This is a genomic window from Dankookia sp. GCM10030260 (assembly GCF_042666655.1).
In the GTDB taxonomy this organism is placed as follows: Bacteria; Pseudomonadota; Alphaproteobacteria; order Acetobacterales; family Acetobacteraceae; genus Paracraurococcus.
Genome location: NZ_JBHTDE010000001.1, coordinates 825,434 through 880,343, shown reverse-complemented (window position 1 = coordinate 880,343; position 54,910 = coordinate 825,434). Strand labels below are relative to the sequence as shown.

The following is a 54,910-nucleotide window of genomic DNA, read 5'->3' as shown; positions in this document are numbered from 1 at the left end:
TCTCGCTGGCCTTGGCCTCCCGCGCCTTGGTGGTGCGCAGGTTCTTCCGGTTCTTCGCCGGCGTCTCGTCGCGCGATTGGCCCGCCTCGTGCAGTGCGATCGCCACTGCCTGCTGTTGGGACGTCACCGGCGCGCCGCGGCTCGTCTCCAGCGCGCCGTCCTTCCATTCGCGCATGACCCGCTCGACCGTCTCGCGCTGTGCCTTCGTTTCCTTCGCCATCACCGCCTCCCGTTACGGCATCACGTCCAGCAGCGCCTGGCAGGCCTTCGCGCATTCGCTGCAGGCCTCGGCGCAGATGCGGCAATGCGCATGCATGCCGGCATGCTTGGAACACTCGGCCGCGCAGGCCTCGCAGCCCGCGATGCAGGCTTGCAGGATGGCGGCCATGCTTGCCTTGTTCGGCCGAGTCAGGCGGCCGACCACCCGCGCCGTCGCCTGGCAGATATCGGCACAGTCGAGATCCAGCCGGATGCAGGGCGCCAGCCCGGCCAGCATCGGCTCGGCCAGGCAGGCATCGGCGCAACTGGTGCAGGCCGCGCCGCAATCCAGGCAGGCGGCGATGCAGTCCCGCACCACTGCCAGCGCCACGGGTTGATGCCGCTGGCTCTCCAGCATGGCAGTCAGGTGTTGTGCCATCTTTGGCCTCCGTTGCCATGGCAAGGCAACGCGCCACGGCGCGCCGGGCTGCATCTGGCGTTCCGCCGCAGGACTTGCCATTCTGGCGCGAGCGACGGCGACAGCATTCGCCGGACCGGATCGATCAGGGTGAGGGCCATGGATGGCGAGCGACCGCGAGCATCGGGATTCCGGCCCCTGGTGCCGCCGCCCCGCGGCACCGGGCCGGAGGATCTGCTCGCCCTGCAGCGGCGCGGGATGGAGATGGTCGCCGCCGCCAACCACCTGGCGATGACCTGGATGCAGGCCGCGGCGCAGCAGCATGCCCAGGCCACGCGCCGGGCGTTGGACGAGATGACCGAGAATGCCCGTCGCCTGGCCGAGGTCAGTGCCCCGCCCGAAGCGGCACAGGCGATGATGGCGATGCTGGACCGCGCCCAGGCGATGGGGCTGCAGACGGCGCAAGAGCTCGTCGCCCTGATGCAACGCATGCAGGGCGATACGGCCCAGGTGATAGGCCAAGTGATGCAAGGCGAGAAAGCCAAGAATTAGGCTACGATCGTCCTGGCCGCCGCCACCGCCGCGGTGAAGCGCCGGCCCGCCGCATTCAGCCTCGGCGGAGCCAGCCGGTCACCCGTTCCAGCGCGCGTTCCAGCGTCGCTTCCTGCTGCGCGAAACACAGTCGGAAATGCCCCTCCCCACCCGGGCCGAAGGCGGAACCCGGCGCCAGCCCGACCTTGGCGCCGCGGCTCATCCGCTTGGCCTCGGCCAGGCTGTCGGTCAGGCCCTCCACCCGGAAGAAGCTGTACATCCCGCCGGATGCCACCGGCGCGGTGACGCCCGCCACGCCGTTGAGCGCCGCCGCCGTCCTGTCGCGCAGCCGGCGGTACAGCGCCGCGACCTCCAGGATGAAGTCGTCGCCCTGGTCCAGCGCCGCGACGCCGGCGCGCTGCACGAAGACCGGGGCGCAGGAGGTATTGTATTCGACCAGCTTGGCGACCGAATCGGTCAGCGTCGGCGGGACCACCAGCCAGCCCAGGCGCCAGCCTGTCATCGCCCAGGACTTGGAGAAACTGTTGACCGCGATGACGCGGTCCTCTGGCCCTGCGATGTCGAGGAAAGAGGGCGCCCGCGGGCCTTCGTAGTACAGACGCTCATAGACCTCGTCGGCCAGGATCCAGGTGCCGGTGCGGCGGCAATGCGCCAGGATCGCCTGCTGCTCCTCCCGCGTCAGGGCAAAGCCGGTCGGGTTGCCGGGGGAGTTCAGCAGCACCAGCCGCGTGTCCGGGGTGATGGCCGCCAGCAGCCGGTCCAGGTCCACCCGCCACAACCCCTGCGCCAGGTGCAGCGGCACGGTCTCGACCGGCGCCGAAAGGATCAGCGGGATGGCGCCGATATTCGGCCAGTGCGGTGCCAGGGTCACCACCTTGTCGCCCGGATCGAGCACCGTCTGGCAGGCCAGCATGATGGCATTGACGCCGGCGCTGGTGGCGCAGACGCGGTTCATCGTCACGGTCCGGCCGTTGCGCTGCTGGTAGCGCGCGATGGCGTCGCGCAACGGGTCGATGCCGAGGTTGGAGGAGTAGAAGGTCTCCCCCGCCGCCAATGACTCCGCCGCCGCCTGCTTGATGAAGTCCGGCGTATGGATATCCGGCTCCCCGACCCACAGCGGGATGAGGTCGGGGATATCCGCGCCGTCGTTGTAGACCTCGCGGATCTTCGAGCTTTCGAGCGCGGCGACGGCGGCGCGCGGGAGAGGTGCTTGCATCAGCGCCCTGTAAAGGTCGGCTTCCGTTTTTCCAACATGGCACCGACGGCTTCCTTGTGGTCCTCGGTGCTGTGCGCCAGGGCCTGGAAGGCGGCGGACATCTCCAGCAGGGTGGACAGGCGGGTATGCTGGCCCTCCCGCAGCAGGCGCTTGGTCATCCGCACCATCTCCGGCGGGTTGGCGGCAATGCGGCCGGCCAGCGCCCGGGCGGCGTCCATGAGGTCCTCGTGCGGGACGACGCGGGAGACCAGGCGGACCTCCTTGGCCTCCTGCGGCGTCAGCACGTCGCCCGTGAAGCTCATCTCGCAGGCGACGGACATGCCGACCACGCGCGGCAGCAGCCAGGCCCCGCCATCGCCGGGGACGATGCCGACCTTGACGAAGCTTTCCGCGAAGCTCGCCTTCTCGGACGCGATGCGCATGTCGCACATGCAGGCGACGTCCAGTCCGAGGCCGATCGCCGGGCCGTTCACCGCGGCGATGGTCGGCGCGTCGCAGTCGTACAGCGCATTCGCCATGGCCTGGACACCGCGGCGGTAGTTCTCCCGCAGGTCGGCATGGCTTCCCTCGATGATGCCGCGCCGGTCGCGCATCGCCTTCAGGTCGCCACCGGCGCAGAAGGCGGTGCCGGCCCCGGTCAGGATCACGGCGCGGACGGAGCGGTCGCGGTTCACCCGGTGGACGGCGGCGACCACCGCATCGCAATCGGCGAAGGTGGAGATGGCGTTGCGCTTGTCCGGCGCATTCAGGGTGAGCGTGACGATCGGCCCATCCTGTTCGTAGCTGACATAGTCGGACATTGTTGGGGGCTTCCCTTTTCAGCGGGCCGTCAGGTCGGCCCAGAGCGTTGCGCCGCCGCGTGCCAAGGCGGCCTTGCCGATGCGTGCCGCCCAGACGCGCTCCGCGCCGCAGCCGTCGCGCCAGTCCCACATGCGGCGGGTGAAGAGATGCAGCGGATGGTCATCGGTGAAGCCGATGGCGGCGTGAACCTGGTGGACGATATCGGCGCCGGTCCCGGCGGCTTCCCCGGCCACCACCTTGGCCGAGCCAATCTCGAATTCGGCGCCCGCCAGCCCGTGCTGGTCCGCGGCGCGGCCGGCATTGGCGACGGCGACGCCGGCGGCCGCGACCTCGCCGGCGCAGCGTGCCAATAACTGCTGCACCGCCTGGAAACCACCGATCGGCCGGCCGAATTGCTTGCGGGTATTGGCGTATTCGACCGTCATGTCGAGCACCGCCTCCAGCGCGCCGGCGATGCGGGCGGCGTTCAGCAGCGCGCCGGCCAGCAGCGCCGCATCGGGGCCGAAGCCATCCGGCAGCCGGCCTTCCTCGGAAGGCACGCCCGGCGCGGCGAGGTCGGCCGGTTCGCGACTGTAGGGCGCCTTGCCCTGGCGGGTGGCAGGGCCCGGCTGCAGCAGCACGGTGCCGGCCGAGACCATCACCACCGCCGCGGCCTGCCGGCCCCAGGCGATCGGTGCATTGCCCACCGCCAGACCCAGCAGCCCGGCCCGGGGCGCGATGCCGCCGGCGGCCAGCAGCGCCGCGGCGACCATGCTCTCCCCCAGCGGGATCGGCGAGGCATGCCGGCCCAGCGCTTGCCAGACCGCCACCGCATCGCCCCAGCCCAACCCGGCGCCGCCCAGCGCTTCCGGCGCCAGCGCGGTCGGCAGGCCAAGCGCCTCGGCCTCCGCCCAGAGCGCGCCGGGCCAGACGCCGCGTTCGTTGGCGCGCAGCAGGTCGGGGCCGGCCCTGTCGGCCAGCAGGCGCTCCACCTGCTCCAGCAGGATGCTGCGAAGATCGTCCGACATCAGCGCAGCCCCAGCTGGCGGGCGATGATGCCGCGCAGGATTTCGCGGGTGCCGCCGCGCAGGCTATAGCTGCGGGCGACCATGGTCATGATGCGCTGCATCTCCTGCACCTCCTCGGGCGTGCGGGCGGGATCGAAGAGCCTGCGGAGTGTCTCGGGCAGCGCCTGCTCGTAGTCGTTGCCGACATCCTTCACGAGCGCGGCCTCGCGCGCCGGGGTCTTGCCGTCCTGCAGCATGCCGGCGACGGCCAGCGACATCTGCCGCAACGTGCCAGCGCGGGCGAGCAGGCGGCCCACGGTCTCGGCCGCCGCGGGTTCGTCGCGCAGGTCGTCGAGCGCCGCGGTCAGCAGCGGCAAGGAGGACAGGTAGCGTTCCGGCCCGGCGCGCTCGAAGGCCAGCTCGGCGGTCGCCTGCTCCCAGCCGTTGCCCTCCCGGCCGACCAGCATGCCGTCAGGGACGAAGACGTCGTCGAAGGTGATCTCGTTGAAACCTTCCTCCCCCACCAGGTCGAGGATCGGGCGGATGGTGATGCCGGAGGCGCGGCAATCCACCAGGAACTGGCTCAGCCCCTGGTGCCGCGCCTTGGGGTCCGGGGCCGGGGCGGTGCGCAGCAGGGCGATCATGAAGTCGCAGCGATGTGCGTTGGTGGTCCAGACCTTGCGGCCGTTGATCTTCCAGCCGCCCGGCACCTTTTCCGCCTTGGTGCGCAGGCTGGCGAGGTCGGAGCCGCTGTCGGGCTCCGAGAGGCCGATGGCGAAGGCGAGGTCGCCGGAGACGATGCGGGGCAGGAATTCGCGCCGCTGCTCCTCGGTGCCGAGACGAAGGATCAGCGGGCCGGATTGCCTATCCCCGATCCAGTGGGCACCGACCGGAGCGCCGACCGCCAGCATCTCCTCCAGCACCACGTAACGCTCCAGCGCGGTGCGCTCGCCGCCGCCATAGGCCTTGGGCCAGGTCATGCCGATCCAGCCGCGCTTGCCGACCTCGCGCGAGAAGTCGCGGTCGAAGCCCATCCAGGAATAGCCGCGGACCATCGGGCTCCAGTTGCGCCCGGTCTCGGCCAGGAAGCCACGCAGTTCCGCGCGCAACGCTTCGGCTTCCGGCGGGGTGTCCCGCAGTTCGAACCGCAAGCCGGCCATGGCCCGTTCCTCCTGCCCTGTTGCCCCTTTCCTCGCCCATTCCGGGCCGTCGCGCCACCCCCCTCGACAGGCCCGGCCGGGGCGGCTTTCCTCCCCCGGAAGCGAGGGGCGGGACCATGGACAAGTTCGGGATCGGCCAGCCGGTGCGGCGCAAGGAGGATGTCCGGCTGCTGACCGGCCGCGGCACCTACACCGAAGACGTCAACCGGCCAGGCCAGGCACAGGCTTACGTGCTGCGCTCCCCCCACGCGCATGCCCGCATCCTGTCGATCGACGTCGCGGCGGCGCAGGCGGCGCCGGGCGTCGTCGCGGTGCTGACCGGGCATGACGCCGCCGCCGACGGCATCGGCCAGTTCCCCGTGATGGTGGACGTCCCCGGCAAGGGCGGCACCAAGCTGTTCCCGACCCCGCGCGCGATCCTGCAGACGGAGAAGGTCCGCTTCGTCGGCGACCCCGTCGCCCTGGTGATCGCCGAAACGCGTGCCGAGGCGCAGGATGCCGCGGAGCTGGTCGAGGTCGACTACGAAATCCTGTCCAGCGTCACCGACACCGGCGGCGCACTGGCCCCGGATGCGCCGGTGATCTGGGAGGAGAACGGCAGCAACCTCTGCGTGCTGTGGGACAGCGGGCGGGAGGCGGAGGCGGATGCCGGCTTCGCCCGCGCCGCGCGCACCGTCTCGCTCGAACTCGTCAACAACCGCCTGGTCGGCAACCCGATGGAGCCGCGCGTCGCGCTCGGCGAATACGATGCGGCGACGGAAAGCTACACGCTGCACTCGCCGACCCAGGGCGTGATCCGGGTGCAGGACGGGCTGGCGCGGCTGATCCTGCAGGTGCCGAAGGAGAAGCTGCGGGTCATCTCCCCGGATGTCGGCGGCGGCTTCGGCCTGCGCGGCAAGATCTTCCCCGAATCCGGCATGGTGCTCTGGGCGGCGAAACGCCTGGGACGGCCGGTGAAGTGGGTCAGCGGCCGGACCGAGACCTTCCAGTGCGACCCGCATGGCCGCGACCACGTGACCAAGGCCGAGATGGCCTTCGACGCTGACGGCAAGACGCTGGCGGTGCGCATCCGCACCATGGCGGCGATGGGCGCCTACCTGCAGGATTTCGGCCCGCGCGTGCCGACGGTGGCCGGCGGCCGCATCCTCGGCACGGTCTACGACGTGCAGGCGCTGAATGCGCAGGTGAGCTGCGTCTTCACCAATACCACGCCAACCGACGCCTATCGCGGCGCCGGGCGACCCGAGCAGGCCTATGTGCTCGAACGGCTCTACGACCTCGGCGCCGCCGAATTCGGCATCGGCCGCGACGAGATCCGCCGGCGCAACTACATCCGGCCGGAGCAGATCCCCTATACCAATGTCGTCGGCAACGCGATCGACAGCGGCTTGTTCGCCGAGACCCAGGCCAAGGCGCAGGCGTTGGCCGATTGGGCCGGCTTCCCGGCGCGGCGCGCGGCCTCGGCCGCGCAAGGCAAGCGGCGCGGCATCGGCCTCGGCTATTTCATCGAGGCCTCGGGCGGCCAGCCCAGCGAATGGGCGCGGGTGCGGTTCGAGGCGGACGGTGGCGTCGCCGTCACCGTCGGCACCTTCAGCCATGGCCAGGGGCACGAGACGGCCTATGCGCAGATCCTGCACCAGAAGCTCGGCGTGGATTTCGAGAAGGTCCGCCTGATCCAGGGCGACACCGATGTGGTCGAGAAGGGCAACGGCACTGGTGGCTCGCGCTCCTCGCAAATGGGTGGCGTCGCCATCGCCCGGGCCTCGGAGCTCGTCATCGCCAAGGGGCGGCGGCTGGCGGCGCATCTGCTGGAAGCAAGCGTGGACGACGTGGAATTCGAGGCTGGCCGCTTCCGCGTCGCCGGCACCGACCTCGGCACCGGCTGGCGCCAGGTGATCGAGCTGGCGCAATCGCCGCCCGGGGGCGAGGCGCCCGGGCTCGACGAGCAGTTGCTCTATACCCGCAGCACCGAATGCAATTTCCCCAATGGCTGCCACGTGGCCGAGGTGGAGATCGACACGGAGACCGGGCGCGTTGAGATCGTCCGCTATGCTGCGGTGGACGATGTCGGCAACGTCATCAACCCGATGCTGGTGCATGGCCAGTCGCATGGTGGCATCATGTCCGGCATCGGCCAGGCGCTGCTGGAACACGCGGTCTACGAGAAGGAGAGTGGCCAGTTCCTGACCGCCACCTTCCAGGACTACTGCATGCCGCGGGCCAGCGACGCGCCGAGCTTCGACCTCGACTTCAACATCGTGCCCTGTCCGAACAACGACCTCGGCGTGAAGGGCGCCGGCGAGGGCGGCGCCTGCGGCGCGCCGCCGGCAATCGTTTCGGCGATCTGCGACGCGCTGGGGATCGCCCATATCGACATGCCGGTGACACCCGAAAAAGTCTGGCGCGTGCTGGCGGCGCAGGCGGCATGACCCAGCGCTTCATTCCCGCCGCCTTCATCCGTGGTGGCTCCTCGAAGGGCGTCTTCTTCCACGCCCGCGACCTGCCGGCCGACCGCGCGGCGATCGACCCGATCCTGCTCGGCGTGCTCGGCAGCCCCGACCCGAACGGGCGGCAGCTCGACGGCATGGGTGGTGGCATCTCGTCGCTGTCGAAGGGCGTCATCATCGGCCCGCCGACCCGCCCGGAGGCCGATGTGGACTATACCTTCGCCCAAATCTCGGTGGATCGGCCGGTGGTCGACTGGAAGGGCAATTGCGGCAACCTCTCCGCCGCCGTCGGCCCCTTCGCGGTGGACGAAGGCCTGGTGCACGTCGCGGATGGCGAGGCGCTGGTCCGCATCCATCAGGTCAACACGCGAAAGCTCATCCACGCGCGCTTCCCCGTCCGCGACGGCCGCGCCGAGACTCGCGGCGACTTCGCCATCGCCGGCGTCGCCGGCACCGGCGCGCGCATCCGGCTCGACTTCCTTTCGCCCGGCGGCTCGCAATGCGCCGGGTTGCTGCCGACAGGCAATGCGGTGGACGTGCTGGACATCCCCGGCTTCGGGCGGTTGCGCGCCAGCCTGGTGGATGCGGCCAACCCGGCGGTCTTCGTCGATGCACGCGATCTCGGCCTGACCGGCGTCGAAGCGCCGGAGGCGATCGAGGCGCGCGCCGATCTGATGGCGCTGCTCGACCGCATCCGCCGCATCGCCGGTGTCGCCATGGGCCTCGCGGCGACCGAGGAAGCCGTGGGTCTCGCCAATCCGCGCGTCGCCCTGTTGGCCGTCCCGACCGCGGCCCGCATCCTCGACGGCACGGTGCTGGACCCGGCCGGCCATGACGTGACCATCCGCATGCTGTCGATGGAACGGCCGCACCGCGCGGTGCCGATGACCGGCGCGCTCTGCCTGGCCGTCGCCTGCCGGATCGAGGGCAGCATCGCGCATACCCTGGCCGCCCGCGGTGCGCGGCCGGAAGAGGTCCGCGTCGCGCATCCTTCCGGCATGCTGACCGTCGGCGCCGAGGTGCGGCGGGACAAGGCCGGCTGGCAGGCGGACAGCGCGGTGGTATTCCGCACGCAACGACGGCTGATGCAGGGGGCGGTCGCGCTTCCCATATAGGCATAGCGGAAGGAGCACGGCGATGAGCGAGAGCTACATGCGGGAACAGGCGGAGGCGCTGGCGCAGCACCTCCGGCTCAACGACGGCAAGTCAGGCTATGTGGAAGCCACCGCGGATGGCTTCCAGGTCTATGTGCGGCGGAAATGGCCGGGCAAGCAGCTCGCCACCTGGGACGGGCTGCCGATCGAGTGGCACGAGAATGTCGGCTCGCACAAAGCCGCCAACCGTTAGACCGAGAAGTACTTCGCCCGCGGGTGGTGCAGCACGATCGCGCTGGTCGACTGCTCCGGGTGCAGCTGCCACTCGTCGCTGATGCTCACGCCGATCCGCTCGGCCTCCAGCAGCTTCAGCAGCGGCACCTGGTCCTCCAGCCGCGGGCAGGCCGGGTAGCCGAAGCTGTAGCGGCCGCCGCGGTAGCCCTGGGCCAGCATCTTGTCCATGTCGCGGTCGTCCTCGCCGGCGAAGCCGAGCTCGGAGCGGATGCGTTTATGGACATATTCCGCCATCGCCTCGGCCATCTCCACCGAAAGGCCGTGCAGGTACAGGTAGTCCTGGTAGCGGTTGTCCTCGAACCAGTCGCGCGCCATGTCGGAGGCCTTCTGGCCGACGGTGACCACCTGCAGCCCGATCACGTCGCGTGAGTTCGGCCCGTCCTCGATGTCCCGGATGAAGTCGGCGATGCACTCGCCGTCCTGCTTCGGCTGCCGCGGCAGGGTGAAGCGGCACACCTCGGTCATGCCGTCCTGTTCGAACAGCACCAGGTCGTTGCCCTGGCCGGCGCATTTCCAGTAGCCGTAGATCGCCTGCGGCCGCAAAATGTTCTGCGCCTCGGTCAGCGCCAGCATGCGCTTCAGCACTGGGCGCAGCTCCTGCTTGGCCCAGCCGAGGAAATCCTCCAGCGAACGGCCCTGCTTCCGGAAGCCCCACTGGAATTGATACAGACTGCGCTCGTTGATGAAGGGCACCACGGCCTTCGGCGCGGATTCCAGCACCCGGGCGCCCCAGAAGGGCGGATCGGGGATCGGCTCGCCGGCGGTGACGCGGCGGCGGCGTTCCTGGGCATACTTGATATCGACCGGCGCGAAGCCGCGCGGGTCGGCGGTGCCGAGCGTACGGCTTTCGTTGCGCGCCTTGCCGACGCGCTTCGTCTGGATCGCGGCCAGGTAGTCGTCGAAGCCGTTGCCGGTCACCTTGTCCATCAGGTGCAGCCCGTCGAAGGCATCCCGCGCATAGGCGACGCGGCCCGATGTCTCGCCGCCGGCATAGGCGCGGACGCAGTCGTCCTCGACATAGTTGCGGGTCAGCGCGGCACCGCCCAGCAGCACCGGCACCTCGAGCCCGATGCGGGCCATCTCCTCCAGGTTCTCGCGCATCACCACGGTGGACTTCACCAGCAGCCCGCTCATGCCGATCGCATGCGCCCGGTGGGTCTTCACCGCCGCCACCATGTCGGCCAGCGGGACCTTGATGCCGAGGTTGACCACCCGGTAGCCGTTGTTGGTCAGGATGATGTCGACCAGGTTCTTGCCGATGTCGTGCACGTCGCCCTTCACCGTGGCGAGGACGATGGTGCCCTTCTCCTGGCCCTCGATCTTCTCCATGAAGGGTTCCAGATAGGCGACGGCGGCCTTCATCGTCTCGGCGGACTGCAGCACGAAGGGCAGCTGCATCTTTCCGGCGCCGAACAGCTCGCCCACCACCTTCATGCCGTCGAGCAGCACATCGTTGATGATCGACAGCGGGGTGTTGCCGGCGTCGAGCGCGTCCTGCAGCTCCTCGCCCAGCCCCTTGCGGTCGCCGTCGACGATGCGGTCCTTCAACCGGCCTTCGACCGTCTCCGCCCGCACCTTCTTGACGTTGTCCGCCGCCTTCCGGCCGGAGAAGATCTCCAGCACCTTCTGCAGCGGGTCGTAGCCCTCCGAGCGGCGGTCGAAGATCAGGTCCTCGACCACCTGCACTTCCTCCGGCGGGATCAGGTGCAGCGGCTTGATCTTGCTGACATGCACGATCGCCCCGGTCATGCCGGCCTTCACGGCGTGATCCAGGAAAACGCTGTTGAGCACGTGCCGTGCCGCCGGGTTCAGCCCGAAGCTGATGTTGGACAGGCCGAGGATGATCTGGATGTCGGGGAAGGCGTCGCGGATCATCCGGATGCCCTCCAGCGTCCACTGGCCGAGCTTGCGGTCATCCTCGTTGCCGGTGGCGATGGTGAAGGTCAGCGGGTCGATCAGCAGGTCGGACTGCGCCAGGCCGTGCTTGTTGCAGGCGAAGTCGACCAGCCTTGTCGCGATCCGCAGCTTGTCCTCGGCGGTCTTCGCCATGCCGACCTCGTCGATGGTCAGGGCGATGACGCAGGCGCCGAACTTCTTCGCCAGGACCAGCCGCTCCTCGGCGGCGTGCTCGCCATCCTCGAAGTTGATCGAGTTGATGATCGGCTTGCCGCCATGCAGCTTCAGCGCGGCCTCGATCACCGGCGTCTCGGTGCTGTCGATCACCAGCGGCGCGTTGACCGAGGAGGTGAAGCGGGTGACGACCTCGTTCATCTCCTGCATCTCGTTGCGCCCGACGAAGGCGGTGCAGATGTCGAGGCTGTTGGAGCCTTCCCCCACCTGCTCGCGGCCGATGGCGACGCAGCCATCCCAGTCATGCGCCGCCTGGCGTTCCCGCCAGGCCTTGGAGCCATTGGCGTTGCATCGCTCGCCGATGGAGAAATAGGCGTTTTCCTGCCGCAGCGGCACCGCGCCGTACAGCGAGGCGACGGAGGGCACCCAATGGTGCTTCCGCGCCACCGGCGTCGGGCGCCACTCGCCATGCTTCCGCAGCATCGCATCCAGCGCCTCGATGTGCGGCGTCGAGGTGCCGCAGCAGCCGCCGATCAGGTTGACGCCATCCTCGCGGACGAAGCGCTCCATCCAGCTCGCCATCTCGGCCGCGCCCAGCGGGTAGTGGGTCTTGCCGTCGACCAGTTCGGGCAGGCCGGCATTCGGCTGCACGCTGATCAGCCCCGGCCAGTTCTGGCTGAGGAAGCGGACATGCTCCGCCATCTCCTGCGGGCCGGTGGCGCAGTTCAGCCCGATCAGCGGCACGTCCAGCGAATGCACGACGGTGGACGCCGCATGGATATCCGGCCCGACCAGCAGCGTGCCGGTGGTCTCGACCGTGACCTGCACGAAGATCGGGATGTCCTTGCCCGTCTGCTTCAACGCGGCCTTGGCGGCATTCACCGCCGCCTTGATGAACAGCGTGTCCTGGTTGGTCTCGGTCAGGATGGCATCCACCCCGCCGGCGATCAGCCCGAGGCACTGCACCTCCAGCGCCGCCTGCAGCGCGTCGTAACCGATATGGCCGAGGCTCGGCAGCTTCGTCCCCGGGCCGATATCGCCGATCACCCAGCGGTCGCGGCCGTCGGCGAAGCTCTCCGCCGCCTCGCGCGCCAATTCGCCCGAGGCCTTGCAGATCTCGAAGGCGCGGTCCTCCAGCTCGAACTCGCCGAGCGTGACCGGCGACCCGCCGAAGCTGTTGGTCAGCACCATGTCGGCGCCGGCCTCGTAGTAGCCGCGGTGGATCTCCCGCACCAAGTCGGGGCGCGAGAGGTTCAGCACGTCGGTGCAGTTCTCCTTGCCCCAGTAATCCTTGTCGATGTCGAGGGTCAGCGCCTGCACGCGGCTGCCCATGCCGCCGTCGCAAAGCAGGACGCGGTTGCGGAGCGCTTCGAGCAGGGGGGGACGGGACATGAGAGGGGTACTTTCCGCAAAATATCAGAAGGTAAGCGCAGGCACGGCGGCGACGACGCCCGGCATTCGCCGCGCCGGCCAGAGCCGGACCGCGAGCGGCCCGGCGATCTCGACCGGCGGCAGCCAGGCGCAGCCCGCCGCGCCCAGCCAGCCGGCCATGCCGGCATCGTCGAAGCCGGGCCAGCGATGCGCGTGGTGCTCCAGCAGCTCGCCGCGTTCATGCGCGGCAAGGTCCACCACCAGCAGCAGCCCGTCGGGCCGCAGCACCCGCGCCGCCTCGGCAAGCGCCGCGGCGGGATCCTCGGCATAATGCAGCACCATCTGCAGGGCGACGACGTCGAAGCCGGCATCGGGCAGCGGCAGCCGGTACATGTCGGCCTGGCGCACCGCGCAATGGCCACCCAGGCCGCGTTCGGTGAGCCGGGCGCGGGCCAGCGCCAGCATGTCGCGGCTGGCATCGACGCCGAGCGCCGCCTCGGCCCGGCCGGCGAGCAATTCCAGCAGCCGGCCGGTGCCGGTACCGATATCCAGCACCCGGCCCGGCTTCTCCGGCAGGGCGGCGACCAGCGCCGCCTCGATCGCCTCGGCGGGCAGGCCGAGCGCGCGCATCTCGTCCCAGTCGGCACCGTGCCGGCGGAAGCTGTCGGAGGCAGCGCGGGCACGTTCGGCCGCCAGCCGGGCGGCCTGGCGGCGGTCGGCGGCCAGCATCTGGTCGTCCTCCGGCATGCGGGCCAGCAGCTGGTGCACCAGGCCGGCGCTGCCGGGGACCTGGAAATAGGCGTTGGCGCCTTCCGGCACGCGCTCCAGCAACCCGGCCTCGACCAGCAGCTTCAGGTGGCGGGAGAGGCGTGGCTGGGATTGCCCCAGCACTTCGCACAGATCGGTCACGCAGAAGGCGCCGCGGGCGCAAAGAGCCAGCAGGCGAAGCCTGGTCGGCTCGGCGGCGGCACGCAGCTGGGCCAGGAATTTGTCCATGGGTGTAGAAATGACATAAACATATCCTTATGTCCAGCAACCTCTACGGAGCCTGAACACGTGGCCTGGTCCCTGGATGCGCGGATTCCCCTGCTGGTGACGGAGAGCGCGGCGGCGCTGGCGGCGGCGCTGGCGGCGGGGCCGAACTCGGCGGTGCTTACCGCGGCCCCGGCCCCGGCCCTGCCGGAGGGCGCCGTGACCATGGGCAGCTTCGACGCCACGCCGGCCCATGCCGTGGCCTGCAGCTGCTGCAGCGGCCGGTCGCCGGTGGCGGCCGCACTGGACCGGCTGTTCCAGGCGCGGGTGCGCGGGCAATGCCCCTGGTTCGACCGGGTGGTGGCGCTGGCGGAGACGCCCGAGGCCCGGGCGGCGATCGCCGCGGCGCTGTCCGGCGACGCGGTGACGGCGGCGCGGTTCAGGCCTTGAGGCGCGCCGCGTGCCAGCGCAGATGGTCCTCCATGAAGGAGGCGATGAAGAAGTAGGAATGGTCGTAGCCCGGCTGCCGCCGCAGGGTCAGCGGGATGCCGGCCATGCCGCAGGCGGCTTCCAGCAATTCCGGCTTCAACTGGGTGTCGAGGAAGCCGTCGGCCGAACCCTGGTCGACCAGGATTTCGGCGACGCGGGCACCGTCCTCGATCAACGCGGTGGCGTCGTATGGACGCCAGGCCGCGCGGTCGGGGCCTAGGTAGCCACCCAGCGCCTTCTCCCCCCAGGGGCAGCGCAGCGGCGAGGCAATGGGCGCGAAGGCGGAAACCGCCTTGAACCGCCCCGGATTGCGCAGCGCGATGGTCAGCGCGCCGTGCCCGCCCATGGAATGGCCCATGATGCCCTGCCGCGCCATGTCGGCGGGTAGCCCGGCGGCGACCAGCGCGGGCAATTCCCGCTCGATATAGCTGCGCATGCGGTAGTTGCGCGCCCAGGGTTCCTGCGTCGCATCGACATAGAAGCCAGCGCCGAGGCCGAAATCGTAGGCCTTCTCCGCATCGTCCGGCACGTCCTCGCCGCGCGGCGAGGTATCGGGCGCCACCAGCAGCAGGCCGAGTTCGGCCGCGACGCGCTGCGCCCCGGCCTTGACGGTGAAATTCTCCTCCGTGCAGGTCAGGCCGGCGAGGAACCACACCACCGGCACCTTCGCCCCGTCCAGCGCCTGCGGCGGGATGAAGGCCGCGAAGCGCATCGCCGTCCCGGTCTCGGCCGAGGCGTGGCGCAGCACGCGCTGCTCGCCGCCGAAGCAGCGGGCGCGGGAGACGACCTCGGGCGCGCTCAGAACACCACCACGGAGCGGATCGACTTGCCCGCATGCATCAGGTCGAAGGCGTCGTTGATCTTGTCCAGCGGCATGGTGTGGGTGATCAGGTCGTCGATGTTGATCTTGCCCTCCATGTACCAGTCGACGATGCGCGGCACGTCGGTCCGCCCGCGCGCGCCGCCGAAGGCCGAGCCGCGCCACACGCGGCCGGTGACCAGCTGGAACGGCCGGGTGGCGATTTCCTTCCCGGCTTCCGCCACGCCGATGATGATGCTCTCGCCCCAGCCGCGGTGGCAGCATTCGAGCGCCTGGCGCATGACGTTGACATTGCCGGTGCAGTCGAAGGAGAAGTCGGCGCCGCCGCCGGTCAGGTCGACGATCGCCTGCACCACCTTGTCGTTGCCGACCTCGGTCGGGTTGACGAAGTGGGTCATGCCGAACTTGCGGGCCATCTCCTGCTTCGCCAGGTTGATGTCGACGCCGATGATCTTGTCGGCGCCGACCATGCGGGCGCCCTGGATCACGTTCAGCCCGATGCCGCCCAGGCCGAAGACCACCACGTTGGCGCCCGGCCAGACCTTGGCGGTGTAGATCACCGCGCCGATGCCGGTGGTGACGCCGCAGCCGATGTAGCAGATCTTGTCGAAGGGCGCGTCTTCGCGGACCTTGGCCACCGCGATCTCCGGCAGCACGATGAAGTTCGAGAAGGTGCTGCAGCCCATGTAGTGGAAGACCTGCGCCTTTTCGCACTTGAAGCGGCTGCTGCCATCCGGCATCACCCCCTTGCCCTGGGTCGCGCGGATCGAGGTGCAGAGGTTGCTGCGCTGGCTGAGGCAGGTTTTGCACTGCCGGCATTCCGGCGTGTAGAGCGGGATGACGTGGTCGCCGACCTTCACGCTGGTGACGCCGGCGCCGATCTCGCGCACGATCCCGGCGCCCTCATGCCCCAGGATGGCGGGAAACAGGCCTTCCGAATCCAGGCCGTCCAGCGTGTAGGCATCGGTGTGGCAGACGCCTGTCGCCATGATCTCGACCAGCACCTCCCCAGGCTTCGGGCCGTCCAGTTCCACGGTCTCGATGGTGAGGGGCTTCTTGGCCTCCCAGGCCACGGCGGCACGTGTCTTCATGGTGCGGTCCCTCCCTTGGCGGCGTCGGGGGGAGAATGCCGTGGGGTGCGGGTTGGTTCAACGCCCGGGCCGGACAATGGGTGCGCATGGGTGCACGACGCGCCGGGGCAGGCCCCTGCAGCCCGGCGGGACAGGACGTGGTGGATCGGCCATGTCGCGCTGCGGCCGATAAAACCCACGGTCGAATCGCGCACAAGCTGCAATGACTGGGGCATCGGCGGGGCGCTGCCGGCGCGCCGTGCCCGGTCGAGACGCATGGCACCTTCGGACAAAGCTGTGGCTACGCGGAGGCTGGGCGCCGGCGGGGCAAGGCCGACCAGGAGCCGGGCAGCGAGGCGCGATACGCGCCTCATCCCGCCGACCCACCGCTGAACAGAACAAGCTCATCAAGGCTATCTGGTATTCTTTGCAACCTTCGAAGAGTGTACAATATCAGCCCGATTTGCTTTTGATTGCCGTCTTGGCCGGAAGGACCCACAGCAGTTACATATAATGCCCTCAGCAAATGCCAAACCAAAGAAATTACTATTGCGTTTTGAATTTTATCTGATTGCCCTTGCTATGGCGATGCTCATTCCGGCTTTCGGCGTGGGCACCGCCGTGGCCAAGCGTGCTGTCGCAGCCTACCAGGAGGCCTTTCAGGCCGGGATGGTCAGCACGGCACAGGCGCTCGCCCTCGCCATGGACCGCGAGATCGGCGCCTATCGGGCCACCATGGCCACCCTCGCCGGCTCCTCCGCGCTCGACGGGCTGGTGCCGGATCTCGACGCCTTCGAGGTGGAAGCCCGCCGCGCCTCCGCCGCGCTCTCGACCTCGGTCACCCTGCTGGATGGCGGCAGCCTGCGGCAGATCATCAACACCGCCCTGCCGCCGGGCGCACCGGCCGGCCGGATCTCGGCCGCGGATTTCCGGGCCGTGGCGGCAACCGGCAAGCCGCTGGTCACGGACCTCGTCATCGGCGCGGTGGCACAGCGGCCGGTGGTCGGGGTTGCCGTCCCGGTCGAGCGGGCCGGGCAGGTCCGCTTCGTCCTGGCGGCGCGCCTGCAGCCGGAACGCATCGCCCGGCTGCTGGAAGGGCAGTCGTCCCGGGGCATGGGCTTCGACGTCCTCGTCGATTCCAGCCAGCGCGTCGTCGCCCGTTCCCGCGAGCACGAGGCCTATGTCGGTCGCCAGGCACCGGAGTGGTTCACCACCAGCACCGCGGGCCGGGCCGCCGGCTTCCTCGAAGGTATCTCGGTATCGGGACAGGCGGTAGTCCTCGGCTTCGCCCGCCTCGGCACCGTGCCCGGCTGGGTCATCGGCAGTGTCGAGTTGCGGTCGAACTACGTCGCCAGCTGGCGCCGGCCGCTCGAGATGCTGGCACTGGGCGGCGGCCTGCTGGTCCTGCTGGGGACCATGCTGGCGGTCTGGCTGTCGCGTCGCCTGATCCAGCCGGTGACCGCCCTGGTCCGCGCCGTGCAAGCGCTCGGCACCACCGGCGCCACGACGCCCCGGCTCTTCCCGCCGGCCTCGGGCGTCGCCGAGTTCGAGGCGCTGCGGCGCGGCCTCATAGCCGCGGACGACGCCCTGCGGGCGCGGGACCTGGCCAAGCAGCAGGCCGACGAACGCCAGGCCCTGCTGATGCGGGAGGTCGACCACCGGGCGAAGAATGCGCTCGCGGTGGCGCTGTCGCTCGCCCAGCTGGCCCCGCGCGCCGTGCCGCCGGACCAGTTCGCCACGGTCCTTGTCGGCCGCATCGCGGCGATGGCCCGGGCCCATTCGCTGCTGTCGAAGGCGGCCTGGAGCGGCGGCGACGTGAAGGCGATCGCCGAGGGCGAGCTTGCCCCCTATGCCGAGCGGGTCGTGCTGGCGGGTCCCGCCGCCAACCTGGTGGCCGAAGCCGTCCAGCCCATGGCGATGCTGCTGCACGAGCTGGCCACCAACGCCGCCAAGCACGGCGCGCTCTCCCGGCCGGAGGGCCGGGTGCGGCTCGTCTGGGGCTTCGCCGCTGCGGGCGACGGCCTGCGTTTCACCTGGGCCGAGTCCGGCGGCCCGACCCTGGCGGACGAGCCGCAGACCTTCAGCTTCGGCTCCCGGCTCATCACCCAGCTCGTCGAGCGCCAGCTTGGCGGCACGATCGAATTCGACTGGCAGGCCGGCGGGCTGCAGGTCGGCTTCACCCTGCCGCCCGGCAAGGTGAGCCGCGGCCTGGAGCTGCCGCCGCAGGCATCCCAGCATGCCGTGCAGTACGGCATCGCGGACGGCGCCTGACCCTCGGCCGGAAGCGTTGGCGGCGTCAGTCGGGCGCGTCCCCCGCCGCGCCGTAGGCCATCCACCCGCCATCCACCGGCAGCGTCACCCCGGTGACGTAGCTCGCCGCCGGCGAGGCCAGGAACCAGGCCGCCTCCGCCACCTCCGCCGGCCGCGCCAGCCGTCCCAGCGGCGCCCGCCGGGCGATCGCCGCGGTGTCGATCTTGCCGGCGCGCTCCAGCGCCTCGACCAGCGCGGTGCGGACGTAGCCGGGGGCGATGGCGTTCACCCGCACCCCACCATGGCCCCATTCCGCCGCCAGGGTCCGGGTCAGCGCGATGATCCCCGCCTTGGCCGCGGCATAGCCGTTGCGCCGCGGCAGGCCGGTGAGCCCGGCGATCGAGGCCAGATTGACGATGGCGCCGCCACCCGCTGCCAGCATCGCCTTCGCCGCCTCGCGGCTCGCCACGAAGGTGCCCTTCAGGTGGATGTCGAGCTGGCGCATGAAAAGGTTCGCTCCCTGCTCCACCGTCGGCAGGAAGGTGTCGGCGATGCCGGCATTGTTCACCAGCACGTCGAGCCGGCCCATGCGCGCCAGCGCCGCGCCCACCATCGCCACCACTGCGGGCTCCGCGGCCACGTCGCAGCCGAGCGCCAGGTGCCCCTCCCCCAGGGTGCGGGCGCGGGCCTCGGCCGCGTCCGGCCGCAGGTCGGCGATGACCAGGCGGTGGCCGCCGGCGGCGAAGCGCTGCGCGATCGCCCAGCCGATCCCCTCCGCCCCGCCGGTCACCAGGGTGACCGGGCTGCCTGCATCCGCCATGACGTGTTCCTTCCTCCCGTTCGGTGCAGCTTCCACCGGATCGGCCTGCCGGAACAGCCGCCCGTGGCGGCGGGGCCATGCGGATTTGAGGCGGCAAAAGCCTGAAATCCGGCTCAAAGGAGTTGAGGCCGCAGCGGCGCCGATCGGCGGCGGCGCCCGAAATCCGCGGGTTTGCGCGGACCACGCTTCAGGATTTGAGGCATTGAGCGCCTGAAGCCCGCCCCGCTGCCGCACCCCGGACGCGATGCGGCCGCTGATGATATTCCCATCGCAGATTCCGGCGCCGGGCGCAACGAAAACCGCCGAGCGCGGCTTCAGAAGATGCCGAGCGCCAGGCCGGCGCCGAGGGCCGCGCCCAATTCCTCGCAGCGGCGCAGGTCGGCCTCGGCCAGGTGCTTCGGGGCCAGGATCGCCTCCGGCGTCTGCGCCCGGGTGCAGACGATCAGCGGCTCGGCCACCGGGCGCAGGCGCCAGCCGGTGGCGATGCGGGCAGCCTGGCGCGCGGCGCCGGTGCCGTCGGAGCCGGCGGCGATGAGCAGGGCGTAGGGGCGGCCGTTCAGCCTCTCCAGCACCGGGTAGTAGCAGCGGTCGAAGAAGTCCTTCATCGGGCCGGAGAGCGCCGCCAGGTTTTCGGGCCCGGCGAAGAGGTAGCCGTCGGCGGCCAGCAGGTCGGCCGGCCCGGCGGCCTCGGCGGGCAGCATGCGGCACTCGGCCTCGGCGGCGGCGGCGCGGGCGGCGGCCTCGGCCATCTGCCGAGCGGCGCCGGTGCGGGAATGGAAGACGATCAGCAGGCGGGCCATGCGGCAGGATAGCGCGCGGCGCTTTCCGCGTCCCGCCGCGCCGGCATGCTGCGCGGCCCCTCACCCGCGGAGCCGGCCCCGATGTCTTCCTGGCCGACGCCGCCGCGCAGGCCGCGCGCAAGGTGGCGATCTGCCCCCGCCCTGGGATCGAGGGGCGGCCGCCGTTGAATGAGGATATGGCCTCGCTGGCGGCGATGCCGGAGGCGGAGGCCTGGCGGGTGACCTTCGCCAAGGACTGGCGATGATGCGGGCCTGCGACCTGATCATCGCCAAGCTGACGCCGTTCCGCCGCGGCTCGGCCGATGCGGGAAAGCTGGCCTTTGGGGTGTTCCAGCAGCGTGGTGCCGTTTGCCGAGCGGAGCGCGCGGCAGGTCGCGGCGGTGCCGGACCCGACCGGGGCTGACGGCGGGCGGGTTCGGGCCGCCGCAGCAACCTGGTGATCCCGGGGGCGGTGCTCCGGGCCGGCGGGGTGGGGATGGTGGTGCCGGAGGATGGGGTGGAGCGGGGGTTTGCGGCGTGGGAGATGCCCGAGCGGTGCATGAAGGCGGTGGCGGGGACGTTGGGGCAAGGCAGGGACGAAGGTCAGCGAGGTCGGCTATGGGCAGGAAGCGGGTCGAGCCGGAGCAGACATGGCGATCCGCTCCGCGCCGACGCCGGACCTTGAAGGTCGCTGCGCATTTGCCCAGGAGCGGACATCGGTCCCCTCGGCCCTGCTGACCGAGACGGGCGCGAAGCAGACGGCGACCCGTCGGGCGCCGGTCCGCGCTGCGGGGCCGCCCAAGATGTCGGCCATCAGCCCGTCCGCGTCCGTCGGAACTCAGCCGCGCAATCGACCGTTCGCCTGACCCCGCTTGGCCGCCTCTCGGCGGCTGGTGGAGACGGGCTTCACCACAGGCATGGCCTTCGCCTTGGCGGCTTGCACCTGGGCATGCCTGGCTGCCTCCGGGCGCGGCACCCTGGCGGTGCGCGGCGGAGCCACGCTGGTCCGCGACGACGCGGCCGGCAGGACCACCGGCCGCGGCACCACGGCGGCGGAAGCGGCTTCGACCGGCACCGGAATTGCCAGCGGGCGCGTGGCATCGGCGATCGAGGCCACGGCTCCGTCGCTGTCCGGCACGGGCAACCTCGCCGCGACGGGAGCCGGCGGGATCGCCGCGGCGCCGAGGCTGGCGGATGCCGCATCGGGGGCCGGAGCCTCGTCCGGATAGGAAAGTTCCAGCGACAGCACCATGGCGATTGCCGAAGCCACCACGCAGAGCGCCCAGGGCCAGCGGCGGCGCTCGAAGGAGTTCGGATCGGGCAGTGGCAGCGTCTGCTCGGGTGCCGCCACCTCGGGCTGTGGCGCCACCACACGACGCAGCGGCATCACCGCCGCCGGGCCACAATACGATGCGGAGAACTGCGCCTCGGCCGGCGCGATCCGCCCCGGGCTGCCGGCTGGCGGCAGCCCCTCGAGGTTGTCCGTCCAGCACCTGTCGAACGGCACGACCAGCCGCGCGACCGTGGCGACCCAGGCGTCGCCACCGGCAAGGTTGAGCGGCTGCACCCGGCCAAAGGCATCCATGAGGATCGGAACCAGCCGCGGCAGCTCCGGCGACCCGATCGTGCCGGCCAGGACCGGGAGGTGCCCGGCGAATATGGCGCCGAACCGCGCCTCGGCCAGCCGTCGGCCGAGGACCTGGTGAGCGTTGTCGACGTCTTTCTCCGATCCGAGGAGGGCAATGCCGAAGGCGGGATGCAGCACGACCAGCGGCACGCGCACGGGGTGGCCGGGGAAGCCGCCGATGTCACAGTCCCAGCCGACCCACCAACCTTCCGGTAGCCGCTGCACGCCGCGATCGGCGTCTTTCATCGCCAGGTTGAGCGGCGCAGCAATTTGCCCCGCCAGATGCGTCGACATGGCAAGATCCCCCGGCAAGCCCCTGGCGGATAAGGTATAGTTACAACCTGAAATGCCACTGCAAACTCGTCCTCGCACACAAAAGTGCGTGTGAAGGAAGCCAATTGGATGGTGTTGCGCGAACTCGGCTGGAGCATGGCCACCCCATGATGCGGGCTGCGCAGCCGGCCGCCGGTCGCGGTCCCGCAGCGGGCGATGACCGAGCCTGCAGGACGCGCTGGGAGCGCTGGTCCCCGCGCAACATCCGGCAGGCCGGCATGGAGCGATCCGGGGGAGTTGCCGGTTGCCGTCGCGTCAGGTCGTTTTTACATCGCCCTGGTCAAAAGGTGCTGCCTGCCTTGCGGCGTCGGCGCACCGTGCCTGACCATTCCAAAGCCAGCGGTTCTCCATCGGCCAAGGCCCGGCATTCGGTCGCGCTGAATGGATGTCGGAAGAGACGTCGAGGGTTAGTCCGCGCCTTCCCCCTAGACACCCCTCTCCCCACCTGCTCCACCCCCGCCCCATGCGCCCGACCATCGGAATCGACTTCGGCACCACCAACAGCGTCGTCGCCGCCCTGCGCCCGGACGGCAGCACCGTCTCCCTCAGCCATGCCGCCGGCGAGGTCTTCCGCTCCGTCCTCTGCCTCTGGCAGGCCGGCTCCGCCGGCACCCGCCATGCCGCCGGCCCGGCGGCGATTGAGGCCTATTTGGAAGACCCGCTCGCCTCCCGCCTCATCATGTCGATGAAATCGTATCTGGCGCAGCGCAGCTTCCGCGAGACCCGCATCCATGGCCGCGCCTGGACGCTGGAGGCGCTGGTGGCCACCTTCCTCGGCGACCTGCTGGCGCCCTTCGTGGCGGAGCTCGCCGGCGCCCGCATCGTCGTCGGCCGCCCGGTCCGCTTCGCCGGGGAAACCGCGGACGATGCCTTCGGCGAGGGGCGCCTGCGCGCCGCCTTCGCCGCCGCGGGCCTCGCCGACGTGCAGGTGGCGCTGGAACCTGCCGCGGCCGGCCATCGCTTCGCCGCCAGCCTCGACGGGCCGGCGACGGTCCTGGTCGGCGACCTCGGCGGCGGCACCAGCGACTTCTCCGTCCTGCGGTTCGAGCCAGGCCCGCCGCGCCGCGTCACCCCGCTCGGCCACGCCGGCGTCGGCATCGCCGGCGATGCCCTGGACTACCGGATCATCGACCGGGTGGTCTCGCCGCTGCTGGGCAAGGGCGACCAGTACACGGTCTGGGGCAAGCCGATGCCGATCCCGGCGGGGTGGTACCTCGCCTTCGCCCGCTGGCACCAGCTTTCCCTGATGCGGGCGCCCAAGGTCATGGCCGACATCGCCGAGGTGACCCGCACCGCCGAGCACCCCGACCGCCTGCGCCACCTGGTGATGCTGGTGGAGGAGGAGGCGGGCTATGCGCTGTATCGCGCCGTCTCCGGCGTGAAGGCGGCGCTGTCGCGGGCGGAAAGCGCCGTGCTGTCGTTCCGGCACGAAGGCTTCCGGGTGGAAGCCCCGATCGCCCGCGCCGATTTCGAGGCCTGGATCGCCCCCGACCTGGCGCGGATGGGCGCGGCGGTGGATGCGGCGCTGGCCGATGCCGGGATCGCCGCCGGCGCGGTGGACCGGGTCTTCCTCACCGGCGGCACATCCCTGGTGCCGGCCGTGCGGCGGATCTTCGAGCAGCGCTTCGGCGCGGCGCGGATCGCGGGCGGCGGCGAATTCGTCTCGGTCGCCGAGGGCCTGGCGCTGATGGGCGCCTGACCCCGCCGCATCCTTTGACCGCCTGGGCCGTTTCCAACCGGGGCCACACACGGAAGGAACATACCAGATGAGCGGCCATGCAGCGCAGGTGAAGGAACACATGGAAGTCGTCGGCAGCGACGGCCAGCATGTCGGCACCGTCGACCACATGGACGGCGACCGCATCAAGCTGACCAAGAAGGACGACCCGGACGGCAGTGGCCAGCACCACCACTACATCCCCGCAAGCAGCATCGCGGCCGTCGAGGGCGGCAAGGTGAAGCTGTCCATGCCGGCCGACCAGGCCAAGAAAGCGGCCACCACCCCCGGCATGAGCCGCTGACCTGACGCCCGGGCATGGCGCTTGCTAGTTCTGCGGCGCGGAACCAGGAGGCACCATGCCCGACATCTACGCGCAGCGCGGCTACGGCAGCCGGCCCATCGGGTTCGGCGCCAAGCCGGGCCTGGTGGTGGTCGATTTCCAGCGCGGCTTTATCGACCCGGACTTCCCGATGGGCGGCGCGCCGATGGTCGATGCCGCGGTGCGCAACACGGTGCCCTTGATCGCGGCGGCAAAGCGCGCCGGCCTGCCGGTGATCGCCTGCGTCAATGGCTATGACGGCCCGCGCGCCGCGCCGCACTGGAAGATCGCCCCGGTGCTGGACCTGCTGGCCGGCACGCCGGCGGTCGAGCTCGACCCGCGCATCGCCGCCGCGGGGCCGGACGTGGTGCTGATGAAGTCGGCGCCCTCGATCTTCTTCGCCACCCCGGCCGCGGCGATCCTGACGAAGGAGCGGGTGGATACGGTGATCGTGGCCGGCTGCATCACCTCGGGCTGCGTTCGGGCCAGCGTGATCGATGCCTTCTCGCTGGGCTTCCGGGTGATGGTGCCGCAGGATTGCGTCGGCGACCACGACCAGGCGGCGCATGACCAGAACCTCAAGGATGTCGAGCGGCGCTATGCCGATGTCATCGACAGCGCCGCCTGCATCGCCGAGATCGAGCGCTGGCGGGCGAGCAATTCCGCGGCGTTCTGAAGGAAGGCCGGCACCCGCCGCGCGGCAGGTGCCAAGCCCACAAAAAGGAAGGGAGGGGTTCGGGGCGGGAATACCTTTCCCTCCCTGACCTTCCCACCTGACGGCAACACGGGAGAGCGACCATGCCGAAAGAGATCCTCTGCGCCTTCAGCATCCACTGCGACGCAGTCGCCGGCTGGCTCGGCAGCTACATGGGTGAGGACAGCCCCGGCGACATCAGCCGCGGCGTCTTCGCCGCCGAGGTCGGCATGCCGCGCATCCTGAAGCTGTTCGAACGCTTCGGCCTGACGCAATCCTGGTTCATTCCCGGCCACACCATCGAATCCTTCCCCGCCCAGACCGACCAGGTGGCGAAGGCGGGGCACGAGATCGGCCTGCACGGCTACAGCCACGAAAACCCGCTCGCGCTGAGCCGCGCGCAGGAAGAAGCGATCTTCGACAGGTGCATCGGCCTGATCGAGAAGCACTGGGGCCGCAAGCCGGTCGGCTATGTCGCGCCGTGGTGGGAGGTCTCGGCGGCCTCGATCGAGATCCTGGTCGAGCGCGGCATCGCCTACGACCATTCGCTGATGCACCACGACTGCACGCCCTACTACGTCCGCACCGGCGATGCCTGGACGCCGATCGATTATGCCCAGCCGGCCGAGGCCTGGATGAAGCCCTTCACCAAGGGCACGGTGACCGACCTGGTCGAGATTCCGGCGAGCTGGTACCTCGACGACCTGCCGCCGATGATGTTCATCAAGAAGTTCCCCAACAGCCACGGCTATGTCTCGCCGCATGCGCTGGAGCAGATCTGGCGCGACCACTTCGACTTCATCTACCGCGAATACGACTACGCCGTGGTGCCGATGACCATCCACCCGGACGTGTCGGGCCGGCCACAGGTGCTGATGATGCTCGAACGCCTCATCGGCCACATGTTGAAGCACCCTGGCGTCCGCTTCGTGACGCTGGAGGAGATGGCGCAGGATTTCCGCCGGCGCCATCCCCGGTAGCGGCTACTCCGCGGCGACGGCCCCCGGCGGGGTGAAGGCCTTGATCGGCGGCAGGTTGCCGGTGAAGCGCTCGACCTCCACCGTGGTCAGCTGCCCGGTGCAGCCCTGAGCAAGGCGCGAGGTGCCGGCATCCCGCGTCAGCACGTTCGGGTTGCCGTGCACGCAAAGCGACCCGTCCTCCGCCGGATCCTCCGGATCGTACCAGGCGCCGGTCGGCAATTGCACCACGCCGGGCATGACGTCCTCCGTCACCGCGGCCGAGGCCAGGCAGGCGCCGCGCGCGTTGAACAGCCGGACGATGTCGCCATCGGCGATGCCGCGTGCGGCGGCGTCCGTGGGATGTATGCGCATCACCTCCCGCCCGCGGCGCTTCATCTCGACGCTATGGCCGCCGAAGTCGAACTGGCTGTGCAGCCGCGTGGCCGGCTGGTTCGCCACCAGCCGCAGCGGTGCCTCGGCCGCGGGCACGTCCCGCGGCGCCAGCCAGGCCGGATGGCCGGGGCAGTCGGCATAGCCGAAGCCGGCGATGGTGGCCGAGGCGACCTCGATCCGCCCGCTCGGCGTCGGCAGCGGATCGTCTTCGGGGTTGCGACGGAAGGCGCCGAGGATCCCGCCATCGTCAGGGCCTTGCGGCAGCATCAGGTGCCCGGCCTGCCAAAAGGCGTCGAATTCCGGCGCATCGAAGCCCTTGGCGCGCAGGTCGTCCGCGGTGCGGTCATAGAGGTGCCGCAGCCAGTCCCGCGCGCTGCGGCCTTCGGTGAATTCGGCTTCCTTGCCCAGCCGCGCGGCAAGGTCGGAGAAGATGGCGTAGTCGTCCCGCGCTTCCCCATAGGGTTCCGCCAGCTTGTGCATCGCCACCATCAGCGGGTCGGTCTGGCTGCTGCCGATATCCTCTCGCTCCAGCGTCATGGTCACCGGCAGGACGATGTCGGCATGCCGCGCCGTCGCGGTCCAGGCGAGCTCGTGCACCACCAGCGTGTCGACGCGACGGAAGGCCTCGCGCAACCGGTTTAGATCCTGGTGGTGATGGAAGGGATTGCCGCCAGCCCAGTAGACCAGGCTGATATCCGGGTAGGTCAGCACCTGCCCGTTGTATTCGAACTCCGCGCCCGGGTTCAGCAGCATGTCGCTGATCCGCGCGACGGGGATATAGGCGCCGACCTTGTTGCGCCCCTGCGACAGCGCGGCGGTCGATACCGCATTGTACCGCCGCCCGGTATGGCCCAAAGCGCCGAGCGCATAGTTGAAGCCGGCCCCGGGCAAGCCGATCTGCCCCAGCACCGAGGCCAGCGCGATGCCGGCCCAGACCGGCTGCTCGCCGTGTTCCGCCCGCTGCAGGGAATGCGAGACGGTGACCAGCACGCGGCGGCCCGCCAGGCGGTGCGCCAGGGCGGTGATGGCCTCGGCAGCGATGCCGGTGATCGGCGCGGCCCAGGCGGCGTTCTTCGGCTGGCCGTCGCCGCGGCCGAGCAGATAGGCTTCCAGCACCGGCCAGCCCGTGGTGTAGCGGTCGAGGAAGCCGCGGTCGTGCAGACCGGCCGCGACCAGCGTATGCATGATCGCCAGCATCAGCGCGGTGTCGGTGTTCGGCGTGATCGCCAGCCATTCGGCCCGGGCCTCGGCCGGCATGTCGTCGCGCAGCGGGCCGACGCCGATGAAGGCGCAGCCGCGCGCCGCCGCCGCCTGCATCGACCCGCGCTCGATGTGCTTGCTGATGCCGCCGCCCGCGACCATGGAATTCTTCAGCGCCAGGCCACCGAAGGCCAGCACGACGTCGCTGTGTTCCGCTATCTGGTCCCAGGTGACGTTGTGGCGGCTGACGGATTCCATCGGCCCCAGCACATGCGGCAGGATGACGCCCGCCGCGCCGGCGCTGTAGCTGTTGACGCTGCGGACATAGCCGCCGAGCGTGCTGTTCAGGAAGCGATGCACCTGGCTCTGCGCATGGTGGAAGCGCCCGGCCGAGGACCAACCGTAGGACCCACCGAAGACCCGCTCCGGCGCCGTGCGCGCGAGTTCCTTCGCCAGCAGGTCCAGCGCGCGGTCCCAGGACACGGCGACATACTCGTCCCTGCCGCGGCGCGGATCGGCACCCGGCCCATCCTCCAGCCAGCCGCGGCGGACCATCGGAAGGGCGATGCGCGCCTCGTGCCGCAGCGCGCCCGGGAAGTTCTGCAGGATACGGTTCGGGTCGGGATCATCGGCGTGCGGGCGCACGACCAGTTCGCCATCGCGCCAGGCCGCGGTGAACGCGCCCCAATGCGACGAGTGCGGGCGGAATTCTTCGGTCATGCCGGTGTCAGCCCTTCGCCTTGTCGAGTTCGGAAAAGACTTCCATCGCCGCGCGCACCGCCGCGACGGCGGTCGGCACGCCGGCATAGATGCCGACATGCAGGAAGATCTCCTTCAGTTCCTCCCGCGTCAGGCCGTTGTTCAGCCCCATGCGGATATGCGACTTCAGCTCCTCGGTCCGGCCGAGCGCCGTCAGCACCGAGATGGTGATGGTGCTGCGGGTCGAGCGGTCCAGGCCGGGACGGTTCCAGACCGCGCCGAAGCAATGCTCGAACAGGTATTGCCGGAGGTCGCGGGTCATCTCGTGCTGCCCGGCCTCGTCCATCGCCTTCTGCGCGACCTCGGGGCCGCGCATCTCGAACCAGACTTCCTTGCCGGCCTGGAAGAACTCGTTCTCGTCGAAGGGGAATTTCGTCATCGTCCTGATCCTTCAGCGGCCCTGGAATTCCGGCAGGCGCCGCTCGGCGGTCGCCTTGATGCCTTCCTTGAAGTCGGCGGTCTTGCGCAGCCAATCCTGCTCGACCAGCTCCCGCTCGGTTGCCTGCTCCACCGCATCGGCCAGGCCGCGGCGCAGCGTCTGCCGCGTGGCGGCGACGCCGAGCGGCGAGGATTGCGCGATCTCGGTGGCCAGCGCCATCGCCGTGTCGCGCACTTCCGCCAGCGACACGAGCTGGTCGGCGAGGCCGAGCCGCACCGCGTCCTCCCCGCCGATGCGCCGCCCCGTGTAGAACAGCAGCGCCGCCTGCTGCTGGCCGACCAGGCGCGGCAGCGTCGCGGTCAGGCCGAAGCCGGGATGGAAGCCGAGCCGGGTGAAATTGGCGCTGAACCGGCCTTCCGCGCAGGTGACGCGGAAATCCGCCATGCAGGCGAGGCCGAGCCCGCCGCCGATCGCTGGCCCCTGCACTGCGGCAACGATCGGCTTCCTCGTGCGGAACAGCCGGATCGCTTCCTTGTACAGGTGCCGGCCCGGGCGTTCGTCGCCGACGTCGCGGCGGGCGAAGTCGGCGCCGGCGCAGAACGCCTTGCCCTGCGCCGCGAGCACCACGGCGCGCACGACGGGGTCGGCATCGGCGGCCTCGAAGGCGGTGGCGATCTCCTCGATCAGGGTGATGTCGAAGAAATTGTTCGGCGGCCGCTGGATCTCGACCGTGGCGACATGGCCGGAGGTGGTGACGCCGATACTGGTGAAGGCCATGGGGGACTCGCTCGCTGGAGATGGGAGGGTCCCGCGCTGCCCGTCATCGGCCATTCCGGCTCGTCCCTCCCGCAAGCTGGGCAGGCTAGACCGAGGATCGCCGGCTGCGAAGGGCGGGAGGATCGAAGCCATTGCGCCACAGCGCGGCTTCGGCCACCAATTGCCGCAAGAGCCAACGGGAGGAACCGGTCATGGACGGGCTGCGCAACAGCGAATACCGCCATATCGAAGTCGGCCGCATCGCCGGCTCGCTCGGCGCGGAGGTGACCGGGGTCGACCTGGGGCAGGACCTGCCGGACGACGTGCTGGACGAGATCCGCCAGGCCTTGCTGGCGCATTGCGTGATCTTCTTCCGCGACCAGCGGCTGACGCCGGAGACGCAGCTGGCCTTCGCCCGCCGCTGGGGCGAGATCCACCTGCACCCCTACATGGCCGGGATGGACGACCACCCCGAGGTGCTGGAGATCGTGAAGACGCCGGCCGACAAGACGAATTTCGGCGGCTCCTGGCATTCCGACCAGGCCTTCACGCCGCGCCCGGCGATGGGGACGATCCTCTATGGCAAGGAGATCCCCTCGGCCGGCGGCGATACGCTCTGGACCAACCTGTATCTGGCGTATGAGGCGCTGTCGCCGGGCATGCAGCGGATGCTGGACGGGCTGAAAGGCGTCTATCGCGGCGACAATTTCAGCAGCCACGACGGCAAGACGCGCAAGGAATTCTACGCCGACAAGATCGGCATGAAGGTGGTGGATCCGGGCAGCACGCAGACCGTCTCGACGCACCCGCTGATCCGCACGCATCCGGAGACCGGGCGGCGCGCGCTGTTCGTCGGCGGCCACCTGCACCGGTTCGAGGAGATGACCGAGGCCGAGAGCCGGCCGCTGATCGACTTCCTGATGCAGCATGCGGCACGGCCGGAATTCACCTGCCGCTTCCGCTGGGCCAGCGGGTCGCTCGCCTTCTGGGACAATCGCTGCACCATGCACTTTGCCATCAACGACTATCCGGCGGAGACGCGGGTGATGCATCGGGTGACGGTGTGCGGCGACGTGCCGTTCTGAAAAGAGGTTGGGGAGGGAAACAGGTGTTCCCTCCCCAAGCCCCACCCTTCCCTTTTGTGGGTTGGCTGCCGCCGCGCGGCGCACGCAAGGCTCACAAAAATAGATGAGGGGGTCCGGGGGAGAATACCTTCTCCCCCGGCCTTTCCTTCACCGCACCGCCGCCAGCACCCGCTCCGCCTGCCGCAGATGCGGCATGTCGAGCATCCTGCCATCCATCCCTACCGTGCCGATCCCCGGATTGGCCGCGAAGGCCTCCACCACGCGGCGGGCGAAGGCGACTTCCTCGGCGGTCGGCTGGAAACCGGCATTGATCGGCGCGACCTGCGCCGGGTGGATGGCGATCTTGCCGGTGAAGCCCTCGCGCCTTGCGGCGGCGCAGGCGGCGTGCAGCGCGGCCTCGTCGCGGAAGTCGGGCTCCAGCGTGTCGATCGGCTGGGCATTGGCGGCGACGGCGGCGACCAGGCAGGCGGATCGCGCGATGCGGTAGGTCAGCGACAATCCGCCGCCGGAATCCTGGTTGCTGCTGGCGCCGAGCGCCGCGGCCAGGTCCTCCGCCCCCCAGGTCAGCCCGTGCAGCCGCGGCACCGCGATGCGCGCATAGTCGGACAGGCCGAGCACGGCGGCGGCGGTTTCGGTCGCCACCGAGAGCAGGCGGATGCCGCCCGGCGGCAGCCCCTCCCGCGCCTCCAGCGCATCCAGCCAGTGGGAGACACGCAGCAGCTCCGCCGGGCCGCTGACCTTCGGCACCACGAGCCCGTCGGGGGCGGCGCGCACCACGGCGGCGGCATCGACCAGGCCCTCGCCATCCAACGGATTGATGCGCACCCACAGCTGCGGCCGGCGGGCCCGCGCGCCCAGGTATTCGCAGATCATCCCGCGCGCCAGCGGGCGGCGGCCGGCGGCGACGGAGTCCTCGAGGTCGAGGATCAGCGCATCGGCGCCGCTCTCGCTGCCCTTGGCCAGTTTCCTTTCGCTGTCGCCCGGGACGAAGAGCCAGGACCGCGGCGGCGCGCTCATGCGGGGCGGCCCTTCATCAGGGCGGAGCGGCGGCAATGCGCGACCAGCTCCTCTCTCTGGTTGAAGGCGCGGTGCACGAACTCGATGATGCCCTGGCCTGGCCGAGACTTGCTCTCGCGCTTCGACAGGACTTCCGATTCGACGCGGATGGTGTCGCCGTGGAACAGCGGCTTGGGGAAGCGGACCTCGTCCCAGCCGAGGTTGGCGACGGTGGTGCCGAGCGTGGTGTCGCCGACGGTGATGCCGACCATCAGCCCGAGGGTGAAGGCGCTGTTGACGATGCGCTGGCCGAATTCCGTCTCGGTCCGGCAGTATTCCTCGTCTAGGTGCAGCGCCGCGGGGTTGTGCGTCAGCGCCGAGAAGAAGACGTTGTCGGCCTCGGTGATGGTCCGCCGCATGACGTGGCGGAATTGCTGGCCGACCTCGAATTCCTCGAACCACAGACCGGGCATCGGGCCCCCTCCCCTCGATTATTATGGTCTTGCCGAGGGTAGGCCCGCGTACCAACCTCCGGCAACTGCGCCCAGGGAGCACGTCATGGATTTCGGTTTCTCGCCCGAGCAGGAGGCGATTCGCGAAGGCGTCGCCGCTGTCTGCCGCCGCTTCGGCGACGACTACTGGCGGGACTGCGAGGCCGAGGCGCGCTTCCCCCGCGAATTCCACCAGGCGATGGCGGAAGGCGGCTGGCTCGGCATCACCATGCCCACGGAACATGGCGGCGCCGGGCTCGGCGTGACGGAAGCGGCGATCATGATGCATACCGTCGCGCGGTCCGGTGGCGGGATGGCCGCAGCCTCCTCGCTGCACATCAACATGTTCGGCCCGCACCCCATCGTCGTGCACGGCACGGCGGAGCAGAAGGCGCGCTTCATCCCGCCGCTGGTCGAGGGGCGCGACCAAGCCTGCTTCGGCGTGACCGAGCCGAATGCCGGGCTCGACACCACCAGCATCACCACCTTCGCCGAGAAGGTGCCGGGCGGCTACCGCGTCAACGGGCGCAAGCTCTGGACCTCCACCGGCCAGGTGGCGAACAGGATCCTGCTGCTGGCCCGCACCGTGCGGAAGGAAGAGGCGCGGCGCCCGACCGAGGGCATCACGCTGTTCTACACGCCGCTCGACCGCAGCAAGATCGACGTCAAGCGGATCCCCAAGATGGGCCGCGCTGCCGTCGATTCGAACATGGTCTTCATCGACGACCTGTTCATCCCGGAGGAGGACCGCATCGGCGAGGAGGGCCGCGGCTTCAACTACCTGCTGGACAGCCTGAACCCGGAACGCGTGCTGGTCGCGGTGGAGGGGATCGGCATCGGCCAGGACGCGCTGGACCGCGCCTCCCGCTACGCGCGGGAACGCGTCGTCTTCGGCCGGCCGATCGGGCAGAACCAGGGCATCCAGCACCCGCTGGCGGAATGCTGGACCAAGCTGGAATCGGCCCTGCTGATGGCGATGAAGGCGGCCTGGCTTTACGACAACGGCCGGCCCTGCGGGGCGGAGGCGAATGCGGCCAAGCTGCTCGGCGGCCGGGCCGGCTACGATGCGTGCCTGCAGGCGGTGATGACGCATGGCGGCATGGGCTACGCCAAGGAATACGTGGTCGAGCGCCTGCTGCGTGAGGTGATGATCACCCGCATCGCACCGGTCTCGGAACAGCTTGTCCTGTCCTTCATCGCCGAGCGGGTGCTCGGCCAGCCGAAATCCTACTGAGATGACGCCGCTCACGGGCCTCCGCGTCCTCGATTTCTCCAAGGTCCTGGCAGGTCCCTTGTGCGGCCAGTGGCTGGGCGACCTCGGCGCCGACGTGGTGAAGATCGAGCCGCCGGGGGTGGGCGACGACACCAGGGGCTGGCCGCCCTTCCGCGGCGGGGTGGGCGCGGTCTTCCTCAGCGCCAACCGCAACAAGCGCAGCCTCGCACTCGACCTGAAGACGCCGGAAGGCCAAGCCGCAGCGCAGCGCATGGCGCGCGAGGCCGACGTGGTGATCGAAAGCTATGCGACCGGCGTCGCCGAACGGCTCGGCATCGGCGCGGAGGCGCTGTGCGCGGCCAATCCGCGGCTCATCCATTGCAGCATCTCCGGCTTCGGCCGTAGCGGACCACTGGCCAAGGGGCTCGGCTACGACGTGATCCTGCAGGCCTTCTCCGGCATCATGGCGATGACCGGGGAACGCGGCGGCGGGCCGATCCGCAGCCCCTTCTCGCCGATCGACCAGTCGACCGGCATGAACGCCTTCTCCGGCATCCTCGCCGCGCTGTTGGAGCGCGGCCGGACGGGCAAGGGCTGCCGGCTGGAGGTCTCGCTGTTCGAGACCGCGGCGGCGCTGCTCGGCTACTCGCTGCAGATCTACTGGGAGAAGGGCGCGCTGCCGGAGAAGTCGGGCTCGGGCCATGAATCGCTCTGCCCCTACCAGGCCTTCGACGCCGCGGACGGGCCGGTGCTGATCGGGATCGCCAGCGACAACCTCTGGCGGCGCTTTGCCGCCGGCATCGGCCGGCCGGACCTGGCCGAGGACCCGCGCTTCCGCACCAATGCCGACCGGGTTGCCCATTTCGCCGAGACGGTGGCGCTGGTGCAGGAGATCGTGGCGACGGAGAGCGCGGCGCATTGGGTGGAATTCTGCGGCCGGGTCGGCATCCCCTGCGCCGCGATCAACACGCTGGCCGACATGCTGGCGCATCCGCAGACCGCGGCGCGAGGCGTGGTGATGGACTACGACCACCCGACGCTCGGCACCCTGAAGACTCTGGCGCAGCCGATCCAGTTCAATGGCGAGGCACGCATGGTGCGGTCGCCGCCGCCGCTGCTGGGTGAGCATTCGACGGCGGTGCTGGAAGGCTTCGGCTTCGCCGCGGCGGAGATCGCCGCCCTGCGCGATGCGGGGGCGATCGGCCCGGCCTAGACCCCGAGGGGGAGCGGGGGAGGCAGCCCGGTCAGGCTGCCGCCAGGAAAGGAAAGGCCCTACCCCGTTTTCCCTGGCCCGCCCCGCAGAAGCAGATTATTCGGCCTTGCTCAACCCTGGATAGACACAGCCTAGCGAGCCGCATCATCTGCCGCGACGGTGATCAGACCCGCATCGGCATCAGCACGTACAGCGCCTCGGGCTTGGCCGCATCCGTCACCACGGTCGGCGCGCTGCCGTCGGCGAAGCGGAATTCGACCTTGTCGCCGATCTGGTCGGTGATGTCGTTCAGGTACCGGGCCTGGAAGCCGATCTCGAGCGGCGAATTCTCGTAGCTCACCACGTCGCCCTCCAGCTCCTCCTGCGCCTGGCCCTGCTCGGCGCTCGACGCCGAGAGCAGCAGGTGGTTGCGGTCGAGCGAGAGCTTCACCGGGCGGGAGCGTTCGCTGCTGATGGCGGCGACGCGGCCGACGGCCTCGGCGAATTCCTTCTTGTTGACCCGCAGGATCTTGTCGTTGCCGCGCGGGATGACGCGGTCGTATTCCGGAAAGGTGCCGTCGATCAGCTTGCTGGTCAGCTGCACGCTGCCGATGTCGAAGCGGATCTTGGTGTCCGACAGGCGGATGGCGATCTCGTCCTGCGTCTCCTCGGCCAGCTTGCGCAGCTCGTTGATCGTCTTGCGCGGGATGATGACCCCGGGCATGCCGCCGGCGCCGTCGGGCAGCGGCTCCTCGACGCGGGCCAGGCGGTGGCCGTCGGTCGCCACGGCGCGCAGCACCTGCACCCCGTCGCTCTCGGTCGAATGCAGGTAGATGCCGTTGAGGTAGTAGCGGGTCTCCTCGGTGGAGATGGCAAAGCGCGTGCGGTCGACCAGTTCGCGCAGCTGCCCGGCCGGCAGGCTGAAGCTGTGCGGCAGCTTGCCCTCGGTCATCGAGGGGAAATCCTCGACCGGCAGCACCGAGAGGTCGGTGTTGAAGCGCCCGGCGCGCAGCTTCAGCGCGGCATCGCCGCCGGCATGGTCGAGCTCGACCTTGGCGCCTTCGGGCAGCTTGCGGACGATCTCATAGAGGGTCGCGGCCGGCGCCGTAGTGCGGCCGGGGCGGGAGACCTGGACACCGGGGACGTCCTCGACCACCGCGATCTCCATGTCGGTCGCGGTCAGCTTCAGCCCGCCGTCCTGCACCGAGATCAGCACATTGGCCAGGATGGGGATGGTATTGCGGCGTTCGACCACGCTCTGCACATGCGCCAGCGCCTTGAGCAGGATCGCCCGTTCCACCGTGAACTTCATGCCACCCAGGCTCCCCCGACGATCCGTCCAGCCGCTGCCGATTGCCACCCGCGTCCGGGTGGGCCGGCCAGTCTATCAGCGCCGCACGCCGGCGCTGCGTCTCCCGGCCCGGCTTCTAGCAGCCTCGATTCGAGCCGATAAGGTAGGGTTTTCGCCGCGCCAGACCAAGGGCGGCGTTACGCTTCCGGCGCAGGTTCGGGCCGTACCGGGCGATAATCCGGCCCCGGGCGAACTCCCCGGGCCTGACCGCTAGGTCTCCAGCATCTTCCGCAGCAGCGTCACATCCTCAGCGAAGCCGGCATCGGCCGCCATGAGCTCGGAGACGCGGGAGACGGCGTGCATGACCGTGGTATGGTCGCGATTGCCGAAGCGCCGGCCGATCTCGGGCAGGGAGCGCTGGGTCAACTGCTTGGCCAGGTACATCGCCACCTGCCGCGGCCGCGCCACGTTCCGTGCCCGGCGAGCGGAGACCATGTCGGTCAGGCGCAGGTTGTAGTGCTCGGCCACCTTGCGCTGGATCTCCTCGATCGAGACCCGCTTCTCATGCGCCCGGAGGACGTCGTGCAGCACCTCATGCGCGCTGTCGATGGTGATGGGCCGGCCGAACAGGTTGGCATGCGCCACCAGCCGGTTCAGCGCGCCTTCGAGTTCGCGGACATTGGTGGTGATCTTGGTCGCCAGCAGTTCCATCACCTTGGCCGGCACCAGCACCTGCGCCGCGGCGGCCTTGGCCTGCAGGATCGACAGCCGCAGCTCGTAGGTCGTCGCATGCAGGTCGGCGACCATGCCGCAGCCGAGCCGGGTGCGGAGGCGATCCTCGATCCCCGCCAGGTCGGAGGGCGGCTTGTCGGAGGAGACGACGATCTGCTTGCCCTGGTCCACCAACGCATTGAAGGTGTGGAAGAACTCCTCCTGCGTATTGTCCTTGCCGATCAGGAATTGCAGGTCGTCGATCATCAGCACGTCGACGGCGCGGAGCGTCTCCTTGAACTCCATCGTCGACTGCGACCGCAGCGCGGCGATGAATCGATACATGAACTTCTCGGCGCTCATGTAGGCGACGGTGCGGTGGGTATCGCCCTCGCGGATCGCCCAGGCGATGGCGTGCATCAGGTGGGTCTTGCCCAGGCCGACGCCGCCATAGAGGAACAGCGGGTTGAAGCCCGGGCTGGCCGGGCGTTCCGCCACCCGGCGGGCGCAGGCATGGGCGAATTCGTTCGGCTTGCCGACGACGAAGGTGTCGAAGGTGAAGCGCGCCTCCAGCGGCACGACCCAGTCGGAGCGCGGCTCCGGCGTGCGAAATTCGGGCGGGCGCGGCGGCGGCGCCAGGCTTTCGGCCAGGCCTGGCGCTTCGGTGCGCAGCGGGGCGGCGGCGCCTTCGGCATAGGCGGGCTCGGCGCCGGCGCCGACGGTCGCCTGGGCGACGCGGATCTCGACCCGGCGGACGGCGCCGTCCTCGGCCTGCCACAGGGCGCGCAGGCGGTCGCCGTAATGGCTGTTCACCCAGTCGCGCAGGAAGCGGGTCGGCAGCAGGATCACCGCCTCCTCGCCATCGATCCCGTGCAGCGTCATCTGCCGCAGCCAGGTGCGGTATTCGACCTCGCCGACCTCGTCACGCAGGCGCCCGCGGATGCGGGCCCAGCAGGCGACCATTTGTCCGGACGTCTCTGGGGGCAATCCGCCGGCCTCCTTCTGCTCCCAACGCCTACAGGCGCCGGACACGCCGAACCGTCCTGCCCGGAAGATGGTTCCGCGGCGGGATGCCAGGTCACTCGGATGCGTGCTGTTTCGGGGGAAACGTGCCCGCCGCCCTGGCTGTCGGATGCTACTCCGGACACCAAGTCGGCGCAAATAGTAACTCGCCGGTATTGAGTGAAAACAGAGTACCGCTTGAATATATTCCTTAGAAAAACAGTAAGTAAATCCAAGGATTCTGGTAAACCGACAGGGCGTTTCAAGAACAGGATCAACCTGTTCTTGCCGACACCAACTCAATCACGGTTCGGAAAAATTGCCCGGCTCACGCCTGGGCAGCGGCTTCCAGCGACTTGATGCGGGCGGAGAGCCGCGACAGCTTGCGGGCGACGGTGTTGGCGTGGAACACGCCCTTGGTCGCGGCGCGCTGCATCTCGGGCTGCGCCGCCTTCAGCGCGTCCTGCGCCGAGCTCTTGTCGCCGCCGGCAATCGCCTGCTCGACCTTGCGGATGAACCCGCGCACCCGGGACTTCCGCGCACGATTGCGGAGGGTGCGCTTTTCCGTCTGGCGGATGCGCTTGCGGGCAGAGGCCGTGTTCGCCATGGGTGACTTTGACTCAAAACAGAGTGATGGGAGGGCGTACCGACGGCACGCGGGGAGCGGGTTTCTACAGGCCAGCCGGTGGCCCCGTCAAGCGAACGGGACACCGCCGCGGTTGCCCGCCGCGTCAGCGGTTCTGGAATTGGGCCTTCCGCTTCTCGGCGAAGGCCGCCATGCCTTCCTTCTGGTCGGCCGTGGCAAAGAGCGACTGGAAGATCCGCCGTTCGAATTTTACCCCTTCGGCGAGCGTCGTCTCATAGGCGCGGTTCACCGCCTCCTTGGCGATCGCCACCGAAGGCGCCGACAGGGCGCCGATCTTCTCGCCCAGCGTCACCGCCTCGGCCACCACCTCGGCGGCCGGGACCACGCGGGCGACCAGGTTGGCGCGCTCGGCCTCCACGGCGTCCATCATCCGGCCGGTGAGGATCATTTCCATCGCCTTGGCCTTGCCGATGGCGCGCGTCAGCCGCTGGGTGCCGCCCGCGCCGGGGATGACGCCCAGGTTGATCTCCGGCTGGCCAAACTTCGCATTGTCCCCGGCCAGGATGATGTCGCACATCATCGCCAGCTCGCAGCCGCCGCCCAGCGCGAAGCCCGCCACCGCGGCGATGACCGGCTTCTGGACATAGGTCACCGCCTCCCAGCGCTTGCCGATAAAGTCGTCGACGTAGATGGCGGGGTAGCTGCGGCCCTGCATCTCCTTGATGTCGGCACCGGCGGCGAAGGCCTTCTCCGACCCGGTGATGACGATGGCGGCGATGGCGGGGTCGGCGTCGTAGCCGCGCAGCGCCTGGCCGAGCTCGTCCATCAGCTGGTCGCAGAGCGCGTTCAGCGCCTTCGGCCGGTTGAGCCGGATGACCGCCACCCGCCCGGCGACCTCGGTCAGGATCATCTCGTATTCGGCCATGGGTGCCTCCCTCGCATCGAGCCGCAACCTATCACCGCTGCCTGCGCGGGCAATGGAAGGTGGCGCGGCCGGACTGGACGAAACGGCGGATGCCGGGGCAGGTGGGCAAGCCCGGGCAGTCGTCGCAGGGCAGGCCTTCGCGGTCGTAGACCTTGAAGCGTTCCTGGAAGAAGCCGATGCCGCCATCGGCCTGGACGTAGTCGCGCAGGGAGGACCCGCCGGCCGCGATGCTCTCCTCCAGCACCGCCTTGATCGCCGGCACCAGCCGCAGCGTCCGCGCCCCGGCGACGCTGGCGGCCAGGCGCTTCGGCGAGATGCCGGCGCGGTAGAGCGCCTCCGAGACATAGATGTTGCCCAAGCCCGCGACGACCTTCTGGTCCAGCAGCGCCACCTTGATCGGGGTGTGCTTGCCGGCCAGGGCCTTGGTGAGCACCTCCGGGGTGAAGGCCTCCTCCAGCGGCTCGGGCCCGATGCCGGCGAGCAGCCGGTGGGCGTCCTCGGCCGCGGTCGGCACCAGGTCGACGCTGCCGAAGCGGCGCGGATCGACGAAGCCGACTCGGATGCCCTCCTCGGTCTCCAGCGCCAGGTGCTCGTGCGCGATCGGTGCATTGGGCAGGTCCGCGGCGGGGCGGGCCACCATGCGGCCCGACATGCCCAGATGGATCAGCACGCTGTCGCCGCCCGAGAGCCGCATCAGCATGTACTTCCCGCGCCGGCGGAAGCCTTCCACCCGGCTGCCGGCCAGCCTGGTCGCCAGCCCATCCGGGAAGGGCCAGCGCATGTCGGGGCGGGCGATGCTGGCGGCGCGGATCAGCCGACCTTCCAGGACCTTGCGCAAGCCGCGCATCACCGTCTCGACTTCCGGCAGTTCCGGCATATGTCCCCGTTCCCCTCGCGGCGCTATGGTGGCCGGGCATGACCGAACGCAACACCCCCCCCAGTGACGACACCATCGACTTCGGCTACCGCGAGGTCCCCAAGGCGGCCAAGGCCGGCATGGTCCGCCAGGTCTTCGACAGCGTGGCGCCGCGCTACGACCTGATGAACGACCTGATGTCGCTCGGCATGCACCGGGCCTGGAAGCAGGCCTTCGTCGCCGCCATCGCCGCCTCCCCGCGCGAGACGCTGCTCGATCTCGCCGGGGGCACCGGCGACATCGCCTTCCGGGCGCTGGAGAAGGGCGCCGGACGGGTCATCCTGTCCGACATCAACCCGTCCATGCTGCAGGTGGCACAGGGCCGCGCGCTGGACCGCGGCCTCGCCGCCAACCTGACCTTCCTCTGTGCCGATGCCGAGCACCTGCCGCTGCCGGACCGCAGCATGGAGAAGGTCTCGATGGCCTTCGGCCTGCGCAACTGCACCGACAAGCCGGCCGTGCTGCGGGAGGTCCGCCGCGTGCTGCGGCCGGGCGGGCGCTTCCACTGCCTGGAATTCAGCCGGGTCGAGGTCGCGGCCCTGGCCCCGGTCTACGATGCTTGGTCCTTCCGCGTGCTGCCCGCGCTGGGCGAACGGGTGGCGCAGGACGGCGACAGCTACCGCTACCTCGCCGAGAGCATCCGCATGTTCCCCGACCAGGAGACGCTGGCCGGCATGATGCGGGCGGCGGGGCTGGAACGCGTGCAGCACCGCAACCTCACCGGCGGCATCGTCGCCATCCATACCGGCTGGCGCCTCTAGCGCCGCCGGCGCGCTGCGGCGCAACATTCCAAACCGGCGTCATTGCAAACGGCTGCTGCCTTTCCGGCGCACTGGGCGTATACAAACATACGATCAGGGGACTTCGGCGCGCGGGGGCGCGTTGAGGACGTGCGTCGAGGGGGACGGTTCAATCCATGATGCAGCAGCGCGAGAGGCTTTACCAACTGGAGAAGCCAATTCTCAGCCGCGATGCGGCAGCGATGGCGGCGCCGAACGGTCCCGTCATCCCACCAGGCTGGATCGGGCTCGAACAGTGCAACCTCAGCTCGGTGCAAGGTCAGGTGCTGCGGGTGCCGCATGTGCTGCTGCATCCGGAAATCGGCGTGGCGTTGATCGACATCGCCCCGGGCGAGTCGGTGGGGGCCGAGCCGGCCTTCCGCACCCGGCTCGAAGCCGCCCGCTTCGCCGCGATCTTCCCCGGCCAATTGCCCGTGGTGCACCTTCAGCTCCAGCCGGAGGAGCTGGACCGGCTCGACACGCTGCTGCCGCAGTCCTTCGCCACCCTGCCGGTGTTGAACCTGCCGGGTGGGGACGGCTGGGTCAGCGTGGTGCGCCGGGCCCTCGCCTCGCGCGGGCCGTTGCGCGACGGCCTGGCCGCGCCGGCCCAGGACCGCGCCGTCACCCCGCCGATGCTGAGCCGGGAGGTCGCGGCACAGCGCGCCGGCCTGACGCCCGCCGACCCCGCCGCAATGATCGAGCCGCCACGCACCGGCTGGCCGGTGCTGCCGGTGGCGCTCGGCCTCGCCGGGCTGTGCGGGGTGGTCGTGGCCGCGGTGGTGTTCTCGACCGCGCCGGAGCGCACGGCCGCACCCGCCGCGGTGGTCGCGGACCGCAGCGGCGCGCCGGCCGCGGCCCCCATGCCGACGGGCGGCGGCGTGGCAGCCCCTGCCAAGGTCGTGCCGCCACCGGCCCCGGCAGTCCCATCGGCACCGGCCCGGGTCGCCGCCAACGCGCCCAGGCCGCCGGAGCCGGTTGCGGCGCCGACCGTGGTCCCGCCGCTGCGGGACCGCGTGCCGGCTGCCGTCCCGCCGCCGCCCGCCGCCGTGGCGCCGGAGCGGACGCCGCGGCTGACGGTCCGGGCGGCGGCGAATATCCGCAGCAGCCCGAACAACAAGGCGCCGATCCTCCGCACCGCGCCGCAGGGCGAGGTCCTGCGTGAGTTCAGCCGCAGCTTCGACGACTGGGTGGAGGTCGGGGATAAAGAGCCGCAGGGCTGGATGTTCGGGAAGTTCCTGGTGCCGGTGAAGCCGTGAGGCAAGGCTGGGGAGGCTTGTGAGTCCGGCATCCGCCGCACCCGCAGAAATAAAGGACGGTCCAGGAAGGATACTTCCTCCCTGGCCTTGCTTCATCCCGCCTCCAGCGCTGCCTGGATGCCGCGGGTCCAGGCGCCGGCCCCGGCGGACAGCAGGCCGATATCGGTCTGCGTCGTCAGGAACCGCGCACCGCGCCGGATGATCGCCGCCTGGGCCTTCGGGTCGCGCTGGCCGCCGCAGCCGAAATGCACCTTGTTGGCGCGACAGGCCGCGATGATGCGGTCGATCGCCGCCTGCAATTCCGGATCGGCGTATTGCCCCGGCTTGCCCATGTCGGTGAGCAGGTCGTTCATCCCGACATGGATGACGTCGATGCCCGGCGTGGCGGCGATCGCCTCGACGTTCGCAACGCCTTCGCGCGTCTCGATCATGCAGGCGAGGAAGGTCATGGCATCGACCGCGGGCAGTGCCTCGGCCGGCGGGACGGCGGCGAAGTCGTAGTAGGGATAGCCGCCGGTGACGCTACGGCGGCCGAGCGGGGCGAAGCGCACCGCGGCGACGGCGGCCCGTGCGTCCTCGGCGGTGTTCACGTCCGGATAGACGATGCCGGTGACCCCGTTGTCGAGCAGCGCCTGCACCTCGGCGTCATGCACCGAGCGCACCCGGGCGAAGGGCGCGACGCCGAGGGCGACCGCGGCCTGGGCGATGTGGCCGATGGTCTCGAGGTTGAACAGGCTGTGCTGGACATCGATGAAGAGGAAGTCGTGCCCGGTGGCGCGGGCGATCCGGGCGATCTCGGCCGAGCGTGACATCCGCACGCCGAGGCCGAGCACGGTTCCCCCGGCGGCGAGCTTCTGCTTCACCGGGTTGGTCAGGGGCGGTAGGGCCATGGCGGAGTTCCTCCGGTGCGCTCTTGCCGGCATGGCAGCACCGCGGCCGGGCGCCGGCAACCCGGCTTGACCCTGCCCGCCGGCGCCCGTCGAATGGCCGGCGACGTCCAAGGGGGAAGAAGCGCATGGCGGAGATCCGCGTGAAGGCCGAGATCGCCGGCTCGGTCTGGAAGATCCTGGTGCAGCCGGGCGAGGCGGTGGCGGCGGAGGACAGCCTGATGCTGCTGGAATCGATGAAGATGGAGATCCCCGTGGCGGCGCCGAAGGCCGGCACCCTGCTGGAATGGCGGGTGGCGGAAGGCGAGGCGGTGGCCGAGGGCGATGTCGTGGCGATCATGCGGGGCTGAAGCGCGGCGGCGGGCTGCCGGCATGCCCTGCGCCGCCCGGAATGGTCCATTGTCCCCGCTCTATAGGGGGGATCAGCGATGCGGGTGACGGTTCTCGGCGCCGGGGCGGTGGGCGGCTGGCTGGCGGCGGGGTTGGCGCGGGCCGGCGTGCCGGTCGCGGTGCTGGCGCGCGGCGCGACCCTGGCGGCGCTGCGGGCGGATGGCCTGACGCTGCAGCAGGGCGGGATGCGGGAGACCTTCCCGGTCACCGCCTCGGACGACCCGGCGGAGCTGCCGCCGGCGGATATCCTGCTGCTCGGGCTGAAGAGCCATGACCTGCCTGCCGCCTTGCCGCTGGTCGAGCGGCTGCTCGGCCCCGGCACGCTGGTCGCCACCGCGCAGAACGGGTTGCCCTGGTGGTTCCTGCAGGGTTTCGGCGGCCCCGCCGAGGGGCTGGTGCTGGACAGCGTCGATCCCGGCGGGGCGCTGGCGCGGGCCATCCCGGTCGGCCGCGTGCTGGGCGGCGTCGCGCATGTCGGCAGCCGGGTCGACGCGCCGGGTGTCATCCGGCTGATGAAGCAGGACCGGATGCTCTACGGCGATCCCTCCGGCCGGCACCACGTGGCGCTGGCGGCGCTGGTCGGCGCGCTGGACCGCGGTGGCATCCCGGCCCAGGCGGTGGCGGATATCCGCATGGAGGTCTGGCTCAAGCTCTGGGGCAATTCCAACATGAACCCGCTGAGCGCGCTGTCGCGGGCCGACATGCTGGCGATGCTGGACGATCCCGGCGTCGCCGGGCTGATCGAGGGCATGATGCGGGAAATGGCGGCGATCGGCGACCGGATCGGCCTGCCGATCGCGCAATCGATCCCGGAACGCCTGGTCACCACCCGCCGGCTCGGCGCCTTCCGCACCTCCATGCTGCAGGACCTGGAGGCGGGGCGGCCGTTGGAAACCGGGCCGGTGCTGGGCTGCCTGGTGGAACTCGCGCAGCGGCTGGCGGTGCCGGCCCCCATGCTGGCCGGCATCCATGGGCTGGTGCGGCTGCTGGAGCGCAGCCGCTGATCAGTCCGGCTTGTCGGTGCTGAGCGGGCCTTCCAGGCCGGTGCGATCGCGCCGGGTCGGGAAGATGTCGACCGGGCCGCCGAGCTCGGCGGCGCGCTCGGCGCTGTCGCCGGGCTGGGCGTCACCGGTGCCGATGGGGCGGTCGATGGTCCCGCTGGCGCGTTCGGGGGCGAGCCGACCGGGATCGTCGGGGGCTTCGCCGGGGCGGGTGGGCTTGGGGGTTGTCTTCTCGGTCATGCCGCGGTCAACGCCGGGCGGTGGGTGGAGGTTCGTGGCTTGACCGGCACGGAGTGGCCGGGGAGGCTTCGTGGCGAATCCGGGAGGCTTCCGCGATGCTCGAACTCCGCCCCTGCTGCGAGTGCTGCGGCACCGACCTGCCGCCGGCGAGCCTTGAGGCGCGCATCTGCTCCTACGAATGCACCTTCTGCGCCGCCTGCACCGACGGCGTCCTGCAGGGCCGCTGCCCCAATTGCGGCGGCGACCTGGTCCGCCGCCCGATCCGCCCCGCCGAGAAGCTGCTGAAGCACCCTGCGAGCACGGTCCGCAAGGTCAAGCCCTCAGGCTGCACCGCAGCCTGAGGGCCACAGACATAGAGGGGGCGCGGGGGATACTTCCCCCGCCGCTTGCCTACCGCAGCACCCGCCGGATCAATGCCCTGCCCCGTTCGGAGCGCGGCGGGTCCAGCAGCCGCGCCAGGCTCCAGCGCCCATGCGAGACCCGGGCGCGGAGCAGACTGAATTCCAGGAACCCCGCCTCTCCGTTGCGCCGGCCGAAGCCGGAGGCGCCGGTGCCGCCGAAGGGCAGGTCGGGGAAGGCGGCGTATTCGATGCAGCGTCCCGCAATCAGGGCGCCGCTCCGGGTGCCGGCGGCGACCGCGGCCTCCTCCCGCGGCGTGGCGCCGAACAGGTAGACCGCGAGCGGGCGCGGGCGTCCGGCGATCCAGGCGATGGCGGCGGCGAGGTCGGGCAGCGGCTGCACCGCCAGCACCGGGCCGAAGATCTCGGTCGCGTGCAGCGGGTGGTCGGGCGGCGCCGCGGCCAGGGCCAGGGCACGCCGGCGACCGGGGCCGGGCGGGGCGAGCGGGGTGAGCGCCACGCCCTCACAGAGCGCCTCCAGCCGCGCCGCCTGGCGGTCGTTCACCACCACCGTGTCCGGCAGGGCGATGCCGGTGGCGCGGCAGGCGGCCGCGAAGGCGGCGGCGCTGTGGCCGACCAGCAGGACGGTGTCGGGGGCGATGCAGGTCTGCCCGGCATTCACCACCTTGCCGGCGAGGATCGCCTGCGCCGCCCGGGCCAGGTCGGCGCCGGGCAGGACCAGGGCCGGGCATTTGCCGCCCAGCTCGAGCGTCAGCGGCACCAGGTTGGCGGCGGCGGCCTGCATGACGCGGCGGCCGGTCTCGGTGCCGCCGGTGAAGACCAGGTGATCCCAGGGCTGCGCGGCGAATGCGGCGGCGATCTCCGGCCCGCCCTGGACGACACGGGCGATGTCTGGCCCCCAGGCTTCGGCGACCATCGCGTCCAGCAGGGCGGCGGTGCGCGGGGTCGCCTCGGCCGGCTTGAGGACGACGCGGTTGCCGGCGGCGATGGCGTCGATCGCCGGCAGCAGGGCAAGCTGCAGGGGGTAGTTCCAGGGCGCCATGATGCCGATGACGCCTTTCGGCACCGGCTCCACCGCGGCGCGGGCGGGCAGGAAAGGGAATGGGACGCCGGCCCGGCGCGGCTTCGCCCAGCGGTGCAGCCGGGCGGCGGCGTGGCGGGCGGCATCGACGGTCAGCTTCACCTCGGCGAGCAGCGTCTCCTCCGGGCTGCGGCCGCCGTAATCGGCATCCAACGCGGCGGCGACGGCATCGGCCTCGCGCAGCAGCAGGGCGGCCAGCGCGCGCAGCAGGTCGCGGCGCCGGTCCAGCGGCAGGGCGCCGTCGCGGGCGACGACGACGCGCAGCGCGGCCAGCGCGGCGGCGGGGTCGATGGTCGCCTCGGGCGGCAGGGCTGTGTCCGGCACGGCTTTTCCTCGATGTCCTCGCCACAGGTGCGCCCGGGCACCGCCGCTTTCCAGCCCATCCCGGACCGGCGATCCAGGCGGACTATCGCAGCAAGGCCCGCGCCGCCGCCTCCCCGCTGCGGACCGAGGCCTCGATCGTCGCCGGCAACACCGGGTCGGTCCAGTCGCCCGCCAGGGCCAGGTTGCCCAGCGGCAGCAGCGGCGGGCGCAGCGGCGGGCCCGGGGTGTGGCGCGGGGTGGCGCGGCGTTCCTTCACCACGCGGCAGGGCGGCGGCGCCTCCGGCCAGTCGCCCGCCAGGCCGAAGGCCAGCGCCGCCTGCCGCAACTCCGCCCAGGCGCGGGGGCCCAGCACCGCCTGGTCCTGCCGCGCCGCGTCGTCGCCGGCGCTGACGGTGACCGAGACGCCCGCCGGCCGCACCAGCACCCATTGGCAGAGCGCATCCAGCATGCCGAGGAACCGCACCGGCCCGGGGCCGGGATGGGCGTAATGCAGGTTGACGATCGGCGCATAGCCGGCCGGCGTATCCAGCTGCGGCAGCAGCCGCTGGCTCTCCCAGGGCGGCGTCGCCAGCAGGGCGGCATCGCCGGGGCCGAACGTCACCGCATCCTCGCCGAAGTCGAGGCCGGCGACGCGCCCGCTTTGCACCACCAGCCGACGCAGCCGGGCGCCGAAGCGGATGGTCCCGCCGGCGCGCGCGATCGCCGCCAGCGCCGGCTCGACCAGGTCCGGCCCCAGCCCGCGCCGCGCCACCAGCAGCCGCGTCGCGCCACGGCCGCCGAGCCGCCGCAGCACCGCGCCGAGCCGGTTGGCGGAGGCCTCCTCGCTCGGCGTGTTCAGCGCGGCGACGACCAGGGGATCGACGAAGCCACGGAGGAATTCGGGATGCGCCGCCATGGCCGGACCGACCGCGCGGTCCCGCCCCGGCAAGGCCAGCCCGGCCAGCGCCAGCAGCGCCCCGCCGGTCAGGCCCGGCGGGCGCAGCGCCGGATTGCCCCAGCCGAGCGGCGAGAGCGCGACGCGGAAGGCCCGGCCGTCCCGCAGGTCGAGCACCGGCAGGCCGGCCGGCTCCGGCTCCACCCAGCCCTCCAGCGCGCCGATCCGGGCCAGCAGGCCGAGCGCCGCGGCATTGGCGCCGAGCAGCGCATGGGTGCCGTTGTCGGTGCCGTCCGGCAGCGCACGGCAGCGGCCGCCGGCATTGGGCGCGGCTTCGTGCAGCAGCACGGGGCGCCCGGCCTCGGCCAGCGCCAGCGCGGCGGCGAGGCCCGCGACCCCGGCACCGATGACATGGACGGTCATGGGGTGCGGCCGAAGCCCAGCGCCATCCAGGCCATGCGCAGCTTCTCGCCCTTGGTCAGCTTCGGCCGCGGCCGCGGCCCGGCCCAGCCGCGCAGCACCAGCCGATCCATCAGCCGCCGGTAGCCCCACATCATCACCGCCGCCGGCAGCAGCGCCTGCGGGTCGTAGGCGCGGATGTCGCGCTCGGCCGCGGCGAAGCCCTCAGCCGCCCGTTCGCCGAGCTTGGCGCAGATCGCGGCGAAGGCCGGGTGGGCGACGATCTCCGTCGCCGGCCCCTCCGGGATGCCGGCGGCATCCAGCAGGTCGCGCGGGATATAGACCCGCTCGCGCAGAGCATCCTCGTCCACGTCACGCAGGATGTTGGTCAGCTGGAAGGTGTGGCCGAGTGCCAGGCCGAAGCCCTCGGCCTGCGGCGCGCCGAAGATGCGGACGCTCATGGCGCCGACGCTGCCGGCGACCTGGCGGCAATAGAGGTCGAGATCGGCCTCGGTCGCCAGCCGGAGACGGTCGGCGCTGTCGGTCTCCATGCCGGCGATCATCGCCTCGCACTCGGCCAGCGGCACGCCATGGGCCTCGCGCGCGAAGGCCAGCTCGCGCGACAACACGCAGTCCGGCGCCGCCAGCTTGCGCCGCCAGTCCGCCAGGAAGCGGCGCTTCTCGGCTTCCGGCATGGCGCCGTCGGCGATGTCGTCCACCGCCCGGCAGAAGGCATAGACGCCCCAGAGCGCCCGCCGCCGGCCGCCCTTCAGCGCTGCCATGCCGCGGGCGAAGGAGGAGCCGGCGCGGGAGACGCGCGACGCGACGATGGGCGCATCCCGCGGGCCGAGCGAGAAGGCCGCGGCCAGCGCCCTGGCGAAATCCGCCTTGCTGAGCGCGACGCGCCCCAGCACCGGGTCGGCTTTCCGCAGCCTCGCCAGCAGGCGGCGGGCGCAGCCGATGGTCATCGCGCTCTGGATCGCCAGCCGGCGGGATCGCAGCAGCCGCGGCAGGGCGCTGGCGCGGTCCAGCGCCTCCTCCACGCGGTCGAGCGCCGCGTCCAGCACCTCGCGCCGCCGCGGCGCATTGGCGGGGTCGAAGAAGGCCTGCTCGCCGCCGGCGATCGCCATCCAGGATTCGGGCAGGTAGATCCGGTCGAGCGAGTCACGGTCCGGCACCAGGTCCTGCAGGTGGTTCAGCACCTGCAGCGCGGTGCAGAGCCCATCCGCCGCGGCATTGGCCGCGGCATTGTCGCCATCCCCGTGCAGCCGCAGCAGCATCCGCCCGACCGGGTCGGCCGAGCGGCGGCAGTAGTCCTCCAGCGCCGCCCAGTCGGCGTAGCGGGTCTGCACCGCATCCTGGCGGAAGGCGGAGAGCATCAGCCGGGCCTCCGCCACGCCGACGCCGGCGCGGTGCATCGCCGCGGCCTCGGGCAGGCCCCTCGCCGGGTCGTCCAGCGCCCGCTCCATCGCGTCCAGCCGGCGGATCTTCTCCTCGGCCGGCAGGTCCGGGCTGTCGCCGATGTCGTCGGCGACGCGGACGAAGCGGTAGAAGGCCATCACCTTGGCCCGCAGCGGCTTCGCCAGCAGCAGCGAGGCGGTCGGGAAATTCTCCGCGTCGTGGTCGCGGGTCGGCGTCGCGGAGACGGCGAGGCTGGCGGTTACGGGGCCCGGGGCATTCATGCCGCCTTTGTGGCCGGATATGCGCGGCCTTTCCAGCCCGCCGGCCGGCCCATCGCCCAGCGCGCCAAGGCCCACCACTGGATCGCCAGCGCCACCAGCATGGTCGCCGGGTGCAACGGGATGGTCCACCAGGGCTCCCGCGCCCGAATCGTCACCGCCGCCCGCAGCGCCAGCATCAGCGCGATCGCCAGGACGGCCTGCATCTCCGGCAGCAGCGCCCAGGGCCAGAGATGCGCGCCGGCCAGCAGCACCGTCCAAATCGGCAGGCCGAGCGGCGTCGCCATCCCCTCCCGGGCATTCTTCAGGAAGCCGCCCCAGCATTCGGCGAAGCCGCGATACATCCGGCAGGTCGCCAGCGGGGCGCCGTCCACCACCTCGGTCCGGTGGCCCTGCGCGCGGAACAGCCGGGCCAGGGCCAGGCCCTCGTGCAGAACCCGGCGCACCGCGCCATGGCCGCCGATCGATTCGTAGGCCCGGCGCTCGCACAACACGAGCTGGCCGCAGGCCGCCGCCAGGTCGGGCCGCACCGTCTCCGCCCGCCCGCCGCCGGGCAGGTAGCCGAGCAGCAGAAAATTGATCCCCGGCACCGTCAGCGCCTCACCCAGGCTGCCGATGATTTGCCGCGGCACCCCGCTGACCATGGCCAGGTGCTTCGCCGCCGCATGCGCCGCCATCGCCGCCGCAGCACCCGGCGCCAGCCGCACATCGGCGTCGATGAACAGCAGCCAGTCGCCCTGCGCCGCCTCCGCCAGCCGGGCGCAGGCATGCACCTTGCCGGTCCAGTCCGGCGGCAAGGGCGGCGCCGCGGCCAGGCGGACGCGCGGGTCGGCCGCGGCCAGGCGGCGGACGATCTCCGCCGTGCCGTCGGTCGAGCCGTCGTCCATCACCACCACCTCGACCGCGACGCCGCGGCTGGCCAGCGCGGCCGTGACGCAGGCCTCGATATTGACCGCTTCGTCGCGGGCGGGGATCAGGACGGAGACAAGACCGTCGGCCCGATCCCCTGTCAGGAAAGGCAAGCGGCGCAGGTTGTGGACGCCGAGCGCCGCCGGCAGCGCCGTCAGGCCCAGGCACAGCCAGGTCCAGTCCATCAGGGGGAAGACCCGCGGCGAAGGTATTCCCCACGGTTGGACGTATGCGTCCGACCCCCTCTGTTTTTCTGGATCTTCATGCGTTTCCTCCGACGCTTGGGTCGTGGCGCGGGTCGAAGGGCTTGCCGCGCGCCACGGCCGACACATGCCGCCAGCGTTCGTAGATGCCGCCCATGCCCTCACGCCCCCGGATCACGGGGCGGAAGCGGGCAGGGTCGCGGGCCACCGCATCCTCGGCCAGGCGGTCCATGGTCGCTTCCAGGGCGCGGGCCAGGGCCTCGCCGCGCGGCTCGCGGTCCAACGCCGCCAGCGCCGCCCCGTCGATCGGCGTGCCGAACCCGCAGAGCATCTCGGCCGAGCGTTCCGACCAGAAGGGGTATTCGATCGCCATCGGCAGGAAGCGCACGTCGGGGGCATATTCCGCCAGCCGCACCAGCCCGGGCGCCATCGGCACCGGCCGCTCCCGCACATCCATGAATCGGCCGGGCGCATTCATCCACAGCATGGCGCCGGGCTCGGCCAGCACCGCCTTGGCCGTGCGCAGGAAGGCCACCGCCCCGCGCGCCGATTGCTGTTCCACCCCGAAGACGCCGATCCGGGTCATGAAGCCGTAGCGCTTCAGCGCCTCGGCCTCCATCGGGATGAACATCCGACGGCCCGGGAAGAGCTCGGTCGAATAGAGCATGAAGGCGACGCCGTCCCACCAGGAGGGGTGGTTGGCATAGACCACCAGCGGCCGGGACGAATCGTCCGGCGGTGGCAGCCCCCAATTGGCCACCCGCACCGCGCGCAGGTGCTTGCGCGCGAAGCCGGCGAACATGAAGCGGTAGAAGGCGAAGCGCGCCGGCGAGAACAGCGCGACCGGCGATGCCCCCTCCCCTGTGCGCCCCCTGGCCATGGCTACTCGGCCGCCAGCCGCGCCCGCAGCGCGTCGCGCTGCCCGGCCTCCTCGGCCGCGGCGCTCATGCCGCGGCCGCCGAGATCCTGGTCCAGCGCATCGGCCGCAATCCAGCCGGACATCATCACCATCGGCATCCCCGGCCCGGGATGCGCCGCGCCGCCGGCGAGGTAGAGGCCCTTGACCTGCTTCGACCGGTTGGACGGCTTGAAGGCACCGGCCCAGCGGCCATGGCTGGCCAGCCCATAGATGGCGCCGTCGAGCACCTTGTAGCGCTCGTGGATGTCGACCGGCGTCAGCGCCTGCTCGACCACGATGCGCTCCTCGATGTCCTCCATCCCCGCGGTGCGCTTCAGCTTGTCGAGGATGACCTGCCGGTAGGGCGCGAACATCCTGGACCAGTCATGGCCGGGCCGCAGGTAGGGGGTGTGCACCAGCACGTACAGCGCCTCGCCGCCCTCGGGCGCCACGCTGTCGTCCGAGCAGGAGGGCGCCGCGAGATAGGCGGTCGGGTCGGGCGCCGGGATGCCCTGCTTGTAGATCGCGTCGAACTCCTCCTCCGCATCGCGGGAGAAGACGAAGCAGTGGTGCGCCAGATGGTCGTAGCGCTTCTTCAGGCCGAGATAGAGCACCACGCCGGAGCAGGCCGGCTCGAACCCCTTCTTCGCATAGGTCCGGCCGGGCGCGCCGCCGACCAGTTCCTTGTAGGTACGGATGGCGTCCATGTTGGATATGACGGCATCGCAGGCGATCCGCTCGCCGGAGGCGGTCTTCACCGCCTTGATGGCGCCGTTCTCGATATCGAAGCCGGTCACTTCCACGCCCGTGCGCAGGTCGGCGCCAAGGTCCGCGGCCAGCTTCGCCAAGCCGACGGCCACGGCGCGCGTCCCGCCCTTCGGGTACCAGACGCCCTCGGTCGCCTGCATGTCGCCGATGCTGCACAGCACCGCTGGCGCGAGATAGGGCGAGGAGCCGACATACTGGCAGAAATGGTCCAGCATCTGCGCCAGGCGCGCATCCGGCACATGGCCGCGGATCACCTTAGCCACCGTCTGGCCCATGCGCAGCGCCATCACGTCGCGCATGGTGTCGGGGTTGAAATTGGCCCGCATGTCCATGGTGTCGCCGATCCCCTCGACCGGCTTCCAGAAGAAGAACTTCTCCGAGACCTCGTGCAGCTTCTCCGCCACCTGCTGGAAGCGGCGATAGCCTTCGCCCTGGCCGCTGCCGGGCGCGAAGGCATCCATCGACCGCGCCATGGCATCGACATTCTCGATCAGGTCGATGCGGGTGTTGTCGTCGAAAAAGCAGCGCCATTGCGGGTCGAGCCGGATCAGCGGCAGATCCTGCGCCTGGTCGCGGCCCGCCTCGGCATAGATCCGCCGCAGCACGCGTGGCACCGTCAGGATGGTCGGCCCCATGTCGAAGCGGAAGCCCTGGTTGCTGCCGGGGCGCTCGGGGTCGGGCAGGTTCAGCACCGCCGCCTTGCCGCCCAGCCAGGGGTTCTTGTCGAGCACCGTCACCCGGTGGCCGCGCGCCGCCGCCGTCGCCGCCGCGGCGAGGCCGCCGAGCCCGGCCCCTACCACCACCACATGCGAGGTCATGGCCGTTCCTCCCTTACTCGTCTCGTTCAACGTGCCGGCTCAGTCGCCGGCCAATGATTCATTCACCGCGCAGGCTCGAGCGTCGGCGGAAGCAGCCTTCACCGCGCCGGCTGCTCGAGCGCCGGCGGAAGCAGCCTTTACCGCGCCGGCTCGAGCGCCGGCGCGAGGCCACCCATGGACGGCACCGCCGGGCCGGGCCGCAGGCCGAGATCCTCGGCCAGCAGCCGCGTCGTGATCCGCGCACCCTCGTAGATCACCGGCAAGCCGCTGCCGGGATGCGTGCCGCCGCCGACCAGATAGACGCCCTCGGTCCCGACGAAGCGGTTCTGCGGCCGGAAGCAGAGCATCTGCGCCAGGTCGTGGCTGAGGTTGAAGGTCGCCCCATGGCCAACCGCATACTCGTCGCGCCATTCGAGCGGCGTGACCATGCGTTCATACCGGATGCGCGATTCGAGGTCGGCGAGGCCGAGCTTGGCCAGCCGGTCCAGCACCAGCCGGCGGAAGCGCGGCGCCTCGGTCTTCCAATCCAACCCCTGCGCCTTGGCATCGCGCAGGTTGGGCACCGGCACCAGCAGGTACAGTGCCGAATGGCCGGGCGGCGCCATGGTCGGGTCGAGGATGCTGGGGTTGTGCAGATAGAGGCTGGGCTGGTCTGGCAGGATGCCCGTTTCCAGCTGGCGGATGTTCCGCTGATAGCCCTCGGACAGCATCACCGTGTGGTGCGCCAGCGCCGGGTAGGAACCCTCGATGCCGAGATAGAGCATGAAGGTCGAACAGGAATAGCGTGCCGTCTCGATCTTGGCGTCCTTCCAGCGCGGCCGCAGCGCCTCCGGCACCAGGTACGGCATGGAATGGGCGAAGTCGGCGTTGACGATCACCGCATCCGCCGCGTGGTGCACCCCGCCCACGGTCAGCCCGCTGGCCTTCCTGCCCTCGAAGGCGATGTGCTCGACCGGCGCCTCGAAGCGGATCTCGGCGCCGAGCCGCTGCGCGACGCGCGCCATGGCGTCCGAGATGGAGCCGCAGCCCCCTTCGATATGCCAGATGCCGTGCTCGTATTCGAGGAAGCTGAGGATGGTGAAGAGGCTGGGGCAGCGGAACGGGCTCATCCCCAGGTATTTGGTCTGGAAGGAGAAGGCGAGCCGCACCAGCGGGTGGCTGAAATGCCGCGCCAGGTCCTTGTCCACCGTGGAATGCGGCCGCAGCAGCGGCAGGCTCTTCAGCACCTCGGGGTGCAGGAAGCGGAAGATCGAGCCGAAGGGCTTCTCCAGCACCGGCCGGAAGACCTCCAGCTTGGCGCGGTTCTCGGCGATGAAGCGGCGGAAGCCTTTCGCATCCTCGGGGCAGAGCTTGGCGATCTCGGCTTCCATGCGCACCGGATCGGCCGTCGCGTCGAGGCTCGCGGCATTCTCGAAGAACAGCCGGTAGAGCGGGTCGACCCGGATCAGCTTCGCCTCGTCCTCCAGCCGCGCGCCGACGCTGGAGAAGATCTCGGCGATGACCCGGGGATACAGGAAGAAGGTCGGGCCGAGGTCGAAGCGGAAGCCTTCCGGCGTCGACAGCGTCCGGGTGCGGCCGCCGACGACCTTGTCCTTCTCGAAGATGGTGACCTGCGCGCCCTGCGCCGCCAGCAGCATGGCGGAGGCAAGCCCGCCCGGTCCGGCGCCGACGATGGCGATGCGCGGCCGGCTGGCCTTGAGGGCGGGGGTGGCGAGCGGAGCGTTCATGCGCGGCGGCGTTTCCTGCACATAGTCATAGGATTCTCGGTGAGAGATAGGCGGGACATGCGGCCGGGTGACCCAACCGCAAGGGTGCCGCAGCGCAATAACGCGACGGCGCCGCCCACCGTGCTGGTCGGATGTGGCCGAACCGCACCACCATCGCGCCCGCTCAGGCCGCCGGCATCAAGGCGAGCAGGCTGTCCGCCGCCTCGATCTCGGCCACCCGCGCCGCCGCCCGCGGCAGCAGCCGCGCCAGGTAGAAGGCGGTGAGCGGCGCGTAGCGGTCATCGGCCGCCGCGGCACGCGCCAGCATCCAGCCGCCGAGCGTCCAGCCCGCCGCATCCAGATAGGCCGCGGCCGAGGCCTGCGCCGCATTGGCGTCGCGCATCCCGCGGTCCAGCATCCAATCGGTCGCCCGGGTCATGGCGGTGACGGCCGGCGCCAGCCTCGGATCGGCCGCCGCCACCTCGGCCAGCAGGCCGCGCATATGCGCACCGCCGTCGCGGAACAGCTTGCGGCCGACCAGGTCCATCGCCTGGATGCCGTTGGTGCCCTCGTAGATCGGCGCGATGCGGGCGTCGCGCAGCACCTGCGCGGCGCCGGTATCCTCGACGAAGCCCATGCCGCCATGCACCTGGATGCCGAGCGAGGCGACATCCACGCCGCGGTCGGTGCACCAGGCCTTGACGATCGGGGTCAGCAGGGCCACCCGCGTCTCCGCCTCGGCGTCGCCCAGCAGGCGGTGCCGGTCGAGCGCGGCGCCGGCCTCCAGCGCCAGCAGCCTCCCGGCCAAGGTGATGGCGCGCATCTCCGCCAGCATCCGCGCCACGTCTGGGTGCCGGTCGATCGGCTGGCCGCCCTGGATGCGCTGCGCGGCATAGGGCTCGGCCAGGGCCAGGGCCCGGGCGCCCTGCGCCACGCCCTCGACCCCGACGCCGAGGCGGGCGGCGTTCATCATCGCGAACATGGC

Annotated in this window: 53 protein-coding genes (2 of these 53 cut by a window edge); 20 read left to right on the top strand and 33 right to left on the bottom strand. The window is 70.8% G+C overall.

Going from position 1 to position 54,910, the window contains the following annotated elements; all coding sequences use genetic code 11:
• Both ACFQS7_RS04270 and ACFQS7_RS04265 read right to left on the bottom strand, forming a co-directional pair.
• Window positions 1-220: the 5' portion of a DUF6496 domain-containing protein gene (locus ACFQS7_RS04270; protein WP_380065775.1), read on the bottom strand. The gene continues 98 nt to the left of window position 1, outside the view; 220 of the gene's 318 nt are visible here — the first part of the coding sequence; it begins with the start codon at window positions 218-220; its stop codon lies beyond the left edge, outside the window.
• A gap of 12 nt (window positions 221-232) precedes the next feature.
• Entirely contained in the window at window positions 233-637 is a 405-nt protein-coding gene (locus ACFQS7_RS04265) for a four-helix bundle copper-binding protein (RefSeq protein ID WP_380065774.1), read from the bottom strand.
• Window positions 638-817: 180 nt separating this feature from the next.
• Between ACFQS7_RS04265 and ACFQS7_RS04260 the strand changes: the two genes are divergently transcribed.
• The gene (locus ACFQS7_RS04260) at window positions 818-1,168 is read left to right on the top strand and encodes a phasin family protein (RefSeq protein WP_380065773.1); all 351 of its coding nucleotides are present in this window, start codon (window positions 818-820) and stop codon (window positions 1,166-1,168) included.
• 55 nt (window positions 1,169-1,223) lie between these two features.
• On the opposite strand, the gene ACFQS7_RS04255 is transcribed toward ACFQS7_RS04260, so the two are convergent.
• Genes ACFQS7_RS04255 through ACFQS7_RS04240 form a run of 4 tightly spaced genes read right to left on the bottom strand, consistent with a single transcriptional unit; the run spans window position 1,224 to window position 5,331 of the window.
• Window positions 1,224-2,384, bottom strand: coding sequence for a pyridoxal phosphate-dependent aminotransferase (locus ACFQS7_RS04255; RefSeq protein ID WP_380065772.1), 1,161 nt, complete (start codon window positions 2,382-2,384; stop codon window positions 1,224-1,226).
• A complete protein-coding gene (locus ACFQS7_RS04250; protein WP_380065771.1) occupies window positions 2,384-3,184 on the bottom strand; it encodes a crotonase/enoyl-CoA hydratase family protein in 801 nt (266 codons plus the stop codon). Before ACFQS7_RS04250 ends, ACFQS7_RS04255 begins: the two co-directional genes overlap by 1 nt.
• Before the next feature lie 18 nt (window positions 3,185-3,202).
• Window positions 3,203-4,192, bottom strand: coding sequence for an acyl-CoA dehydrogenase family protein (locus ACFQS7_RS04245; protein ID WP_380065770.1), 990 nt, complete (start codon window positions 4,190-4,192; stop codon window positions 3,203-3,205).
• Entirely contained in the window at window positions 4,192-5,331 is a 1,140-nt protein-coding gene (locus ACFQS7_RS04240; protein ID WP_380065769.1) for an acyl-CoA dehydrogenase family protein, read from the bottom strand. The genes ACFQS7_RS04245 and ACFQS7_RS04240 overlap by 1 nt, the downstream gene beginning before the upstream one ends.
• A gap of 116 nt (window positions 5,332-5,447) precedes the next feature.
• Between ACFQS7_RS04240 and ACFQS7_RS04235 the strand changes: the two genes are divergently transcribed.
• The 3 genes from ACFQS7_RS04235 to ACFQS7_RS04225 are packed head-to-tail and all read left to right on the top strand — an operon-like array spanning window position 5,448 to window position 9,125.
• On the top strand, window positions 5,448-7,760 hold the full coding sequence (locus ACFQS7_RS04235; RefSeq protein WP_380065768.1) for a xanthine dehydrogenase family protein molybdopterin-binding subunit: 2,313 nt from the start codon (window positions 5,448-5,450) through the stop codon (window positions 7,758-7,760).
• Complete coding sequence (locus tag ACFQS7_RS04230; RefSeq protein ID WP_380065767.1) at window positions 7,757-8,893, top strand: 2-methylaconitate cis-trans isomerase PrpF family protein; 1,137 nt, start codon at window positions 7,757-7,759, stop codon at window positions 8,891-8,893. The genes ACFQS7_RS04235 and ACFQS7_RS04230 overlap by 4 nt, the downstream gene beginning before the upstream one ends.
• Before the next feature lie 22 nt (window positions 8,894-8,915).
• Window positions 8,916-9,125, top strand: coding sequence for a hypothetical protein (locus ACFQS7_RS04225; RefSeq protein WP_380065766.1), 210 nt, complete (start codon window positions 8,916-8,918; stop codon window positions 9,123-9,125).
• On the opposite strand, the gene metH is transcribed toward ACFQS7_RS04225, so the two are convergent.
• Both metH and ACFQS7_RS04215 read right to left on the bottom strand, forming a co-directional pair.
• A complete protein-coding gene (gene metH, locus ACFQS7_RS04220) occupies window positions 9,122-12,628 on the bottom strand; it encodes a methionine synthase (protein ID WP_380065765.1) in 3,507 nt (1,168 codons plus the stop codon). The two genes, ACFQS7_RS04225 and metH, sit on opposite strands and share 4 nt — an antisense overlap.
• A gap of 24 nt (window positions 12,629-12,652) precedes the next feature.
• Entirely contained in the window at window positions 12,653-13,603 is a 951-nt protein-coding gene (locus ACFQS7_RS04215; RefSeq protein ID WP_380065764.1) for an ArsR/SmtB family transcription factor, read from the bottom strand.
• 60 nt (window positions 13,604-13,663) lie between these two features.
• Between ACFQS7_RS04215 and ACFQS7_RS04210 the strand changes: the two genes are divergently transcribed.
• Entirely contained in the window at window positions 13,664-14,029 is a 366-nt protein-coding gene (locus tag ACFQS7_RS04210; protein WP_380065763.1) for a hypothetical protein, read from the top strand.
• Here ACFQS7_RS04210 and fghA read toward each other — a convergent pair.
• Window positions 14,019-14,870 carry an S-formylglutathione hydrolase gene (gene fghA, locus ACFQS7_RS04205; protein ID WP_380066194.1) on the bottom strand — a complete coding sequence of 284 codons (852 nt, stop codon included), beginning with the start codon at window positions 14,868-14,870 and terminating at the stop codon, window positions 14,019-14,021. The two genes, ACFQS7_RS04210 and fghA, sit on opposite strands and share 11 nt — an antisense overlap.
• Window positions 14,867-15,979: an S-(hydroxymethyl)glutathione dehydrogenase/class III alcohol dehydrogenase gene (locus ACFQS7_RS04200; RefSeq protein ID WP_380065762.1), complete on the bottom strand. Its 1,113-nt coding sequence runs from the start codon at window positions 15,977-15,979 to the stop codon at window positions 14,867-14,869. Before ACFQS7_RS04200 ends, fghA begins: the two co-directional genes overlap by 4 nt.
• A 561-nt stretch (window positions 15,980-16,540) precedes the next feature.
• On the opposite strand from ACFQS7_RS04200, the gene ACFQS7_RS04195 reads away from it, so the two are divergent.
• Window positions 16,541-18,229, top strand: coding sequence for an HWE histidine kinase domain-containing protein (locus ACFQS7_RS04195; RefSeq protein ID WP_380065761.1), 1,689 nt, complete (start codon window positions 16,541-16,543; stop codon window positions 18,227-18,229).
• A 25-nt stretch (window positions 18,230-18,254) separates the two neighbouring features.
• Here the strand turns inward: ACFQS7_RS04195 and ACFQS7_RS04190 are convergent, their stop codons facing one another.
• Both ACFQS7_RS04190 and ACFQS7_RS04185 read right to left on the bottom strand, forming a co-directional pair.
• Window positions 18,255-19,028 carry a glucose 1-dehydrogenase gene (locus ACFQS7_RS04190; RefSeq protein ID WP_380065760.1) on the bottom strand — a complete coding sequence of 258 codons (774 nt, stop codon included), beginning with the start codon at window positions 19,026-19,028 and terminating at the stop codon, window positions 18,255-18,257.
• Window positions 19,029-19,342: 314 nt separating this feature from the next.
• Complete coding sequence (locus tag ACFQS7_RS04185; RefSeq protein WP_380065759.1) at window positions 19,343-19,828, bottom strand: flavodoxin family protein; 486 nt, start codon at window positions 19,826-19,828, stop codon at window positions 19,343-19,345.
• 122 nt (window positions 19,829-19,950) lie between these two features.
• Here ACFQS7_RS04185 and ACFQS7_RS04180 point away from each other — a divergent pair, with 122 nt between their 5' ends.
• Entirely contained in the window at window positions 19,951-20,073 is a 123-nt protein-coding gene (locus tag ACFQS7_RS04180) for a hypothetical protein (RefSeq protein WP_380065758.1), read from the top strand.
• Window positions 20,070-20,231, top strand: coding sequence for a hypothetical protein (locus ACFQS7_RS04175; RefSeq protein WP_380065757.1), 162 nt, complete (start codon window positions 20,070-20,072; stop codon window positions 20,229-20,231). Before ACFQS7_RS04180 ends, ACFQS7_RS04175 begins: the two co-directional genes overlap by 4 nt.
• Before the next feature lie 414 nt (window positions 20,232-20,645).
• On the opposite strand, the gene ACFQS7_RS04170 is transcribed toward ACFQS7_RS04175, so the two are convergent.
• Window positions 20,646-21,728, bottom strand: a complete 1,083-nt coding sequence (locus ACFQS7_RS04170) for a hypothetical protein (protein ID WP_380065756.1) — start codon at window positions 21,726-21,728, stop codon at window positions 20,646-20,648.
• Between the two features lie 502 nt (window positions 21,729-22,230).
• Here ACFQS7_RS04170 and ACFQS7_RS04165 point away from each other — a divergent pair.
• The 4 genes from ACFQS7_RS04165 to ACFQS7_RS04150 all read left to right on the top strand — a co-directional run bounded on the left by ACFQS7_RS04165 (window position 22,231) and on the right by ACFQS7_RS04150 (window position 25,480).
• Window positions 22,231-23,466 carry an Hsp70 family protein gene (locus ACFQS7_RS04165; RefSeq protein WP_380065755.1) on the top strand — a complete coding sequence of 412 codons (1,236 nt, stop codon included), beginning with the start codon at window positions 22,231-22,233 and terminating at the stop codon, window positions 23,464-23,466.
• A 67-nt stretch (window positions 23,467-23,533) separates the two neighbouring features.
• Complete coding sequence (locus tag ACFQS7_RS04160) at window positions 23,534-23,788, top strand: DUF2171 domain-containing protein (RefSeq protein ID WP_380065754.1); 255 nt, start codon at window positions 23,534-23,536, stop codon at window positions 23,786-23,788.
• Between the two features lie 55 nt (window positions 23,789-23,843).
• The gene (locus ACFQS7_RS04155; protein WP_380065753.1) at window positions 23,844-24,482 is read left to right on the top strand and encodes an isochorismatase family protein; all 639 of its coding nucleotides are present in this window, start codon (window positions 23,844-23,846) and stop codon (window positions 24,480-24,482) included.
• A gap of 122 nt (window positions 24,483-24,604) precedes the next feature.
• On the top strand, window positions 24,605-25,480 hold the full coding sequence (locus ACFQS7_RS04150) for a polysaccharide deacetylase (protein WP_380065752.1): 876 nt from the start codon (window positions 24,605-24,607) through the stop codon (window positions 25,478-25,480).
• Between the two features lie 3 nt (window positions 25,481-25,483).
• On the opposite strand, the gene ACFQS7_RS04145 is transcribed toward ACFQS7_RS04150, so the two are convergent.
• Genes ACFQS7_RS04145 through ACFQS7_RS04135 form a run of 3 tightly spaced genes read right to left on the bottom strand, consistent with a single transcriptional unit; the run spans window position 25,484 to window position 28,967 of the window.
• Entirely contained in the window at window positions 25,484-27,772 is a 2,289-nt protein-coding gene (locus ACFQS7_RS04145) for a molybdopterin guanine dinucleotide-containing S/N-oxide reductase (RefSeq protein WP_380065751.1), read from the bottom strand.
• A gap of 7 nt (window positions 27,773-27,779) precedes the next feature.
• The gene (locus ACFQS7_RS04140) at window positions 27,780-28,190 is read right to left on the bottom strand and encodes a carboxymuconolactone decarboxylase family protein (protein ID WP_380065750.1); all 411 of its coding nucleotides are present in this window, start codon (window positions 28,188-28,190) and stop codon (window positions 27,780-27,782) included.
• 12 nt (window positions 28,191-28,202) lie between these two features.
• Complete coding sequence (locus tag ACFQS7_RS04135) at window positions 28,203-28,967, bottom strand: enoyl-CoA hydratase/isomerase family protein (RefSeq protein WP_380065749.1); 765 nt, start codon at window positions 28,965-28,967, stop codon at window positions 28,203-28,205.
• Window positions 28,968-29,158: 191 nt separating this feature from the next.
• Between ACFQS7_RS04135 and ACFQS7_RS04130 the strand changes: the two genes are divergently transcribed.
• A complete protein-coding gene (locus tag ACFQS7_RS04130; RefSeq protein WP_380065748.1) occupies window positions 29,159-30,031 on the top strand; it encodes a TauD/TfdA dioxygenase family protein in 873 nt (290 codons plus the stop codon).
• A 147-nt stretch (window positions 30,032-30,178) separates the two neighbouring features.
• Here the strand turns inward: ACFQS7_RS04130 and ACFQS7_RS04125 are convergent, their stop codons facing one another.
• A complete protein-coding gene (locus tag ACFQS7_RS04125) occupies window positions 30,179-31,048 on the bottom strand; it encodes an HpcH/HpaI aldolase/citrate lyase family protein (RefSeq protein ID WP_380065747.1) in 870 nt (289 codons plus the stop codon).
• Window positions 31,045-31,500 carry a MaoC family dehydratase gene (locus tag ACFQS7_RS04120; RefSeq protein WP_380065746.1) on the bottom strand — a complete coding sequence of 152 codons (456 nt, stop codon included), beginning with the start codon at window positions 31,498-31,500 and terminating at the stop codon, window positions 31,045-31,047. Before ACFQS7_RS04120 ends, ACFQS7_RS04125 begins: the two co-directional genes overlap by 4 nt.
• 85 nt (window positions 31,501-31,585) lie before the next feature.
• Here ACFQS7_RS04120 and ACFQS7_RS04115 point away from each other — a divergent pair, with 85 nt between their 5' ends.
• Entirely contained in the window at window positions 31,586-32,752 is a 1,167-nt protein-coding gene (locus tag ACFQS7_RS04115) for an acyl-CoA dehydrogenase family protein (protein WP_380065745.1), read from the top strand.
• A 1-nt stretch (window position 32,753) separates the two neighbouring features.
• Window positions 32,754-33,944 (top strand): CaiB/BaiF CoA transferase family protein, encoded by a 1,191-nt coding sequence (locus ACFQS7_RS04110; RefSeq protein WP_380065744.1) that lies wholly within the window; start codon window positions 32,754-32,756, stop codon window positions 33,942-33,944.
• 163 nt (window positions 33,945-34,107) lie between these two features.
• On the opposite strand, the gene dnaN is transcribed toward ACFQS7_RS04110, so the two are convergent.
• From dnaN to mutM, 5 genes are all read right to left on the bottom strand, one after another.
• A complete protein-coding gene (dnaN, locus tag ACFQS7_RS04105) occupies window positions 34,108-35,235 on the bottom strand; it encodes a DNA polymerase III subunit beta (protein ID WP_380065743.1) in 1,128 nt (375 codons plus the stop codon).
• A gap of 249 nt (window positions 35,236-35,484) precedes the next feature.
• Window positions 35,485-36,888 (bottom strand): chromosomal replication initiator protein DnaA, encoded by a 1,404-nt coding sequence (dnaA, locus tag ACFQS7_RS04100; protein ID WP_380065742.1) that lies wholly within the window; start codon window positions 36,886-36,888, stop codon window positions 35,485-35,487.
• A gap of 367 nt (window positions 36,889-37,255) precedes the next feature.
• Window positions 37,256-37,534 (bottom strand): 30S ribosomal protein S20, encoded by a 279-nt coding sequence (gene rpsT, locus ACFQS7_RS04095; RefSeq protein ID WP_380065741.1) that lies wholly within the window; start codon window positions 37,532-37,534, stop codon window positions 37,256-37,258.
• 124 nt (window positions 37,535-37,658) lie between these two features.
• Window positions 37,659-38,438 carry an enoyl-CoA hydratase gene (locus tag ACFQS7_RS04090; protein WP_380065740.1) on the bottom strand — a complete coding sequence of 260 codons (780 nt, stop codon included), beginning with the start codon at window positions 38,436-38,438 and terminating at the stop codon, window positions 37,659-37,661.
• Between the two features lie 31 nt (window positions 38,439-38,469).
• Window positions 38,470-39,315: a bifunctional DNA-formamidopyrimidine glycosylase/DNA-(apurinic or apyrimidinic site) lyase gene (mutM, locus tag ACFQS7_RS04085; RefSeq protein ID WP_380065739.1), complete on the bottom strand. Its 846-nt coding sequence runs from the start codon at window positions 39,313-39,315 to the stop codon at window positions 38,470-38,472.
• A gap of 38 nt (window positions 39,316-39,353) precedes the next feature.
• On the opposite strand from mutM, the gene ACFQS7_RS04080 reads away from it, so the two are divergent.
• Window positions 39,354-40,115: a class I SAM-dependent methyltransferase gene (locus ACFQS7_RS04080; RefSeq protein WP_380065738.1), complete on the top strand. Its 762-nt coding sequence runs from the start codon at window positions 39,354-39,356 to the stop codon at window positions 40,113-40,115.
• Window positions 40,116-40,270: 155 nt separating this feature from the next.
• Complete coding sequence (locus ACFQS7_RS04075) at window positions 40,271-41,389, top strand: SH3 domain-containing protein (RefSeq protein WP_380065737.1); 1,119 nt, start codon at window positions 40,271-40,273, stop codon at window positions 41,387-41,389.
• 92 nt (window positions 41,390-41,481) lie between these two features.
• Here ACFQS7_RS04075 and ACFQS7_RS04070 read toward each other — a convergent pair whose 3' ends face one another.
• Entirely contained in the window at window positions 41,482-42,279 is a 798-nt protein-coding gene (locus tag ACFQS7_RS04070; protein WP_380065736.1) for an HpcH/HpaI aldolase/citrate lyase family protein, read from the bottom strand.
• A gap of 125 nt (window positions 42,280-42,404) precedes the next feature.
• Here ACFQS7_RS04070 and ACFQS7_RS04065 point away from each other — a divergent pair, with 125 nt between their 5' ends.
• Window positions 42,405-42,626, top strand: a complete 222-nt coding sequence (locus tag ACFQS7_RS04065) for a biotin/lipoyl-binding carrier protein (RefSeq protein ID WP_380065735.1) — start codon at window positions 42,405-42,407, stop codon at window positions 42,624-42,626.
• 78 nt (window positions 42,627-42,704) lie between these two features.
• Window positions 42,705-43,670: a ketopantoate reductase family protein gene (locus ACFQS7_RS04060; protein ID WP_380065734.1), complete on the top strand. Its 966-nt coding sequence runs from the start codon at window positions 42,705-42,707 to the stop codon at window positions 43,668-43,670.
• Here the strand turns inward: ACFQS7_RS04060 and ACFQS7_RS04055 are convergent, their stop codons facing one another.
• Entirely contained in the window at window positions 43,671-43,907 is a 237-nt protein-coding gene (locus ACFQS7_RS04055) for a hypothetical protein (RefSeq protein WP_380065733.1), read from the bottom strand.
• Window positions 43,908-44,002: 95 nt separating this feature from the next.
• On the opposite strand from ACFQS7_RS04055, the gene ACFQS7_RS04050 reads away from it, so the two are divergent.
• A complete protein-coding gene (locus tag ACFQS7_RS04050) occupies window positions 44,003-44,248 on the top strand; it encodes a DUF1272 domain-containing protein (RefSeq protein WP_380065732.1) in 246 nt (81 codons plus the stop codon).
• A gap of 49 nt (window positions 44,249-44,297) precedes the next feature.
• On the opposite strand, the gene ACFQS7_RS04045 is transcribed toward ACFQS7_RS04050, so the two are convergent.
• The 8 genes from ACFQS7_RS04045 to ACFQS7_RS04010 form a co-directional block, all read right to left on the bottom strand.
• Window positions 44,298-45,671 (bottom strand): aldehyde dehydrogenase family protein, encoded by a 1,374-nt coding sequence (locus ACFQS7_RS04045; RefSeq protein WP_380065731.1) that lies wholly within the window; start codon window positions 45,669-45,671, stop codon window positions 44,298-44,300.
• Between the two features lie 82 nt (window positions 45,672-45,753).
• On the bottom strand, window positions 45,754-46,968 hold the full coding sequence (locus ACFQS7_RS04040) for an FAD-dependent oxidoreductase (RefSeq protein ID WP_380065730.1): 1,215 nt from the start codon (window positions 46,966-46,968) through the stop codon (window positions 45,754-45,756).
• Complete coding sequence (locus ACFQS7_RS04035; RefSeq protein WP_380065729.1) at window positions 46,965-48,626, bottom strand: squalene/phytoene synthase family protein; 1,662 nt, start codon at window positions 48,624-48,626, stop codon at window positions 46,965-46,967. The genes ACFQS7_RS04040 and ACFQS7_RS04035 overlap by 4 nt, the downstream gene beginning before the upstream one ends.
• The gene (locus ACFQS7_RS04030; protein ID WP_380065728.1) at window positions 48,623-49,717 is read right to left on the bottom strand and encodes a glycosyltransferase; all 1,095 of its coding nucleotides are present in this window, start codon (window positions 49,715-49,717) and stop codon (window positions 48,623-48,625) included. The genes ACFQS7_RS04035 and ACFQS7_RS04030 overlap by 4 nt, the downstream gene beginning before the upstream one ends.
• A 76-nt stretch (window positions 49,718-49,793) precedes the next feature.
• Window positions 49,794-50,615, bottom strand: coding sequence for a lysophospholipid acyltransferase family protein (locus ACFQS7_RS04025; RefSeq protein ID WP_380065727.1), 822 nt, complete (start codon window positions 50,613-50,615; stop codon window positions 49,794-49,796).
• Window positions 50,616-50,617: 2 nt separating this feature from the next.
• Entirely contained in the window at window positions 50,618-52,219 is a 1,602-nt protein-coding gene (locus ACFQS7_RS04020; RefSeq protein WP_380065726.1) for a phytoene desaturase family protein, read from the bottom strand.
• A gap of 137 nt (window positions 52,220-52,356) precedes the next feature.
• The gene (gene crtI, locus ACFQS7_RS04015) at window positions 52,357-53,946 is read right to left on the bottom strand and encodes a phytoene desaturase family protein (protein ID WP_380065725.1); all 1,590 of its coding nucleotides are present in this window, start codon (window positions 53,944-53,946) and stop codon (window positions 52,357-52,359) included.
• Window positions 53,947-54,109: 163 nt separating this feature from the next.
• Window positions 54,110-54,910: the 3' end of an acyl-CoA dehydrogenase family protein gene (locus ACFQS7_RS04010; RefSeq protein ID WP_380065724.1), read on the bottom strand. Its footprint extends 849 nt past the window's final position; only the last 801 of its 1,650 coding nucleotides appear in the window; its start codon lies off the right edge, out of view; its stop codon occupies window positions 54,110-54,112.

Coding starts and splice junctions, on each gene's coding strand:
- ACFQS7_RS04255 (WP_380065772.1), bottom strand. CDS start 2,384: ATGCAAGCACCTCTCCCGCGCGCCGCCGTCGCCGCGCTCGAAAGCTCG.
- dnaA (WP_380065742.1), bottom strand. CDS start 36,888: ATGGTCGCCTGCTGGGCCCGCATCCGCGGGCGCCTGCGTGACGAGGTC.
- rpsT (WP_380065741.1), bottom strand. CDS start 37,534: ATGGCGAACACGGCCTCTGCCCGCAAGCGCATCCGCCAGACGGAAAAG.
- ACFQS7_RS04240 (WP_380065769.1), bottom strand. CDS start 5,331: ATGGCCGGCTTGCGGTTCGAACTGCGGGACACCCCGCCGGAAGCCGAA.
- ACFQS7_RS04055 (WP_380065733.1), bottom strand. CDS start 43,907: ATGACCGAGAAGACAACCCCCAAGCCCACCCGCCCCGGCGAAGCCCCC.
- ACFQS7_RS04175 (WP_380065757.1), top strand. CDS start 20,070: ATGATGCGGGCCTGCGACCTGATCATCGCCAAGCTGACGCCGTTCCGC.
- ACFQS7_RS04145 (WP_380065751.1), bottom strand. CDS start 27,772: ATGACCGAAGAATTCCGCCCGCACTCGTCGCATTGGGGCGCGTTCACC.
- ACFQS7_RS04160 (WP_380065754.1), top strand. CDS start 23,534: ATGAGCGGCCATGCAGCGCAGGTGAAGGAACACATGGAAGTCGTCGGC.
- ACFQS7_RS04110 (WP_380065744.1), top strand. CDS start 32,754: ATGACGCCGCTCACGGGCCTCCGCGTCCTCGATTTCTCCAAGGTCCTG.
- ACFQS7_RS04050 (WP_380065732.1), top strand. CDS start 44,003: ATGCTCGAACTCCGCCCCTGCTGCGAGTGCTGCGGCACCGACCTGCCG.
- ACFQS7_RS04150 (WP_380065752.1), top strand. CDS start 24,605: ATGCCGAAAGAGATCCTCTGCGCCTTCAGCATCCACTGCGACGCAGTC.
- ACFQS7_RS04250 (WP_380065771.1), bottom strand. CDS start 3,184: ATGTCCGACTATGTCAGCTACGAACAGGATGGGCCGATCGTCACGCTC.
- ACFQS7_RS04040 (WP_380065730.1), bottom strand. CDS start 46,968: ATGACCGTCCATGTCATCGGTGCCGGGGTCGCGGGCCTCGCCGCCGCG.
- ACFQS7_RS04235 (WP_380065768.1), top strand. CDS start 5,448: ATGGACAAGTTCGGGATCGGCCAGCCGGTGCGGCGCAAGGAGGATGTC.
- ACFQS7_RS04190 (WP_380065760.1), bottom strand. CDS start 19,028: ATGGCGGATGCAGGCAGCCCGGTCACCCTGGTGACCGGCGGGGCGGAG.
- ACFQS7_RS04265 (WP_380065774.1), bottom strand. CDS start 637: ATGGCACAACACCTGACTGCCATGCTGGAGAGCCAGCGGCATCAACCC.
- mutM (WP_380065739.1), bottom strand. CDS start 39,315: ATGCCGGAACTGCCGGAAGTCGAGACGGTGATGCGCGGCTTGCGCAAG.
- ACFQS7_RS04035 (WP_380065729.1), bottom strand. CDS start 48,626: ATGAATGCCCCGGGCCCCGTAACCGCCAGCCTCGCCGTCTCCGCGACG.
- ACFQS7_RS04025 (WP_380065727.1), bottom strand. CDS start 50,615: ATGGCCAGGGGGCGCACAGGGGAGGGGGCATCGCCGGTCGCGCTGTTC.
- ACFQS7_RS04065 (WP_380065735.1), top strand. CDS start 42,405: ATGGCGGAGATCCGCGTGAAGGCCGAGATCGCCGGCTCGGTCTGGAAG.
- ACFQS7_RS04020 (WP_380065726.1), bottom strand. CDS start 52,219: ATGACCTCGCATGTGGTGGTGGTAGGGGCCGGGCTCGGCGGCCTCGCC.
- dnaN (WP_380065743.1), bottom strand. CDS start 35,235: ATGAAGTTCACGGTGGAACGGGCGATCCTGCTCAAGGCGCTGGCGCAT.
- ACFQS7_RS04230 (WP_380065767.1), top strand. CDS start 7,757: ATGACCCAGCGCTTCATTCCCGCCGCCTTCATCCGTGGTGGCTCCTCG.
- ACFQS7_RS04165 (WP_380065755.1), top strand. CDS start 22,231: ATGCGCCCGACCATCGGAATCGACTTCGGCACCACCAACAGCGTCGTC.
- ACFQS7_RS04225 (WP_380065766.1), top strand. CDS start 8,916: ATGAGCGAGAGCTACATGCGGGAACAGGCGGAGGCGCTGGCGCAGCAC.
- ACFQS7_RS04080 (WP_380065738.1), top strand. CDS start 39,354: ATGACCGAACGCAACACCCCCCCCAGTGACGACACCATCGACTTCGGC.
- ACFQS7_RS04245 (WP_380065770.1), bottom strand. CDS start 4,192: ATGTCGGACGATCTTCGCAGCATCCTGCTGGAGCAGGTGGAGCGCCTG.
- crtI (WP_380065725.1), bottom strand. CDS start 53,946: ATGAACGCTCCGCTCGCCACCCCCGCCCTCAAGGCCAGCCGGCCGCGC.
- ACFQS7_RS04120 (WP_380065746.1), bottom strand. CDS start 31,500: ATGCCCGGTCTGTGGTTCGAGGAATTCGAGGTCGGCCAGCAATTCCGC.
- ACFQS7_RS04155 (WP_380065753.1), top strand. CDS start 23,844: ATGCCCGACATCTACGCGCAGCGCGGCTACGGCAGCCGGCCCATCGGG.
- ACFQS7_RS04030 (WP_380065728.1), bottom strand. CDS start 49,717: ATGGACTGGACCTGGCTGTGCCTGGGCCTGACGGCGCTGCCGGCGGCG.
- ACFQS7_RS04125 (WP_380065747.1), bottom strand. CDS start 31,048: ATGAGCGCGCCGCCGCGGTCCTGGCTCTTCGTCCCGGGCGACAGCGAA.
- ACFQS7_RS04185 (WP_380065759.1), bottom strand. CDS start 19,828: ATGGCCCGCCTGCTGATCGTCTTCCATTCCCGCACCGGCGCCGCTCGG.
- ACFQS7_RS04115 (WP_380065745.1), top strand. CDS start 31,586: ATGGATTTCGGTTTCTCGCCCGAGCAGGAGGCGATTCGCGAAGGCGTC.
- ACFQS7_RS04090 (WP_380065740.1), bottom strand. CDS start 38,438: ATGGCCGAATACGAGATGATCCTGACCGAGGTCGCCGGGCGGGTGGCG.
- ACFQS7_RS04200 (WP_380065762.1), bottom strand. CDS start 15,979: ATGAAGACACGTGCCGCCGTGGCCTGGGAGGCCAAGAAGCCCCTCACC.
- metH (WP_380065765.1), bottom strand. CDS start 12,628: ATGTCCCGTCCCCCCCTGCTCGAAGCGCTCCGCAACCGCGTCCTGCTT.
- ACFQS7_RS04170 (WP_380065756.1), bottom strand. CDS start 21,728: ATGTCGACGCATCTGGCGGGGCAAATTGCTGCGCCGCTCAACCTGGCG.
- ACFQS7_RS04060 (WP_380065734.1), top strand. CDS start 42,705: ATGCGGGTGACGGTTCTCGGCGCCGGGGCGGTGGGCGGCTGGCTGGCG.
- ACFQS7_RS04215 (WP_380065764.1), bottom strand. CDS start 13,603: ATGGACAAATTCCTGGCCCAGCTGCGTGCCGCCGCCGAGCCGACCAGG.
- ACFQS7_RS04070 (WP_380065736.1), bottom strand. CDS start 42,279: ATGGCCCTACCGCCCCTGACCAACCCGGTGAAGCAGAAGCTCGCCGCC.
- ACFQS7_RS04135 (WP_380065749.1), bottom strand. CDS start 28,967: ATGGCCTTCACCAGTATCGGCGTCACCACCTCCGGCCATGTCGCCACG.
- ACFQS7_RS04075 (WP_380065737.1), top strand. CDS start 40,271: ATGATGCAGCAGCGCGAGAGGCTTTACCAACTGGAGAAGCCAATTCTC.
- ACFQS7_RS04195 (WP_380065761.1), top strand. CDS start 16,541: ATGGCGATGCTCATTCCGGCTTTCGGCGTGGGCACCGCCGTGGCCAAG.
- ACFQS7_RS04130 (WP_380065748.1), top strand. CDS start 29,159: ATGGACGGGCTGCGCAACAGCGAATACCGCCATATCGAAGTCGGCCGC.
- ACFQS7_RS04140 (WP_380065750.1), bottom strand. CDS start 28,190: ATGACGAAATTCCCCTTCGACGAGAACGAGTTCTTCCAGGCCGGCAAG.